The sequence below is a fragment of the uncultured Zoogloea sp. genome (assembly GCF_937894855.1).
In the GTDB taxonomy this organism is placed as follows: Bacteria; Pseudomonadota; Gammaproteobacteria; order Burkholderiales; family Rhodocyclaceae; genus Zoogloea; species Zoogloea oryzae.
Window position 1 is genome coordinate 1 of record NZ_CALAYQ010000010.1, and the last position, 41,814, is coordinate 41,814.

The following is a 41,814-nucleotide window of genomic DNA, read 5'->3' on the forward strand; positions in this document are numbered from 1 at the left end:
CCGGCTGGAACGACACCTGGGGCCAGTGCTGGGACGTGTTCATCGACAACGTGGTGGACGGCAACATGGCGATGACCTACCCGGAAACCCTGCCCTACGTGTGCAACATGTGCCAGCTGCCCATCCTCGGCACGCCGGGCAAAGGCTGGAACGTCAAGGACTACCCGCTCGAATACAACGGCCGGCTCTACCACTTCGGCTCCGAGGTGGATCGCTGGGTCTTCGAGCAGGACCCGGAGCGCTACGCCGGCCACCTCAGCATCGTCGACCGCTTCCTGGCCGGGATGATCCAGCCCATGAACCTCGAAGGCGCGCTGGCCTACATGAACCTCGCGCCGGGCGAGATGGGCGACGACGCCCACAACTACGCCTGGGCCGAGGTCTACCGCGCCCTGCGCGCCACCCGCAAGGCCGGCTGAGCCCGCCCCATCGCAAACCCGGCGCCGGCGTGCGCCGGGCAACCAGACACCCGGAGATTCCCCATGGCCCTGTTCCCCCTCACCTCCAACTTTGAAGGCGACTTCGTGCTGCAGCTGGTCGCCGTCGACACCGACAACACCATGGACGAAGTGGCCGCCGCCGCCGCCGTCCATTCGGTCGGCCGCCGCGTGCGCGCCCGCCCCGGCCACATCCTGCGCGTGCGCCAGCAGGGCGCGACGGAGTTCCTGCCGCGCGACCTGAAGGTGGCCGACGCCGGCCTCAAGCCCACCGAGACCGTCGAGATCATCTGGCAGGCCGCCTGAGCCCGCCCCGCACCCGGAGCAAGACATGAGCTTTACCAAGATATGCACCGTCGACGACGTGTGGGAAGGCGAGATGGCCCCCTTCACCGTCAACGACCACGAGATCGTGCTGGTGTGCGCCGAAGGCGGTGAGATCGCCGCCTTCCAGGGCGTCTGCCCGCACCAGGACATCTCCCTCGCCGAAGGCCAGTTCGACGGCAAGAAGCTGATCTGCCGCGCCCACCTGTGGCAGTTCGACGCCAGCTCGGGCAAGGGCATCAACCCCGACGACTGCGCGCTCGCCAAGTATCCCGTGCGCATCGACGGCGACGACATCTACGTGAGCACCGAAGGCGTCGAACCGCTCTTCGCCCACAGCTGAACCCAGGAGAACCCCATGAGCACAACCAGCTCCGCGCAGGCCTATCACAACAATCTGGTCGGCCCGGTGATGCGCGCCGGCGACCTGGCCCAGGCCGTCATCGAGGCCGCCAAGGTCGACAACCCCGGCAAGGAAGTCTTCGTGGACGACAAGCGGGCCTACATCCGCATCCACACCGAACACGAAATGATCCTGCGCCAGGCCACCATCGAAGAAGAACTCGGCCGCCCCTTCAAGATGAACGACCTGGAAGTGGACCTGAGCTCCTTCGCCGGCCAGATCGAGAGCCGCGACGACTCGGTGCGCTTCTACTTCGCCAAGAAGCTCTGAGCCCGCCCCAAGCACACACAAGACAAGACAGAACACCGGAGGAGACAACCATGACCGAAGCCCAAGTGCTCAAGCCCCAGAAGACCTGGAGCCACCTGGCCACCCGCCGCAGGAAGCCCAGCGAATACGAGATCGTCAGCGCCAACCTGCACTACAACGACCGCGACCCGAACGCGCCCTACGAGCTCTCGCCCGGCCTGTTCATGAACGAGTGGTACAAGAAGCACACCTTCGGCACTGCCCTCAAGCACGCCGACTGGAACGCCTTCCGCGACCCCGAGGAAGTCGTCTACCGCACCTACAACCTGATGCAGGACGGCCAGGAAACCTACGTCACCGGCCTGTTCGACCAGTTCAACCAGCGCGAGCACGACAAGGCCCTCGACCCGCGCTGGGCCGGCACCCTCGCCCGCCTGTACACGCCGGCCCGCTACCTGTTCCACACCGTGCAGATGGCCTCGGCCTACGTGGGCCAGGTGTCGCCCGCCAGCACCATCACCAACTGCCACTACTTCCAGATGGCCGACAGCCTGCGCTGGCTCTCCCACACCGCCTACCGCACCCGCGAGCTGTCCAGCACCTTCACCGAAACCGGCTTCGGGGCCGACGAGCGCCGCTACTGGGAAGAAGACGCCGCCTGGCAGGGCTTCCGCGAGTTGATGGAGCGCGCCCTGACGGTGTGGGACTGGGGCGAGGCCATCGTCGTGCTCAACCTCGTCGCCAAGCCGGCCATCGAGGAGACCGTGCTGCGCCGCCTGGGCGAATCCGCCCGCCACAACGGCGACATGCTGCTGGCGCTCCTCACCGACGCCCAGCTGATCGACTCCGCCCGCCACCGCCGCTGGGTCGCCGCCTTCGTGCGCACGGCCCTCGAAACGCCGGGCAACCTGGAGCTCATCCAGGGCTGGATCGCCAAGTGGGAGCCCCTCGCCGACAAGGCCATCGACGCCTACTGCGCGGCCCTGCCCGACGTGCCTGAGGCCGCCGCCTCGGCCCGCGCCGCCACCCGCGACTTCCGCCGGTCCCTCGGCCTGTAACCCACAGCGCGCGGGCGCGGCCAGCACCGCCGCCCGCGCCGGGAGCCCTCCATGCAAGAGATCCTCATCCACAACGAGAAGGACGGCGCCAGCTTTGCCCAGGCAGATGGCGACACCGTGCTCCGCGCGGCCCTGCGCGCCGGGGTTGGCCTTGCCCACGAATGCAACTCCGGCGGCTGCGGCGCCTGCAAGTTCGAGCTGGTCGAAGGCGAGCTCGACACCCTGTGGCCCGACGCCCCCGGCCTCTCGGAGCGCGACCGCCGCCGCGGCCGTCATCTGGCCTGCCAGTGCCGCGCCACCGGGCCGCTGCGCATCAAGGCCCCGGGCGGCCCCGAGTACGTGCCGCGCATCCGCCCCGCCCGCCAGACGGCGCGCCTTGCCGGCATCACCGACCTCACCCACGACATCCGCGAGTTCCGCTTCGTCACCAACAGCCCGGCGGCCTTCCTGCCCGGGCAGTACGCGATGCTCGACCTGCCGGGCGTCAGTTCATCCCGCGCCTATTCGCTCTCCAACACCGCCAACGACGGCGGCGAATGGCACTTCCAGATCCGCCGCGTGCCCCACGGCCAGGGCACCCACGTGCTGTTCGACAAGCTCAAGGTGGGCGACGCCATCGGCCTCGACGGCCCCTACGGTGTGGCCTGGCTGCGCACCGACGCCCCCCGCGACATCGTCTGCGTGGCAGGCGGATCGGGCCTCGCGCCGATGATCTCCATCGCCCGCGGCGCCGCCGAGGCCGGGCTGCTGAAGGATCGCACGCTGCACTTCTTCTACGGCGCGCGCACCCCGCGGGACGTCTGCGGCGAAGCCCTGCTGTCCAAGCTGGATGGCTTTGGCGACCGTATCCGCTACGTGCCGGTGGTGTCGCTGCCGGGCGACGACGGCGCGTGGCAGGGCGAGACCGGCTACGTCCACGACGCCGTCACCCGCCTGCTGCCCGATCCGCTGGCCGGCTACGAGTTCTACTTCGCCGGCCCGCCGCCCATGACCCAGGCCCTGCAGGAGATGTTGATGGTTGGCCACCGCGTGCCCTTCGGGCAGATCCACTTCGACCGCTTTTTCTGACGCGCCGGTGCAAAGGGCTTCGCATCGCCGCCCCGGGCGACGTATCGTGATGATGGCGGGCCGACCCGCCATCGACAGGAGGACACCCACAGCGTGACCAGACAGACATCGGTGCGCGGCGTCGTGCTGGGCGACGACGACACCCATGACGTGCGGCGCCAGAAGATGGCCCGCATCATCCTCGACTCCATGTACCAGTTCCTCGGCCTGCTGGACGTGGACGGCACGGTGCTGGAGATCAACCAGGCCGCGCTGGACGGCGCCGGCCTCAGCCTCGACGAGGTGGTCGGCCGGCCCTTCTGGGAGGCCCGCTGGTGGTCGGTCTCCGACGAAGTGCGCCACCGGGTGCGCGACATGATCGGCGAGGCCCGCGCCGGGCGCTTCGTGCGCTGCGACTTCGAGGTGTATGGCGACCTCCACGGCAGCAAGACCATTGCCATCGACTTCTCCCTCACACCCATCCTCGACGACAGCGGCCACGTGGCCTTCCTGCTGCCCGAAGGGCGCAACATCACCGAGAAGATCGCCAACAGCGCCGAGCTCACCCGCAAGAACGGCGAGCTGCAGGTGGCGCTGGAGAAGCTCAAGGAGATCGACGGCTTCAAGACCAAGTTCTTCGCCAACGTGAGCCACGAGCTGCGCACCCCGCTCACCCTCATCCTCGGCCCGGTGGACCAGCTCATCCACGAGACCACCGCCCGCACCGAGCGGGAGCGCGCCCGCCTCACCGCCATCAAGCGCAACGCCCAGTCGCTGCTGCAGCAGGTGAACAACCTGCTCGACCTCGCCCGCATCGACTCCGACCGGATGCCCATGGCCTACGCCCGGGTCAATGTGATGGCGCTGATCCGCGAGATCGCCGCCGGCTTCGAGGGCGAGGCGGAGGCCCGCGCCATCCGCCTGATAGTGCGCGGCGAGCCCGACGACGACGGTGGGCTCTACGCCGACATCGACCGGGCCAAGCTCGTCCGCGTGCTCACCAACCTGCTCTCCAACGCCTTCAAGTTCCCCCCCGCCGGCGGGCGCATCGCCTGCCGTGTCGAGCGCCTCGCCGGCGAACGCCTGTTGATCGAGGTGCAGGACACCGGCCCCGGCGTGCCCGACGCCATGAAGCAGCACATCTTCGACCGCTTCACCCAGGGCGACGAGCAGCTCGGCGCCATCGGCAGCGGGCTGGGGCTCAACATCGTCAAGGAGTTCGTCGAGCTGCACCGGGGCACGGTGGTGGTGCTCGACGCCCCCGGCGGCGGCGCGCTGTTCCAGCTCGAGCTGCCCCTGCAGGCCCCCGACGGCGCCTACGTGCGTACCAACAGCGCACCGAAAGCCCCTGCCCTGCCCACCGCCGACACCCCACCGCTCCCGCAGGCCGAGCCCGCCCCCAGCGCCTTCCGCCCGGGCCGCCCGCGGGTGCTGGTGGTGGAGGACAACCCGGATCTGCGCCACTTCCTCCACGACGTGCTGGTGGACGAATACAACGTCACCCTCGAAGAAGACGGCGACGACGGGATCAAAGCCGCCCTCGCCGACCCGCCGGACCTCATCGTCACCGACCTGATGATGCCCCGCTGCGACGGCGAGACCTTTCTGCGCACCCTGCGCAGCCGGCCGGATTTCCCCAACGTGCCGGCGCTGGTGCTCTCGGCCCGCGCCGACGACGCCCTGCGCGAGCGGCTGCTGGAGGAGCTCGCCCAGGACTACCTCACCAAACCCTTCTCGCCCCAGGAGCTGCGCGCCCGGGTGCACAACCTGGTTACGGTTAAGCGCACCGTGGACATCCTGCAGAAAGAGCTGCAGACCCAGGCCTCGGACATCTGGGAGCTCACCGCCGGCCTCGTGGAGAGCCGCAAATCCCTTCAACGCAGCTTCACCGCCCTGCAGGTGTCCGACCGCCGCTGGCTGGGGCTCTACGAGAACACCGCGGTGGGCATCGCGCTGGCCGACCGGGATGGGCGCATCCTCTCGGCCAACCCGGCGCTGCAGCGCATGCTCGGCTACGGGCCGGAGGACATCGCGGGGGTGTCGCTCATCGCCATCACCGAAGCCTCCGAGCGCGCCACCACCCGCCGCAACGTGCATGGACTCGTGGATGGCGAGCTGCCGGCCTATCACACGCAAAAGCGCTACGAGCGGCGCGGCGGCGGCTACCTGTGGGCCAACGTGTCGGCCTCGCGCATCCCGGCGATGGCCGAGGACGGCCCGATGCTGGCGGTGATCGTCGAGGACATCACCTCGCGGATGGAGGCCGAACGCTCCCTCGCCGCCACGCGGGGCGAACTCGCGCGGGTGTCGCGCTTCACCGCCATGGGCGAGCTCGTCGCCTCCATCGCCCACGAGGTGAACCAGCCCCTCGCCGCCGTCATCACCAACAGCCAGGCCGCCCTGCGCTGGCTGTCCCTCGCCACGCCTAACCTCGACGAAGTGGCCGCCGCGCTGCACCGGGTGAACCGCGACGCCACCCTCGCCGGCGAGGTGATCGCGCGCATCCGCAAGTTCCTGCGGGCCGGCGAGCTCCGCCGCGAACCCATCCCCATCGCCCGCCTGCTGGACGAGCTGCTGCAGATGCTCCAGGCCATGCTCACCGACAACGGCGTACGGGTGCGCGTCCACCTGCCCACCCCGCCGCCGGCCTTCACCGCCGACGCGGTGCAGCTGCAGCAGGTGATCCTCAACCTCATCGTCAATGCGGTGGACGCCCTGCGCGACACGCCCGCAGGCGAGCGCGCGCTGGCGATCCGGGTGGATGCCGAGCCCAGCGGCGGCGTGCGCATCGCGGTGCACGACAGCGGCCCCGGCGTGCGACCGGAGAGCGAGGCGAAGCTCTTCGACGCCTTCTTCTCCACCAAGCCCGACGGGCTGGGCATGGGCCTCGCCATCAGCCGCTCGATCATCGAGAACCACGGTGGCCGCCTGTGGCTCGACCGCACCCAGCCCGGCGGCGCGTGCTTCGTGTTCACCATCCCCGATGCCTGAACGCCATCCGCCAACACCCATGACACCAGAGAAAAGGCCCCCATTAAGCGATGGCCCCCCTGTAGGTCGGACTTCAGTCCGACAACGCCGGCGCAGAATCAACGCGGGGTGTCGGACTGAAGCCCGACCTGCAGACTTTATCGTCAAGCGATGCCAAACCGCATTTCCATGACCCAGCCCGACCTCGTCCACGTCGTCGACGACGACCTCTCGGTGCGCGAAGCCCTCAGCAGCCTGCTCCGGTCGGTGGGGCTGGCGGTGCGCACCTATCCGTCGGCGGCGGATTTCCTCGCCGCCCCGCGGGAGGCCGGCGTCGCCTGCCTGGTGCTCGACGTGCGCATGCCGGGCATGACCGGCACAGAGCTGCAGCAGGCCCTCGCCCGCGCCGGCGACGCCATCCCCATCATCTTCATCACCGCCCACGGCGACATCCCGATGGCGGTGATGAAGATGAAGGAAGGCGCGGCCGAGTTCCTGCCCAAACCCTTCCGCGACGAGGACCTGCTGGGCGCCATCGACACCGCCCTCGCCCGCGCCCGCGCCGCCCGCAAGGAGCACGGCGAGGTGGACGAGATCCGCCGCAAGTACGCGTCCCTCACCGCCCGCGAGAAGGAGGTGATCGCCTACGTCATCAAGGGCGCGCTCAACAAGCAGGCCGCGGCCGAGCTGGGCGTCACCGAGATGACCGTCAAGGTCCATCGCCACAACGTGATGCGCAAGATGGGGGCCGCCTCCATCCCCGATCTGGTGCGCATGATGGAGCGCCTCACGCCCTGAGCAGCGCGCGCCGATGTCATCCGGCTGCAACGGGGGCGGCCTAAGCTGGCCGTCCCTCCCACCCATCCGGAGACAGCCATGTACCTCTCGCCCAGCGACATCCAGCACACCCGCATCCACACCATCGACAACCTGCACGCCGCCTCCCGCGCCTGGGTCGAGGCCACCGAGCGGCTGTCCGAGCTCGCCCTGCGCGCCGGACGCCTGGCCCTGGACGAAGGCCGCGACCACCTCGAAGAGCTCGCCGAAGCGCGCAGCTTCCGCTTCGAGCCCCTGCCCCTCGAACGCCTCGCCGAATGGCGCGGCGAATCCGCCGGGCTGGTGAGCGAATGCTTCGAGATCTTCGGCGACGCCCAGCAGGCCCTGCTGCAGATGGCCAAGGATCAGGTGGCCGTGTTCGACACCGTGCTGCAGCGTCAGATGGACCGCGCGGCCCTCTCCGCCGACGCCACCGGCGAAGCCCTGATCGACCACGCCCGCGAAGCCCTGCGTCAGGCCGAATCCGGCTTCAACGGCCTCGCCGATGCCGCCGCCCAGGGCACCGATCTGGTCGAGGAGCAGGTGCGTCAGGTGTCCGAAGCCCTCGCCGGCGACGCAGAGCCCGCCGAGAAGACCGAAGTGGCGCCCCCCGCCCGCAGCCGCCGCACCCGCGCGGGCTGATTCCCCCGGCGTTCCTGGCGCTAAAATCACGGCCTTGACGGCAGGCGGCGCCCCGCCCCTGCCGGGTCACACGTCAGGAACGCCATGAACGCCCCCACCCCCACCCAACAGGCCCTCTACCAGGCCCGCTACGGCTCGCCCGAAGTGGCAGTACCCGCCGCCCGCTCGCCGATCATCGACCACCTGCTGGCCCACCGCTCGGTGCGCGCCTACCTGCCCGATCCGGTCTCGGATGACCAGCTCGCCGCCATCGTGGCCGCGGCGCAATCGGCCGCCAGCTCCTCCAACCTGCACGCCTGGAGCGTCGTCGCGGTGCGCGACCCCGAACGCAAGGCGCGCCTCTCCATGATGGCCGGCGACCAGCCCCACATCCGCCAGGCCCCCCTCTTCCTCGTCTGGCTGGCCGATCTCGCCCGGCTCGAACAGGTCGCCAACACCGCCGGCGAAGCCCACGCCGCGCTGGATTACCTCGAGATGCTTGAAGTGGGCTTCATCGACGCGTCGCTCGCCGCCCAGAACGCCGTGGCCGCCGCCGAATCCCTGGGCCTTGGCACCGTCTACATCGGCGGCATCCGCAACCAGCCCGAAAACGTCGCCGCCGAGCTGCAGCTCCCGCCCCGCGTGGTTGCGGTGTTTGGCCTTTGCGTCGGCACGCCCGACCCCGCCCAGCCGGCGGCCGTCAAACCGCGCCCGCCGCAGTCCGTCGTGCTGCACAACGAGACCTACTCCCTCCCAGCCCAGGCTGCCGGCCTCGCCGAATACGACGGCGCGATGGCCGCCTTCTACGCCAGCCAGGGCATGAAGGTCCGCGGCACCTGGTCCAACCACTCCGCCAAGCGCATCCGCGACGCCGCCGCCCTCACCGGCCGCGACCGCCTGACCGACGCCCTCAAAGCCCGCGGCTTCCCCCTCAAATAAGCCTGCGAATCCCTCTCGCAAGGCTGCGAATCCTTCACGCAGCCTTGCGAATGCTTCACACAGCGCTGCGATTGCTTCTCGCAGCCGTGCACTTGCTTCTCGCAGGCCTGCGAATCGTTCTCGCAGCGCTGCGAATCCTTCACACACGCCTGCGATTGCTTCACGCAAGCCTGCGAATGCTTCACGCAGCCCTGCGAGAAGCATTCGCAGCCCCCGCAGAAGGTAGGTCGGGTTAGCGCAGCGTAACCCGACAATCTCCCCGCCCAATCCACCCCGGCGCCACCGATACCCCGTCCGCTACGGTGTGAACCGCCCACGGCTCACACCGCCAATCCAGCCACGGAACGTCGGGTTACGCTCCGCTAACCCGACCTACGCCGCCCGAAATACCTCCCGCTGCGCTGCAACGCCTTCACCCGCGCGTGCAAACGCCTCCCCTCGCCCTGTCCGTCCCTCACCCATCCCCCGCGTTGGCTTCGCCCGCCTCCGCGCAACCTGCACCCGCCACCAACAAATGCATTCACCATTCCAAAATGGCGATTTCATGGATACCATGACGCCTTTCTAACGCCACCCGGCACGCCATCACCCCAGGAGGACCCATGACCACCGGCGCCATCACCCGCATCTCCCCGCTGCAACTCAAGAACGACATCGAACTGATCCGCGCCCTCTCGGGCATCGACGGCTACACCCCGCACAACCCCGCCTACAGCCTCGAATCCGCCACCGCCGCGCTCGATCGGCTCAACCACTCCGAAACCGCCGTCATCCTCGCCGAGAACGCCCTCGCCGCCGCCCGCAGCGCCCTCCTCACCGACCGCAACGCCGTCCACAAGATCGCGATGGGCGTAAAAGACGAAGCCGTCGTCCTCTTCGGCCCCGACTCCGACCAGATCGCCGCGCTGGGAATGAAGAAGAAATCGGAGCGCAGCCGCCCGAAACGCAGCGGCAAGGCTGCTGAGAAGGGTTGATGGGTTGAGGCACGGCCCGGGAGTGCAGTGGGGCTGCCGGGCTGTGTTCCTTTCACGCGGCCATTCATACCGGCCCCGCGCCGAATATCATCCGATCGCAATCATGCCAACAGCAGCCCGACGCCATGCTTGCGGGCTGAAGCGGTGCGCGGTAGATTGGTACGGCATACGGCATTGGGGGTGGCAGAAGGATAGCCTCACACCGGTTCGCGCTTGACAATTCATCACGTCACAATCGACGCAAAGGAATATTCGATGGCAACACTCCAAGAGAAAATAGTCAGTCGCCTCAAATCACTGAACGAACTCGACGACGTCACCGTTACGGTTACAAATGAACTTGGCCAACTATTAATTTCTCACCGCTTGCATCATGCAGCCGACTTCAAGTTCAAATGGGTCGATGGAAACCATTTCGTTGGCTACTTCGTAGATGCGCAAGGGGCAGAAAGCCAAGCAATTGTTTCTCTATGGTCAGCAATGGAGGCCGTGAAATTCATCGTCCTGTATTCCACGCTTGTCGAACTCAAGGCTAGGCGTTCATAGGTGCCCAATCCATCATTCGAGCGGACCCCGCGCATAAAGCCGCGCGAGGCCACTCAATTCAAACGTTAGGCCTCAGGAAAGCCAAGTTGCCACCGAACTACTCACTCGAACCAACTCCGACTCAACTTCAATCGAGCCACAATGTTTACTGATCCTATAAAACATCGAGTCATTGGAATTCGCCACGCACTGAAGGTACTACGAGAGGCCGGACTCATTTCGTCAGGCGTCACCTACCCAGAAGACGCGGTCATAGAGATTTCAAAGGTGTATCAGAAGGCCGCAAATGCCAAGCGATATAGAGTCGCCCGGAGCGATTCAAGCATTCCTTCGATGATCAAGACTATAGAAGAGACATTCAACTTGCCCAGCGGAAGTGTTTCTTTGTCTTACCCAAGCGGCCGAAAGGCAGGCACAAATGCAACGGTCGGATCACTTCGGAAGAACTGGAAGGCCAGCACGGACGAGTCTCGTAGGTCGGGTTAGCGCAGCGTAACCCGACACCTTCCATGCACTATCGACGCGCCATCGTCCCCGGCGGCACCTTCTTCTTCACCCTCGTGACGGATCGCCGCCGGCCTATTCTGGCTTCGGCTGAAGCCGTCGATGTGCTGCGCAATGCCTTCCGCTCCGTTCGCCAATCACGTCCGTTCGAGATCGACGCCATCGTGGTCATGCCGGATCATCTTCACTGCATCTGGACCTTGCCGCCGGACGATGGCGACTTCTCGACCCGCTGGCGTCTGATCAAGAGCGTGTTCACCAAGCATTGCCCGGATGAATGCCGGCGCACGCCTGATGCGGCGCGCTTGAAGAAGGGCGAACAGGCCGTGTGGCAACATCGATATTGGGAACATCAGATCCGCGATGAAGCCGACTTTGCCCGCCATGTGGATTACATCCATTACAACCCGGTCAAGCATGGATTGGCCCGATCACCCGCAGCGTGGCCGTACTCCAGCTTCGGCCGCTATGTGAAGGCCGGGGTTTATGCGCCGGATTGGGGGTGTGATTTGATGTGTTTGGAGGGCGTCGGGCGTGAGTAGGGCCGATCAGGGATTGTCGGGTTACGCTGCGCTAACCCGACCTACGTATGCTATGTGAAGGACGGGGTTTATGCGCCGAATTGGGGGCGTGATTCGATGTGTTTTGAGGGCGTCGGGCGTGAGTAGGGCCGATCGCGGGTTGTCGGGTTACGCTGCGCTAACCCGACCTACGGGTACTAACCCGACCTACGTATGCTAACCCCTACGCATACTCCGGTGCCGCGTTAGCAGCTATCCCCTACAGCCGCTTTGGGATCGTTTAGAGAGTGTTTTTCATGGAGATCAAAATGAGCGAAGAAAGTTTGAAAGTAGTTTCAAGTACAGCCGGAGGCGGAGCTTCAGGTGCAGCATGCTCCTTAGCTGCTGTTTCAACGCTGGGTGCTGTAGAAGGGCTGTCCGCGGCAGGCATGACATCTGGCTTAGCCACCCTTGGGAGCCTCGTCGGCGGGGGCATGGCTGCAGGAATCGGCGTTGCGGCGGCGCCAGTTCTTGCCGGTGGAGCTCTGGCAGCGGCACTTACAAGTGACAACATCGAAACAGATGAAAAAATCGCTGCAGGTCTTGGTGCCGGAGCTGGCGTTGCGGGCTCTGTGGCAACTGTTTCGGCGGCGGGAGCCGTTGGAGGGCTGTCAGCAGCAGGAATTACTTCTGGCCTCGCCGCAGTGGGCGGTGTCGTCGGTGGCGGCATGGCAACTGGCGTAGTCATCACATGCGCAGCTCCGCTCGCAGTGGCTGGGGGCGTGTATGCGTTGCATAAGTGGCTCAAGGACTAAACCGCTAACCCGGCAGTTCGAGTAGGAATACCAAAGGACTTCCCCCACCCTTCCGGTTCGATACGGCACAGTGAAGCACCGGCCGACGCGTCTGATAGGAGTAGTCGGGTTACGCTGCACTATCCCCATAAGCCGACTCGAGCAGAAAAGGCACGAACCAAGGCCGGCCGCGCACGGCCGCCCCGAAGCGGCCGGCCTGCCCCCCAGTGGGGGGAGGCGCCGCAGGCGCTTCGGGGGGCGTCCACTAAGCCGCCTTCTTCATCTGCTTCTGATACAAGAACTCCAGAATCGCCGCCCGGCATTCGACGAAGTGGGCGTCGTGGGCCAGGGCGAGGCGGTCGCGGGGTTTGGGGAGCTTCACTTCGAGGATCTCGCCGATGGTGGCGGCGGGGCCGTTGGTCATCATTACCACGCGGTCGGAGAGCAGCACGGCTTCATCCACGTCGTGGGTGACCATCACCACCGTTGCGCCGGTCTTTTCCATCACGCCGATGAGTTCGTCCTGCAGCGAGGCGCGGGTGAGTGCGTCGAGGGCGCCGAAGGGTTCGTCCATCAGCAGGATCTGGGGCTCCATGGCGAAGGCGCGGGCGATGCCGATGCGCTGCTTCATGCCGCCGGAGATTTCGTGGGGCAGCTTCTGGGCGGCGTGGCTCATGTGCACCATCTCGAGGGCTTCGTTGGTGCGGGCCTTGAGCTTTTCCTTGCCTTCCTTGGTGCCGAACACGCGCTCGACGGCGAGATAGACGTTCTCGAAGCAGTTGAGCCAGGGCAGGAGCGAGTGGTTCTGGAAGACCACCGCGCGCTCAGGCCCGGGGCCGGCGATCTCGCGGCCGTTGCACAGCATCACCCCCGAGGTGGGCAGGGTGAGGCCGGCGATGAGGTTGAGCAGCGTGGATTTGCCGCAGCCCGAGTGGCCGATGAGCGAGACGACTTCGCCCTTTTTGATCTGCAGATTGACGTTCTGCAGGGCGATGAAGCGGCCTTTCTTGGTGTCGAAGCTCATGCCGACGTTTTCGACTTTGACGATGGCGTTCATTTGCATTCTCCTCGGGGCAGTATCAGTTGGCGCCGTAGCTGAAGCGGCGGGCGATCAGCAGCAGGAGCTGTTCGAGCAGCAGGCCGACGATGCCGATCACGAAGATGGCGATGATGATGTGCTCGACCTTGAGGTTGTTCCATTCGTCCCACACCCAGAAGCCGATGCCGACGCCGCCGGTGAGCATTTCGGCCGCAACGATCACCAGCCAGGCGGTGCCGATGGACAGGCGGATGCCGGTGAGCATGTAGGGCAGCACCGAGGGGAACAGGATCTTGGTGATGATCTTGAACTCGGAGAGGTTGAGCACCCGCGCCACGTTGAGGTAATCCTGCGGCACGCGCTGCACGCCCTGGGCGGTGTTGAGGATCATCGGCCAGATGGAGCAGATGAAGATCGTCCAGGTGGAGGCCGGATCGGCGGCCTTGAAGACCATCAGGCCGATGGGCAGCCAGGCCAGCGGCGAGACCGGGCGCAGGATGCTGATGATCGGCTCGAGCATGCTGTTCATGAAGGCAAAGCGGCCGATGATGAAGCCCAGCGGGATGCCCACCAGCGCGGCCACGCCGAAGCCGATGGCGACGCGTTTGAGGGACGACAGGATGTTCCAGCCGATGCCCTGGTCGTTGGGGCCGTTGCTGTAGAAGGGGTCGGAGAACAGCACGACAGCGGCGTCCCAGGTTTTGCCGGGGCCGGGGAAGTCGGCGGATTTCATCGCCACCAGCGCCCACACGCCGATCACCAGCGCGAAGCCGAGCAGCGGCGGGATGACCTTGCGGACGAAGTTGCCCAGGTGGGTGCCGAAGGAGACGGAATCGTCTGCCTTGGCGGGCGCGGCGGCGGCTTTGTCGGTGTGGGTCGTGGCGCCCATCTTGGAATCCTCTGTCTTGGTGACTTCACCCCGGACGACCGGGGCAGACTCGGCTTCGGGCCGGACGGCAACGAGGCCGGACGTTAGCGATGCAGTGGTCATGGTGATCTCCGTGATCTTCGTGACGGCGGGTGAGCCTGTCGGGTTGCGTGCGGGATTGAATCGGGGTTTGGGGTGGCGGGCCGGTGGTGCCGGCCCGCCCGCCGGTCAGGCCTTGATCTTGAAGCTGGCGGCGTACTTCTTCGGGTCCTTGCCGTCCCACACCACGCCGTCGATGAGCTTGGAGGTGCGGAAGTCCGACTTGGGCACCGGCGCGCCGACGATGCTGGCTGCCTGCTTGTAGAGATCGGTCTTGTTGATGGCCTTGGCTACGGCGAGGTAATCCACGTCCTGCTTGAGCAGGCCCCAGCGCTTGTGCTGGGTGAGGAACCACATGCCGTCGGACAGGTAGGGGTAGTTCACCTGGCCGTCGTTGTAGAACTTCATGTAGTTCTTCTCGGACCAGCTCTTGCCCAGGCCGTTTTCGTACTGGCCGATCATCCGGCTGCGGATCACATCCACGTCGGTGTTCACATAGCTCTTGGCGGCGACGGTCTCGGCGGTCTTCGAGCGGTTGGCGGCGCTGGCGTCGATCCACTTGGAGGCTTCGAGGATCGCGCAGATCATCGCCCGGGCTGTGTTGGGGTACTTGGCCGCGAACTCGGCGGTGGAGCCCAGCACCTTCTCGGGGTGGTCGGTCCAGATGTCCTGGGTGGTCACGGCCGTAAAGCCGATCTTGTCGACGATGGCGCGCTGGTTCCAGGGTTCGCCGACGCAGTAGCCGTCCATGTTGCCGACGCGCATGTTGGCGACCATCTGCGGGGGCGGCACGACGATGTTCTTGACGTCCTTGAACGGGTCGATGTCGTGGGCGGCCAGCCAGTAGTACAGCCACATGGCGTGGGTGCCGGTGGGGAAGGTCTGGGCGAAGGTGTATTCCTTTTCCTTCTTCGCGATCACCTTGGCGAGGCTGGCGCCATCCACCGCGCCCTTGTCCTTGAGGCCGTTGGAGAGGGTGATGGCCTGACCGTTGTTGTTGAGGGTCATGAGCACGGCCATGTCTTTCTTGGGGCCGCCGATGCCCAGGTGCAGGCCATACACCAGGCCGTACAGCACGTGGGCGGCGTGGAGTTCGCCGTTGGCGAGCTTGTCGCGCACGCCGGCCCAGGAGGCTTCCTTGCTGGGGGTGATCTTGATGCCGTACTTCTTGTCGAAGCCCATCACCGAGGCCATCACCACCGACGAACAGTCAGTCAGCGGGATGAAACCGATCTTCACCTCTTCCAGCTCCGGCTTGTCCGAACCGGCAGCCCACACACCACCCGCAGGAATCATCGTGCCCATTGCCGCCATACCTCCGAGGCCAGCCCCAGCCTTGAGAAAGCCGCGGCGGGAAAGAAACTTGTCGTCGAATTGCTTGCTCATCGCTCGCCCCTGATCGTGAAATCGAAAATTCAAAAAAAACGGGCGCCACATCTCCCCGCAATAACCCGCGAGGGGATGGACGCCCTTGTCCAAGTGAGATCGCCTGATCAAGTCGGGCCGCCGTTGGTCCGACAACCAACATTTAGCGAGGACCGTGCCAGTATTTTTAATTCATTGATTTGTATAACAAAGATTGTTTTGGGTGAATCCATACCCCCTTTTGGGTAGTTGAATCACCCCTTTCTGATGCACTGTTGCAGTGCAACACCCGCCGATTTCGCACCACGCCGGATCATCCGGCCGCGCAGCACGGCAGGCCATTGGGTGCGGCGGGCGTTTCAAAAGGATTCGGGGCGGAGCCGCCACCGCGCCTCCGCCCCGAATCAAGGCCCCACCCGCGGAGCAACTACCACTTTCGGATTACGTCACAGCAACAGGTTAGACATGTCGATCACGTCCTGGGCCACGTCGGCCAGCTTGCGGCCCCGCTCCATCGCCAGTTTGCGCAGCGCGTGGTAGGCCGCGTTCTCGTCGAGGCCGCGGGCCTTCATGAGCACACCCTTGGCCCGGTCGATGGTGATCCGCTCGGAGAGCTTGCGGGTGGCGTCGTCGCGCTCGGCGCGCATGTGCTGAAAGGCTTCGAACTGGGCGATGGCCACCTCGACCACCGCGTCCAGGCGCGCAGGTGACACGGAATCAACGACATACGACGACACGCCGGCCTTCACGGCACGGCGGATCATCTCGGAGTCGGCGTCCTGGGAGAACAGCAGCACCGGGCGCGGGCAGTCCCGGTTCATGATCGCGAGGTGTTCCAGGGTGTCCCGGCTGGGGGAATCGGCCTGGATGAAGATCACGTCGGGCTTGGTGTTCAGCACCTGGTCGGACAGCTCCAGGGCACTGGAAAGCACGGCCGCCACCTGATGACCGGCCAGCGCGATGGCCGAACAGACGTCGGCGGCGCGCTCGCGGGAGGAATCGACAACCAGCACTCGTAGCATGGGAATTCGGACCTTAAAGAGTACCGACTTACCTCAGCAAAAAGCACGCCAGCTTCGGCCCTGCGCCGCGCCGCCCGACGGCGGGGGCTTACACGGCGCAGTCGAGGATCAGCACCGAGACGTCGTCGCCGGCGGCCTGGCGCCCCAGGTGACGGCTGAGCGCCTGACGCAACCGGCTGACCCGACCACTGCGCGGCGAGCCCTGCAGCGTCGCCTCCAGGCCACGCATCCCGAAGGCTTCGCCGCTGGTGTTCTCCGCCTCGGTGAGGCCGTCGGAACACAGCACGATCTGCGACACCTCGCTCCAGACGAACTCCTCGTGGCTGATCCCCGCTTCTTCCGAAGGGAGGATGCCCAGCGGCAGCTGGCGGGAGATGAAGCGCTGCACCACCTTGCCGCCATCGTCGATGCGCAGCACGTCGGGCACGCCGCCCACCCAGATCTGGCCCTTGTGGGTGCCCGCCTCGAGGCGCACCAGCGATGCGGCCACGAAACGCCCCTTGGGCAGCAGGCCGCACAGCAGGCCGTTGAGTTCGGTCACCAGCTCGGTGAGTGACTGGTTGGCCGCGGCGCCCCGGTAGAAGGCGCCGAGGGCCGGCAGCACGCTCACCGCCGCCGCCAGGCCGTGACCGGTGGCGTCGGCCAGCATGGCGTAGAGCGCCCCCTGGGGCGAGCGGGCCACGGCCACCACGTCGCCGGAGAAGTTGCGCGCGGGCATCACCGCGTACTGCACGGCGCCGTCGCGCAGCCAGTCGCTACGCACCTGGCGCTCCATGATCGCCATGGCGAGCTCCTGCTCGCGCTCGGATTCGTCGTGGTAGCGCTGCAGCCGCGCCGCGTCCTCGGCCAGCTGGCGCTGGATGCGGCGCATCTCGGAGACATCGCGCACCACGCCGATGAACATCCGGCGGTTGGGCAGGGTGATGTCGGAGACACCCAGCTCCAGCGGAAACTCGGTGCCGTCCTTGCGCACGCCGGAGAGCTCGCGGATCTGGCCGACCACGTGCTTCTCGCCGGTGCTCAGGTAGCGGCCAAGGTATTCGTCGTGCTTGTCCCGGTGGGGGTTGGGCATCAGCATCCGCAGGTTCTGGCCGACCAGCTCGTTGGCGGTGTAGCCGAAGATCTGGGTGGCAGAACGATTGACGGAGAGGATCGTGCCCTTCTCGTCCGCCGAGATGATCCCGTCGATCACGCCGTTGGCCACCGCGCGCACCTGCTCCAGCGATCCGGCGAGCCGGCGCTGCATGTCGAGCAGCCGGCGCAGGGCCTTGAAGCGGGCGGCAAACACCGGGAACGACAAGGGCTTGGCCAGATAGTCGTCGGCACCGATCTCCAGGCCATGCACGATGTCGCCCTCGCCCGACAGGGCCGACAGGATGATGATTGGCACCCAGTGGTCGTCGGCCATTGCGCGGATCTGCTTGATGGCCTCGAAGCCATCCATGCGCGGCATCATCAGGTCCATCAGGACCACATCGGGGGATTCCATGCGGAACAGCTCGACCGCTTCGACACCGTCGGTGGCGTAGATCGGCGTGCAGTTCAGGTGGGCGAGGAAAGCCCCCACGATGGTTCGGTTGGATGCAATATCGTCTGCGACGAGCACCCGGAGTGGATTTTCAGCCATCAGCAGCACTCTACCGTTGGCAGGCAGCGGACGCTCGCCGCCGCCTGGAAGTTCGATCGGGGGCACGCCTCGCGGCATGCCGGATTCCGGTTCGTCGGGGCCATTACTGGCTGGCCGCCTTGTCGCGGTGCACCCGGGGCACGGTCACGATGACCACGTTGCCGGGCGGAATGTAGGTCAGGCTCGAGAACGACAGCTGGCGCGACAGGGCGATGCCCCGGCCATTGGGCGCGAAGGCCCGCTCCGGGTCGAAATCGAGGAAGCGCCGCCAGTCGAAGCCCGGGCCATCGTCGGAGATCTCGAAAACCCAGCGGTCCTCATCGCGCAGGACGCGCAGCCGCACCACCCGCTTCTGGTTCTCGGGCAGCGCGAGCCGTCGATCCACTTCGTCTTCCCAGCGGTCGGCCTCGCGCAGCCGGCTCTTCTCGGCAAAGTCGATGCCCAGGTTGCCGTGCTCGATGCCATTGACCAGCAGCTCGGACAGGCCCATCGCCAGGGTTTCCGGCTGCGGGCCAAGAAGGGCCACGAAGGAGGCGAGCTTGTGGGCTTCGTCGAGGGTGCGGATGACGAACTCGCCCTCGCCCAGGAAACCCAGCGCCACCGCGTGATCGGCCAGGTTGGCGCTCAACTCCCGGCGGGTCCGCATGTCGTCGAGGGCCGAGCGGATGATGGTCTGCAGGGCCTCGCCCTCGAAGGGCTTGGTGAGGTAGTAGAAGGCGCCGGCGGCCAGGCCTTCGCGGATCTGCTCGGGCGAGGTGGCCGCAGTCTGCATGATCACCGGGATCGAGTGCAGGCGCTGGTCGGCCTTCATGCGGGTGAGCACCTGGATGCCGTCCATGCCCGGCATCATGCGGTCGAGCAGGACCAGATCGAAGGTGGAATCGGGCTGTTCCAGCTCGGCCCACGCGGCCTCGCCGGACTCGACCATCACCAGCTCGAAATCCATCCCGTCCAGGTATTCAGCCACGATGTCGAGATTGAACGGCTCGTCATCCACGACCAGTATCTTTGCCATGCTCATCAAGCTTCTCCCTGTGCCGCAAGGGCGGGCGCCATCTCTTCGGTCCGGCCCAGGGCCGGCAACTCGACGATGAACTCCGCTCCGCAGACGGCATTGTTCCGGGCCGTGATACGCCCGTGGTGGGCCTCGACGATCTCGTGACAGATCGCCAGGCCGAGTCCCGTTCCGCCCGCGCCCGTCCGGGTGCGCGAGCTTTGTACAAACTTGTCGAAGACCAGCTCCAGTTCGCTGGCCGGAATCCCCACGCCTTCGTCGGACACGCCCAGGACAAGCGCCGGCCGGGCATCGGGCAGCATGCCCGTCCCAAGCCGGACGCGGATTGTCCGCCCCTCCGGCGTGAACTTCACCGCATTTGAAAGCAGGTTACGGACCACCTGCCCGATCCGGGCCCGATCGCAGCGGCACAGGGGCAACGCCTCATCCACCGACAGCTCGATGGACTGCCGCCGGGCCTGGACCAGCAGGTCAAATTCGGCGATCACCTCCGACACCACCTCGGACAAGGCGCCGGTTTCCAGGTTGAGCACCATCTGCCCGGCTTCCAGCTTGGAGAGATCGAGCAGATCATTCACCAGCAACAGCATCCGCTCGCCGGACAGGCGGATGCGGCCGAAGTAGTTGCGCAGCTTCTCGTGCCCGGCGCTGGCCACCCGGGTCTCGCCCAGCTTGGCGTAGCCGAGGATGCCGTGCATCGGGGTGCGCAGCTCGTGGGACATGTTGGCAAGGAAGGCCGACTTGGCCTCGTTGGCGGCTTCGGCGGCATCCTTGGCGGCCTGCAGATCCTTGGTGCGCTCATCCACCAGCGTCGCCAGATTGAGGTTGTGGTCTAGGATCTGGGCCTCGCGCGACTTGGCGTCGTCGATGTCGGAATGGGTGCCGATCATGCGCAGCGCGCGGCCGTCGGCATCCCGCTCAACCACCAGGCCCCGCACCAGCACCCACTTGTAGCGCCCCGATCTGGCGCGCGTCCGGACCTCCATGGCGAGCATCGGCGATTCGCCCTTGAGATGAATGCGCCGGGCCTCCAGCAAGGCGGGCAGATCTTCCGGATGGACCAGCGCAGCCCAGCTGGCGTGGTCATCGGGCAGCTCGTCCACCGCGTAGCCGAGCATGGTCTTGCAGCGGTCGGAGCGGAACACCCGGTTCTCGGCGATGTTCCAGTCCCACACCCCGTCGCCGGCGCCGTCGAGGGCGAACTGCCAGCGCGCCTCGCTCTCCCGCAGGGCCAGCTCGGTTTCCTTCTGGTCGGTCATGTCGCGGATGACCACCAGCGCGCCCCCTGTTGGCACCATGCGCAGCCGGGCCTCGAAATGGCGCAGGCGATCGGCGCCGCGCCGGGACGAATACTCCAGCCGCTGCAGCTGGCCGCTGCGCCCCGCGGCATGCACCGCATTGAAGAAGGCCCGGGCCGTGCGGGCCGACAGCACTTCATCGAGCCGCTTGCCCATGAAGGCTTCCGGCGGCACCGTCAGGTCCGGCTTGTCGGCGTGGTAGCGCACGATGCGCATGTCGCCATCGAGCTGAAAAAGCATGTCAGGCATGGCGGCGATCAGCGATTCGTTGGTGGCATTGGCCTCCTGCACGGCCCGCTGCTCCCGCTTCCGTTCGGTCACATCCTCGACGACGATCCAGCGGTGGGAGCCATCGCTGCCGCCCACGACGGTCGTCATCACCATCACCGGCACCCGCTTCCCGCTGCTGTGGAGGAGCTCCTTCTCATAGGCCTTGCCCCGGGCACCGAGGCAGGCATCCACCACCGCCCGGGCATCCCGCGCCGCGTATTCGGCGGGGGTGAGCAGCGGCGGCTGGTCGCAGCACAGCTCATCTTCACTGTAGCCGACGATCCGGCAGAATTCCGAGTTGGCCTGCAGATAGCGCCCCTTGCCGTCCACCATGGCCATGCCGAGGGAGGCGTGGCGGTACAGCGCGTCGAGCCGGGCGTGGGAATCGATCACTTCCTGCTGGGCGCTGCGCAGCCCGGTCACGTCGGCGATGGCGCCGGCGGTGCGCTCCGGCCGGCCACCGGCGTGGAACTCGGTCTTGCCGGCCACGTGGAACCAGCCCACGCTGCCATCGATCCGGGTCACCGGCAACACGCTGTCGAGGGCGCCCTTGCCGGCCAGGTGGGTCCGCAACGAGATCAGGAACTCCCGCCGGATCGGCCCGGCCTGCCATTCCCAGATGCCTTCCTCGGTGGCGGAAACCGCCAGCTCGAAACGCATCTGGCTGGCCCGGTATTCGGAAGTCATCAGATCGGCCAGCTCGCGGGCACGCTTCTGCTGCCCCGACAGGCTGGCCAGCAGAAACGCCAGCAGGCCGCTGCCGGCCACCCCGCCCAGCGCCACCAGAGACGAGACCTCGATCAGCTCGGCCGGCGGCAGCGCCGCCAGGGACAGGCGCCACACCCGCCCGCCAAAGCTGGCGGTGCGGACTTCGGCCAAGGACGCGGTGGCGTCGCCAATTGTGTTGTAGAGCAGCGCCGGATCACTGCTGGACACATCGTCGACGCGCACCCGATAGCCGGCGATGGCCGACTCGGCGAGCCCGTCGAACATCCGGTTCACATCGATCCCGAGGCCAACCAGACCATCCTGGGCCTCGCTCGGACTCAGGTCGTCAGCCGAGCGGGCAACCCGATAGAGCATCACGGCGGCACCGCGCTGGGCATCCCCCAGCGCGCGCATGGCGATCGGCTCGGTCATCGCCATGCCGTCAAGACGCAGCGCGTCGTCGATGGCCTGGCGGCGCAGCGGCTCGGAATAGCCGTCGTAACCAATGGCCCGCGTGGTCTGGGCATCGAGCGGCCACACATAAACCACCGGATAGGTCACCCCGGCGCGGGCAGCGTCGGGCGGCGGCGTAATGCGGATCTCCCGCTCGTAGGCCGCCGACAGCAGCGCCTCGACCGCCGGCACCCGGGCGGCATCCACGCGCCGTACCAGCCCGATCGCCACGACCTCGGGCAGGGTCTCGGTGGGCTTGAGGCCGGCTACGTAGGTTTCGAATTCGCGCTTCTCGACGAGATTCTGGGCCGAGAACAGGCCGGCGACCCCGCGCAGGATGAAATCCACCTTGCCCAGGCGTTCGTTGAGCTGATGCACCAGCCGGTCGGCCGCCGCCGCATGATGGGCCTTTTCGAGATCGCGCTCGTGGTCGCGCAGATGGGCCCACACCAGCGCAGTGATGAGCATCCCCAGCGCGAAGGCCGCAACGAACCAGCGGCCCTCCAGCAAAGGCGATGAACCCTGTGAGCGGAGGGCCCGGTCAAATCTCGAGAAAGGAGGGTGTCGCGGGCTCATTGCCCGAGGTGAACGGCCCCGCGCCATAAAGCTTGAGGGCTCGCCTCAAGCTTTGTCATAGGGGCTGGATCAGGCGCAGCCAGTGCTGTCCTTCACGCCAAACTTACGCAGGATGTTCTCGAGCGGACAGAAGCGCGTGAAGCCGCTCTGGAACAGATTGACCCCCACGAAGGCGGTGAACCACAGGAACTTGCTGTTCACGAAAAGCGGGCTTCCCTCCACGCCGAGGGCCAGCGAGATCATCACGAAAGCGCCGGCAAAGATGCGCACGAACTGGTTGACGGTGAGCTTCATGAGACTTCTCCTTCGGTTGCGGCGCGCCGCTTGTGGGTGGCCGCGTAATACAGGACGGGAATGACCACCAGGGTCAGCAGGGTGGACACCAGCACGCCAAACACCAGGCTGATCGCCAGCCCGTTGAAGATCGGGTCGTCGAGGATGAACAGCGCGCCGATCATCGCCGCGAGGCCGGTGAGGCCGATGGGCTTGGCGCGCACCGCGGCGGCGTGGATGGTGGCCTCTGCGAAGCTTGTGCCGGCTGCCACCTGCTGGTCGATGAAATCCACCAGCAGGATCGAGTTGCGCACGATGATCCCCGCCAGCGCGATCATCCCGATCATGCTGGTGGCGGTGAACTGGCTGCCGAGCAGCGCGTGGCCCGGCATCACGCCGATGATGGTGAGCGGGATCGGCGCCATGATGATGAGCGGCACCAGATAGCTGCGGAACTGCGCCACCACCAGCACGTAGATCAGCACCAGGCCCACGGCGTAGGCGGCGCCCATGTCGCGGAAGGTCTCGTAGGTGATCTGCCATTCGCCGTCCCACTTGATGGCGTAGGCGGCGTAGGGGTCGTCGGGCTGGTGGATGAACCACTCGCCCAGCACGCCCGCCAGCCCCTCGCCCACCAGCGGCAGGTCCTTCACCTTGCTGCGGATGTCGAACATGCCGTAGAGGGGCGAATCCAGCTTGCCGCCCATGTCGCCGGTCACGTAGACCACCGGCAGCAGATCCTTGTGGTAGATCACCTGCTCGCGGCGGGTGGGCTGCACCTGCACCAGCTCCGACACCGGCACCAGCGCGCCGCCGGCCTCCGGCGCACGCGCGCGGACCTTCATCTGGAGGATCTGCTCCACCGACGACAACCGCTCCGGCGGCAGAGTGAGGCGCACCGGCAGCTCGTACTTGTTGTCGCCGCCATGCACCGGGGTGACGTTCTCGCCACCAAGACCAAGGCGCACTACCTCGACGATGTCGGCCTGGGCCACGCCGAGGCGCGCCGCCTTGGCCTGATTGACCCGCAGCACCAGCTTGGGCGCAGCCTCGTCCACGGTGTCGTCCACGCCCACGATGTCCGGCGTCGATTCAAAAGCCTTGCGCAGGGTGCCCGCCACCGCCACCTGGCCGGCGTAGTCCGGGCCGTACACCTCGGCCACGATGGGCGAGAGCACCGGCGGGCCGGGGGGCACCTCGACGACCTTGGCGTTGCCGCCGTGCCTGAGGGCGATGGAGGCCACCACGTCGCGCACCGACACCGCGATCTCGTGGCTCTTGCGGCTGCGCTTGTGCTTGTCCACCAGATTGACCTGGATGTCCCCCATCTCGGGCAGGGCGCGCAGGTAATACTGGCGCACCAGCCCGTTGAAGTTGATCGGCGCAGCGGTCCCGGCGTAGGTCTGGAAGTCGGTCACTTCATCGACCTTCGCCAGCTCGTCGCCGATCTCCCGGAGCACCTCGGTGGTCGTTTCGACAGGCGTGCCCACCGGCATGTCGAGCACCACCTGGAACTCGCTCTTGTTGTCGAAGGGCAGCATCTTGAGCACAACCAGCTGCACCACCGCCAGCGACACCGACAGGGCAATCGCCAGCACCACGCCCAGCCACAGCTTCATCCGCGCCCGGCCGCCGGTTTTGGGGTCGAGCAGCGGCGTCATGATGCGGCGGAACAGGGCTTCGAGGCGCCGGGTGAACTTGTCCGGCCCGTGGTCGACCGCCATCGCGCCATGCCCGCCGCCGGCCATCAGCTTGCCCGCCAGCCACGGCGTGACGATGAAGGCCACCGCCAGCGAGATGAACATGCCCATCGACGAGTTGATCGGGATCGGGCTCATGTACGGCCCCATCAGGCCTGACACAAAAGCCATCGGGAGCAGCGCCGCGATCACCGTGAAGGTGGCGAGGATGGTCGGCCCACCGACTTCATCCACCGCCTTGGGGATCAGCTGCCACAGGGGCGTGGCCGGCTCGAGCGTGTGCCAGCGGTGGATGTTTTCCACCACCACGATGGCGTCGTCCACCAGGATGCCGATGGAGAAGATCAGCGCGAACAGCGACACCCGGTTGAGGGTGAAGCCCCACGCCCACGAGGCAAACAGCGTGGCCGCCAGGGTGAGCGTGACCGCCGCACCGACGATCACCGCTTCGCGCTTGCCCAGTGCAAAAAACACCAGCAGCACCACCGCCGAGGTGGCAAAAACCAGCTTGCCGATCAGCTTGTCGGCCTTCTCGGTTGCAGTGGCGCCGTAGTTGCGGGTCACCGTCACCTCGACGCCGTCGGGCACGATGCTGCCCTTGAGCTGCTCGATCCGACGGATCAGGCCGTCGGCCACGTCGGCGGCGTTCTCGCCGGGCTTCTTGGAGATCGACAGCGTCACGGCCGGGAAGCGCTCGCCGCTGGCGGCGGCATCCCCGCCGCCCTTGCCGAGGGCATGCCACACGTAGCGCGACGGCTGGTCCGCTCCATCCACCACCGTGGCCACGTCGGCCATCGTCACCGGCTTGCCGCCAGAGACGCCCACCACCAGCCGGCGCACGTCGTCGGCGCTCTCGATATAGGTGCCGGTCTGCACCAGCACTTCCTGGTTCTGGTCGATCAGTTTGCCGCTGGGCTGGGACGCGTTGGCCAGCAGCAGCGCACCTTTCAGGTCTTGCGGCGTGAGGCCATAGGCGTTCATCCGGCCCGGGTCCATCAACACCCGCAGCACGTGGTCCGGGCCACCGATGGTGCTCACGTCCCGCGTGCCCTTGACGCGCTTGAGTTCCACTTCCACCGCGCGGCCCACCTGCTGCAGGTCGAAGGCCGAGCGGGCCGGATCACGCGTCCACAGGGTGAGCGCAACGATGGGCACGTCGTCAATGCCCTTGGGCTTGACGACCGGCTCCGCCACGCCCAGCTCGGGCGAGATCCAGTCCCGGTGGCTGTGGATGGTGTCGTACAGGCGCACGATGGCGTCCTGGTTCTTCACCCCCACCTTGAACTGCACGGTGATGATCGCCATGCCCGGGCGCGACACCGAATACACGTGATCCATCCCGGCGATGCGCGACAGCACCTGCTCGGCCGGGCGGGCGACCAGCGCCTCCACGTCCTTGGCCGAGGCGCCGGGAAAGGCCACCATCACGTCGGCCATGGTCACGTCGATCTGGGGCTCTTCTTCCTTGGGGGTGACGAGGGTGGCGAAGATGCCCAACAGCATCAGCACCAGGGCGAGGAGCGGGGTGAGCGCGTTGCGCTGGAACAGCGCCGCAATACGGCCAGAGATCCCCATGGCTCAGCGCGCCTGACGAAGCAGACCGGCGCGCACCGGATCGAGGGCGACCAGTTCGCCGCCGTTGAGCCCCGCCAGCACCTCGACGCTGCCATCGGCGAGCGGGCTGCCCACCCGCAGCTGGCGCAGGCTGAAACCGCCCTTGCCGTCCGCCACGTAAACACCAGTGATCTCGCCCCGGCGCAGGATCGCCCCCGCCGGCACCGCCAGCCGCGGCGCATCGCCGACCACGAAATGCACCCGCGCCGCCATGCCCGGCACCACGCCGGCAGCGTCGGCGGGCAGGCTCACCCGCACCCGCGCGGTGTGGGTGCGCGGATCGGCCGAAGGCAGCACGACGATCGCCGCCGCATCCAGCCAGAGGCCGCTCTCGGGGAATTCCACCTTCGCCTTGAGGCCGGCCTTGCCCAGTTCGGCAAGGCGCGACTGGGGCACATCCACCACCGCGCGCAGACCGCCGGGTTCGTAGATCGTCATCAGCGGACGGCCCGGCTGGGCCATCTCGCCGGCTTCGGTGAGGCGCTGGGCGACCACCCCGTCGATGGGCGAAGTCACCGTCGCAAACCCGCGGGAGGCATCCACCTGAGCCCGCGCCGCCTCGGCCGACTTGTGCTGGGCCGCGGCAGAATCGAAGGCCGCCTGGGCCTGATCCACCGCCGCGGCGCTGATGAAATTGCGTGCCTTCAGGCTACGGGTGCGTTCAAGGCTGGCCCTGGCCTCGACCACCCGGGCCTGGGCCGCCGCCACGTTGGCGGTGGCCGCCGCCACGGCCTGATCGGCCTCGCGGGTGTCGATGCGCATCAGCACGTCGCCACGGCGCACCCGGGCGCCGGCATCGACCCGCGCCTCCAGCACCCGCCCCTGCACCTGGGCGGCCACGGTGGCCTGACGGATCGCCTCGATGGTCGCCTCGCTGGCGTAGGTCTGAGCGTGGGCCTGCAGGCCGATGCGCACGGTGGGCACGTCGGCCGTCGTCGGGACGGCAGGAGCTGCGACAGGAGACAGCGCCAGCACTGCCGCGAGCAGGCCGGACGCACCGGAAAGACGGAGAGAAGTGTATAGGAACATAATATAAGAATACGCTTATATTATGTTCCGTCAAGCCGGCGGGGCCTCCCGCCGGTCAAACTGCGGCCTCAGGCCGCCAGATCGAGTGCAGCCAGCCGGCGCACCACCCCTTCCACGCAACGACCGCCTTCGAGGAAGACCAGATCGGGGAAGGCCAGCATCCGGGCAATCGCGATGCCGCGCCCATGGGGCTCGACGGAGCGCGCCGGATTGAGGTTGAGATAAGGCTCCGGATCGAAGCCGTTGCCCTGATCGCGGATCAGGAAGCGTACTTCCCGCGGGCGCAGCTCCACCCGCAGGTAGGCAAAACGTTCGAGATAGGCCGGCGTGTCGAGCAGGCGCTCGACCTCGTTACGCCACGCGCCACAGCTCATCAGCTCGCCCTTGCGCACGAAGCCCAGCCCCAGGTTGCCGTGCTCCACGGCATTGAGCATCAGCTCGGAAAGGGCGATCTGCACCATCTCGGATTCGGGGCACAGCCCCGCCACCAGCTGCGACAGGCCGGTGACGTCCTCCAGGGTGCGGAACGGGAAATAGCCGCCCGCCGGCGCGCTCACGCCGCCCCACGGCAGGGCCAGCGCCGCCACCAGCGCCTGACGCTCGAACGGCTTGACCAGGAAACCCGACACCGTGGCGTACAGCCCGGTCTCCACCGCCAGCAGATCCTCGGCCTCCAGCAGCAGGGTGACCTGCACGCCGGCATCCTTGAGCACGGCCAGCAGCGCGAGCGAGCACTCGTCCGACGACACATCGACGATCACCCGATCGCCGAGCGTCAGTTCGTCCGTGAGGCGCACGCACGCCTCGAGACAGGCCAGCGACCTGCACGCGTACCCGGCCGGCGCCAGCCAGGCCTCGATCTGCCCTGCCAACTGGGGATTGTCCCCCACCAGCCAGATGCGACTCGCCATCGAACCCCAGACCTCCCCTGTCTCAGTCGGCCGACGCAACACCGCCAGCCCCCGCCGCATAAACCGCCATCGCCTGCACCACCCCGGCATCCTCGCCGACGGCCGTGACCAGCTCGATCCGGCACGCCGGATGCTTGGCCTGCACCGCCTCGATCAGCGCCGGCACGTCGCGCTTCAGGTGCCCGCCCTGGGCCAGGAACAGCGGCACCACGCGCACCACTTCCGCACCCGAGGCCGCCGCCGCTTCCACGGCCTCGGCCAGGGTCGGCGTCATCAGCTCGAGAAACGCCACGCTGACCAGCGTGCCCGGACGCAGCCGACGCACCTCCTCAGCCACCCGCTGGGCCGGCAGGGCCCAGATCGGATCACGCGCCCCGTGGGCAAACAGTACGATTGCTTCCTGCGACATCCATCACTCCCGCGTCTGGCCGGCTTGCCGGCACAGACCATCGATCAACCTGACCGGCCCTTTCGGACCAGCATCAAAGGGCGACAACGCCCTCTCTGGAAGCAGACCAGTCTTTACAAGATGTTAAACCGTGCAAAGGCTTGTCCATGCTCAAATCCGCGTTCCCGCCCAACTTCCTGCAGCCGCGTGTGAAATAGTCCCGGTTGCCACTGAATTCATGACTAAAGTTATAGCCCTCATTGCCGCCGCCACATCGCTGATCGCCAATGCCCACGCCGGGTTCCGGCCCGAAGCGGTGCCCGGCGGTGTCGCCGAGATCCATGTCGCCCCGGCCGGCTCGCCGCGCCCCGAAGTGCGCTTCGGCGGGCGCCCGGTTCTCCTCCAGCAACAGCGCGACGGCTGGCACGCGCTGGTCGGCCTGTCCCTCGACACCCCCGTCGGTGACCAGACCCTCGAAGTCGGCCCCGAAGGCCAGGCCCGCAGCCTGAGTTTTCCGGTGATGCCCAAGGCCTATCCGGTCCAGAAGCTCACCATCAAGAACCCCAAGATGGTCACCCCCGACCCCGCCGACGTGGCGCGCATCGACGCCGAGCGCAAGCGCCAGATGGACATCCGCAGCCAGTTTCGCGACGTGCCGGTGCCCCGCGCCGACCTCACCCTGCCCGCCGAAGGCCGCCTGTCGAGCCGCTTCGGCCTGCGTCGGGTGTTCAACGGCGAACCCCGCGCGCCCCACACCGGGCTCGACGTGGCGGTGCCCACCGGCACCCCCATCCGCGCCCCCGCCGACGGCGTCGTCACGCTGGTGGACGACCTCTACTTCAACGGCAAGACGGTCTTCGTGGACCACGGCCAGGGCTTCGTCACGATGGTCTGCCACCTCAGCGACACCACGGTGACACCCGGCCAGCCGGTGCGTCGGGGCGAGGTACTGGGCCAGTCGGGCATGAGCGGCCGCGCCACTGGCCCGCACCTGCACTGGAGCGTCTATCTCAATGGCGCAGCGGTGGACCCGGCGCTCTTCATTGCTCCGCCGCCAGCGCGTTGATCGCCCGAGCCGCGGCAAACATCCCGACGCAGGCCGTCACCGTGACGATCGATCCGAAGCCGGCGCAGTTGAGGCCGGCCGGCCCGGAGGCGGGCAGCTCGCAGGCGGCATCGGGCGCGGGATAGCGCAGCGGCTCCGTGGAGAACACCGCCTCCACGCCAAATTTCTTCTTCGGGTCACGGGTAAAACCGTGGCCCTTGCGCAGCTGCCCGCGCACCTTGGCGAGCAGCGGGTCCTGGATCGTCCGCGACAGATCATCAACGCGGATCTGGGTCGGATCGATCTGCCCGCCCGCCGCGCCGCAGGTCACCACCGGCACACCCGCGCTGCGGCAGAAGGCGATCATCGCCACCTTCACGCGCACCGAATCGATGGCGTCGATCACGTAGTCGAAGCCGGCGCCCAGCACTTCGGCGCAGTTATCCACGGTCACGAAATCATCCACCACCGCCACCTGGCAGGCCGGGTTGTAGCCGGCGATCCGCTCGCGCATCGCCTCCACCTTGGCCTGGCCGAGGGTCGCGTCGCTGGCATGGATCTGGCGGTTGATGTTCGACTCCGCCACGTGGTCCAGGTCGATCAGCGTGAGCCGGCCCACGCCGCTCCGGGCCAGCGCCTCCACCGCCCACGAACCCACCCCGCCGATGCCCACCACGCACACATGCGCCGCCGCCAGCCGGGCCCGACCGGCATCGCCGTAGAGTCGGGCAAGACCGCCAAAGCGGCGGGCGTCGTCGGGCGTGGAGAGATCGGAGTTTTCCATGGCGGCAGAACGGAAGGGCGGAACGAGCGCGCAAATATACCCGAGCGCGCGATAATCACGACCGCCTTCCCAACGCCTCCATCGCCATGCCCCGCTACAGCCACATCCTGTTCGACCTCGACGGCACCCTCATCGACTCCGCCCCGGCCATCCTCGCCAGCTTCCGCGACGCCTTCGCCCGCGCCGGCCTGACGCCGGTCATCCCCATCGACGACAGCATCATCGGCCCGCCGCTCACCGAAACCCTGCAGCTGCTCGCTGGATCCACCGACGCTGCGCTCATCGACCGCCTCGCCGACGGCTTCAAGGCCAGCTACGACACCGAAGGCTACAAGGCCACCGCCCCCTACGCCGGCGTCGGCGAGATGCTCGCCAGCCTCAAGGCGGCCGGGCTCAGCCTCGCCATCGCCACCAACAAGCGCATCCACCCCACCCGGCTGATCCTCGACCACCTGGGCTGGCTGGGGCATTTCGACCACATCTACGCCCTCGACCTGTTCTCCCCGCGCCTGCCCCACAAGGCGGCGATGATCGGACGGCTGCTGGCCGACCACGAGATCCCGGTGGCCACGTCGATCTACATCGGCGACCGCAGCGAAGACGGCGAATCCGCCGACGCCAACCAGCTGCCCTTCCTCGCCGCCACCTGGGGCTACGGCAGCATCGCGCCCGAAGAAATGCCGCCCCACTGGCGCGCGGTGGGCACGCCGGACGCCATGCTGGCAGCGCTGCTCGCCGACTGAATCCGAATAGCATTACCGGCGGAGATTCGCTAGACTTGCATGCTTTGCAAATATTTGCAGATTCCCGTGCAGCTCACGATGACCCGCTTCAGACTCAACCGCCCCGCCTCCGCGCTCCTCGCCACCCTGCTCCTCGGCCTCGTGGCCAGTGATCCTGCCGACGCCCGGCGCGTCGGCGGCGGCCGCAGCAGCGGCATGAGCCGCGCGACCAGCGTCACCGAAGCCCCGCTGCGCCCCGTCGCCGTGCGCAGCACCACCATCCAGGGCGCCAGCGCCCAGGCCGTGCCGGCCACCGCCAGCCACTTTCCCCTCCAGGACATCGGCCGGGAAAGCGCCTTTCTGATCCGCCGCGCCAACCTCGAAGCCCAGCAGCAACAACGCCTTCAGGCCGCCAACCGCCGCATCAGCGGCAGCGAGGCCGCGGTCCCCGTCGATGGCGGCGCCGAGCCGCTCGCGCCGGTCGTCAGCGCCCCCTTGCAGGTGCCCACCGCCGCCCTGCCCACGGTCCGCGCCGTGCGCAACAACGCCGAGCCCGACTTCAACCGCTTCACCGCCCTGCCGGTCATGGCCGCCGCCTGCGAGATCAAGCCCGTGATGCGCGACGACGACTACATCGCCTGCGGCGCCAATCCGCCCGAATCCCCCATGGGCAACCGGCGCTGATCCCGCGCCGGAAGAATAACCCCCTCTTTTCCCCCCTGTTCCGCCCTAAGCCCCTCCACCGCCACGCATAACATCGTCCCCATCCTTCATGGAGCGACGATGAAAGCCGTGATTCTCGCGGGTGGCCTCGGCACCCGCATCAGCGAAGAGACCGTCAACCGCCCGAAGCCGATGATCGGCATCGGCGGTCGGCCCATTCTCTGGCACATCATGAAGATCTACTCAGCCCACGGCATTCACGACTTCGTGATCTGCTGCGGCTACATGGGCTACGTGATCAAGGAGTACTTCGCCAACTACTTCCTGCACATGTCGGACGTCACCTTCGACATGACCAACAACCGCATGGAAATCCACGAGCGCCACGCCGAACCCTGGCGCGTCACCCTGGTGGATACCGGCGACAGCACCCAGACCGGCGGCCGCCTCGCCCGGGTGCGCCAGTACGTGCAGGACGAAGACGCCTTCTGCTTCACCTACGGCGACGGCGTGGCCGACATCGACATCAGCGCCGAGATCGACTTCCACAAGGCCCACGGCAAGCTCGCCACGGTGGCCGCGGTGCAGCCCCCGGGCCGCTTCGGCGCCCTCAAGATCAAGAGCGGCGGCTGCGTCAGCGCCTTTGTCGAGAAGCCCCTGGGCGACGGCGGCTTCATCAATGGCGGCTTCTTCGTGCTGTCGCCCAAGGTGCTCGACTACATCGACGAAGGCGACCAGACCATCTTCGAAGGCCCGGTGCTCGCCCAGCTCATCGCCAGAAAGCAGCTCGCCGCCTTCCAGCACACCGGCTTCTGGCGCCCGATGGACACCCTGCGCGACAAGACCCTCCTCGAAGAACTCTGGCAGAGCGGCGAGGCGCCATGGAAAACCTGGTGACCCCCGCCTTCTGGCGCGGCCGGCGGGTCTTCCTCACCGGTCACACCGGCTTCAAGGGCGGCTGGCTCGCCCTGTGGCTGCAGGAGCTGGGCGCCGAGGTCCACGGCTTCGCCCTCGCCCCGGCCACCGACCCGGCCCTCTTCGACGTGGCCGCCGTCGGCCGCGGCATGCACTCCACCATCGGCGACGTGCGCGACTACCCGGCGCTCCTCGCCGCAATGCAGGCCGCCCAGCCCGAGATCGTCTTCCACCTGGCCGCCCAGCCGCTGGTGCCGCTGTCCTACGAAACCCCGGTGGACACCTTCGCCACCAACGCCATGGGCACCGTCCATCTGCTCGAAGCCTGCCGCCACGTGGCCGGCATCCGGGCGATCGTGGTGGTCAGCAGCGACAAGTGCTACGAAAACCGCGAGCAGCTCTGGGGCTACCGCGAGACCGACCCGATGGGCGGCCACGACCCTTACTCGGCCAGCAAGGGCTGCACCGAGTTGATCGTCGCCAGCTACCGGCGCGCGTTCCTCGCCGCTGCCGGCATCCAGCTCGCCAGCGCACGCGCCGGCAACGTGATCGGCGGCGGCGACTGGACGCCCAGCCGGCTGGTGCCCGACGTGCTCGCCGCCTTCACCGCCGGCGAGCCCGTCACCCTGCGCAGCCCCGGCGCGATCCGCCCCTGGCAGCACGTGCTCGAACCCCTCTCCGGCTATCTGCAGCTCGCCGAGCGCCTGGTGGACGAAGGCGCCGCCTTTGCCGACGGCTGGAACTTCGGCCCCGACGAAACCGACGCCCGCAGCGTCGCGTGGGTCGTGCAGCAACTCGCCGAAGGCTGGGGCCCCGCCGCCCACTGGGCCAGCGCCGCCACGCCCCAGGTGCACGAGGCCCACACCCTCAAGCTCGACTGCACCAAGGCCCGCGTCCGCCTGGGCTGGCGCCCCCACTGGCGGGCCGACGAAGCCGTGGCGCGCAGCCTCGCCTGGTATCAAGCCAGGCAGAACGGTGCCGACATGCACCGCTACACCCTCGACGAAATCGCCGCCTTCGGAAGCAACTCATGAGCATCATCCGCCAGACCCTCACCCCCGGCGCCGACGGCAGCCTGCAGCTGGATCTCTCCGCCCACCCCGAGCTCGCCGGGCAGGATCTCGAAGTCATCGTCCGCCCCGCCCGCGCCGCCGCCGCGCCCCGCGACTGGCGCCCGGGCATCGACCCGGTGCCGCCCTCCGGCAAGGTGGTCGGCGACCCCGAGAAGGACGCGATGATCGACGCGGCCCTCGACGCCTGGCTCACCACTGGCCGCTTCAACGACGCCTTCGAGGCGCGCCTCGCCGAGTTCGTCGGCACCGCCTACGCGCTCACCGTCAATTCCGGCTCGTCGGCCAACCTGGTGGCCTTCTCCACCCTCACCTCACCCAAGCTGGGCGAGCGTGCCATCCGCCCGGGCGACGAGGTCATCACCGTTGCTGCCGGCTTTCCCACCACCGTTAACCCGATCATCCAGAACGGCGCGGTGCCGGTGTTCGTGGACGCCACCCTGCCCGGCTACAACATCGATGTGGCCATGCTCGAAGCCGCGCTCTCACCGCGCACCAAGGCGGTGATGATCGCCCACACCCTCGGCAACCCCTTCGACCTCACCGCCGTCTGCGCCTTCTGCGAAGCCCACGGCCTGTGGCTGGTGGAAGACTGCTGCGACGCCCTCGGTTCCACCTGGAAGGGCCGCAAGGTCGGCACCTTCGGGCATCTGGCCACGCTGTCGTTCTACCCGGCCCACCACATCACCATGGGCGAAGGCGGCGCGGTGCTCACCAGCGACCCGAGCCTGCGCCAGATCGCCGAATCCTTCCGCGACTGGGGCCGCGACTGCTGGTGCAAGCCCGGCTGCGACAACACCTGCGGCAAGCGCTTCGGCTGGCAGCTGGGCAGTCTGCCGCCGGGCTACGACCACAAGTACACCTACAGCCACATCGGCTACAACCTCAAGATCACCGACATGCAGGCCGCCTGCGGGCTGGCCCAGCTGGATCGGCTCGACGGCTTCATCGCCGCCCGCAAACGCAACTTCGCGCGGCTCACCGAGGCGCTCGCCGACGCGCGGGATTTCCTCGTGCTGCCCGAAGCCACGCCCGGCAGCGATCCGTCGTGGTTCGGCTATCCCATCACCCTGCGCCCCGAGGCCGGCGTCAATCGCGTCGACCTCCTGCAATACCTCGATCAGCACAAGATCGGCACCCGCCTGCTGTTTGCCGGCAACCTCGTCCGCCAGCCCTCGATGGCCGGACGCAACTTCCGCGTCGTCGGCGATCTGCCGGTGGCCGACCGCATCATGCGGGACACCTTCTGGATCGGCGTGTGGCCGGGGCTCACCAGCGCCCAGCTCGACTACACCGCCAGCCACATCCGCACCTTCCTCGGAGTCGACCTATGACCAAGCCCCTGATGGTCTATGAAATGGCCAACAACCACATGGGCGACCTGCCCCACGGCATCGCCACCATCCGCGCGATCCGCGAGGCCTGCCGCGGCTTTGAAGACGACTTCGACTTCGCCTTCAAGCTCCAGTACCGCGACCTGGACACCTTCATCCACACCTCCGCCCGCGGCCGTGACGACATCAAGTACGTCAAGCGCTTCGAGGAAACCCGGCTCTCCGACGACGCCTTCCGCGCCCTGGTGGCCGAGATGGACGCCCAGGGCTTCATCACCGTGTGCACGCCCTTCGACGAGAACTCGGTCGGCCGCATCGAAGCCCACGGCATCCACACCATCAAGATCGCCAGCTGCTCCTTCACCGACTGGCCGCTGCTGGAGCGCATCGCCGCCGCCGACAAGCCGGTGATCGCCTCCACCGCCGGCGCCACGCTCGATGAAATCGACAACGTGACGAGCTTCTTCCTCCACCGGGGCAAGGATCTCACCCTGATGCACTGCGTGGCCGAATACCCCACGCCCGACGAAGCCCTGCAGGTCAATCAGATCGAGCTGCTGCGCGCCCGCTACCCGGGCGTGCGCGTGGGCTACTCCACCCACGAATCGCCGGACAACACCTTCGCCGTGGGCCTCGCACTGGCCAAGGGCGCCAGCGTGTTCGAGAAGCACGTGGTGCTGCCCACCGACAAATACGCCGCCAACGCCTACTCCGCCAACCCGGATCAGATCCGCGCCTGGCTTGAAGCCTGCCGCCGCGCCCGCGCCATCTGCGGTAGCCACGAGCGCTACCAGCCCTCCGCCGGCGAGCGGGCCAGCCTGCATTCCCTGCGCCGGGGAGTCTTCGCCACCCGCGACATCCCCGCCGGCAGCGTGATCGCCGCCGACATGATCGAGTTCGCCTTCCCGCCGGTGGAAGGCCAGGTCACCGCCAACGAGTGGTCCAAGTACGCCCGCTTCGTCACCTGCGAAGCCATCCCCGCCGGCCAGCCGGTGCGCCACGCCCAGGTGGACGAGACCCAGCTGCGCGGCCAGGTGCTGGAGATCGTCACCGCCGTGAAGGCGCTGCTCAAGGCCGGCAACGTGGTCGTGCCTGGCAAGTCCGATCTGGAGATCTCCCACCACTACGGGCTCCCGCGCTTCAACGAGTTCGGCCTGACGATGGTCACCGTGGTGAATCGCGAATACTGCAAGAAGCTGCTGGTGATGCTCCCCGGCCAGACCCACCCGGAGCAATATCACCAGAAGAAGGAAGAGACCTTCGTCGTCCTCCACGGCCACCTCACCCTATGGCTCGACGGCGAGGAGCGCGAGGCGCAGGCCGGCGACGTCATCACCGTCGCCCGCGGCGTGAAGCACACCTTCAAGACCACCGATGGCGTGGTGTTCGAGGAGATCTCCTCCACCCACGACAAGCACGACTCCTACTACACCGACCCGGCGATCGCGGCCAACCCCAGCCGTAAGACCTGGCTCACCTACTGGATGTAAGCCCGATGACGATCCGCGTTGCCGACTGGATTCTGCGTCGCCTGGCCGACGAGGGCATCCGCCACGTCTTCATGCTGCCCGGCGGCGGCGCCATGTACCTCAACGACGCCGTCGCCTGCGAACCCAGGCTGGCCGCGGTGCCCTGCCACCACGAGCAGGCCGCCGCCATCGCCGCCGAGGCCGCCGGCCGAACCGGCAACGCCGGCAACCCGGACTTCGGCGTCACGATGGTCACCACCGGCCCCGGCGCCACCAATGCCATCACCCCGGTGGCCGGCGCGTGGATCGATTCGGTGCCCATGCTGGTGCTCTCCGGCCAGGCCAAGCGCCCCGACCGCCTAGCCGGCCGCCCGATCCGCCAGGGCGGCGTGCAGGAGGTGGACATCGTCCCCATCGTCCGCCCGATCACCAAATACGCCGTCACGCTGGACGACCCGCAGATGGTGCGCGTCCATCTCGAGCAAGCCCTGCACCTGATGAAATCCGGCCGCCCTGGCCCGGTGTGGATCGACGTGCCCCTCGACGTGCAGGCCGCCCCCATCGACCCGGCCACCCTGCCCGGCTGGACGCCGCCGGCGACTGAAAGCGCCCCGGCGCCCGACCTCGCTCCCGTGCTGGCGATGCTCGCCGAAGCGAAGCGCCCGCTCATCCTCGCCGGCCACGGCGTGCGCCTCGCCGGTGCCGCGGATGCCTTCCGCCAGCTCGTCGACCGCCTGCAGGTGCCCGCCGTGCTCACCTGGAACGCGCTGGACCTGCTGCCCTACGACCACCCGCTCAACATCGGCCGCCCCGGCGTGGTCGCCGCCCGCGCCGCCAACTTCGCGGTGCAGAACTGCGACCTGCTGATTGCCATCGGCGCCCGCCTCGACATGATCGTCACCGCCTACAACCCCAAGGGCTTCGCCCGCGCCGCGCGCAAGGTGGTGGTGGACGTGGACGCCCATGAGCTCGCCGACAAGGCCGCGATGGCCATCGACCAGCCCCTGGCGATGGACGCCGGCGACTTCATCCGCGCCCTGCAGGCCGCCGCCACGCCCGGCGACACCGCCGACTGGCGCGCCCGCTGCACGAGCTGGAAGGCCCGCTACACCCAGAACGAAGGCCGCGTCTTCCCGCCGTCCGGCCCCATCGGCCACGCCCATTTCGTCGAGGCGCTGTCGGATGCCGCACCCGAGCACACCCTCATCGCCACCGGCAGCTCCGGCCTCGCGGTGGAGTTCTTCTACGCGGGATTCCGCAACAAGCCGGGCCAGCGCAGCTTCCTCACCTCCGGCCTCGGCGCGATGGGCTACGGGCTGCCGGCGGCCATCGGCGCCTGCCTCGGCAACGACCGCCAGCCCATGCTGGCCGTGGAATCCGACGGCAGCCTGCAGCTCAACCTGCAGGAACTCGCCACCCTCGCCGGGCTCCAGCTCCCGATCTGCCTGTTCATCATGAACAACGGGGGCTACGCCTCCATCCGCAACACCCAGCGCAACTACTTCAACGGGCGCTACGTGGGCAGCGGCCCGGCCTCGGGCCTCACGATGCCGGATCTCGAAAAGCTCGCCGCCGTGTATGGCCTGCCCTTCATGCGCATCGACGACTGCGCCAGCCTCGCCGACGCCCTGGCCCGCGCCCAGCAGCTGCCGCGCCCCTGCCTGATCGACGTGCAGCTAGTGCCCGACGAGACCCTGCAGCCCAAGTGCGCCGCCATCCCGCGGGCCGACGGCTCCATCGTCTCGATGCCGCTGGAAGACATGAGCCCCCTGCTGCCCCTCGAAACCCTCAAGGCCGAGATGATCGTGCCGCTACTGCCTGCTTCACTCGAGGCTCCGCGACCGCCCGCGGCCGCGGAGGCCTGACCCCGTAACGACAACAACGACAACGATCGACCCAACCCCAGCGAGGTGACGCCATGACCCGGATCCTGTTCATCGTTCCGCCCAATCTGCCCTTCGACAAGTACGTGAATCCTGCCGACAACACGCGCCACGTCCCAAAGGCGGACGGACGGATGTACGGCAACCTCGCCACCGACATGCCCCTCGGCATCATGTCGATGAGCGCCTACCTCAAGGAAAACACCGAGGCGCTGACGATCCAGCTCATCGACTTCAACATCGAGCTCAACGCCCTCGACCGCTTCGACGCGGCAAGCTTCGACGAGTACTTCAGCGCCACCCTCGCCGAACGCTACGCCGACTTCCAGCCCGACATCGTCGGCATCTCGTCGTTGTTCACCCCCTCGTACCACAACCTGCTCGCCCTCGGACGCAGTGCGCGGGCCTGCTTCCCGGACGCGCTGGTGATCGCCGGCGGCAGCGTGCCGTCGAGCATGTACCGGCAGATCTTCCGGCAGTGCCCAGACTTCGACGCCCTGTGCTACGGCGAAGGCGAGAAGCCGCTGCTCGATCTCGTCCGCGCCACCGACCGCCGTGCCTACATCGCCGCCAGCCCGTCGTGGATCACCATCGACAAGATCCTGCGCGGCGAACAGTTTGCCCACGACTTCATCGACAACCTCGACGAACTGCCTTTCTACGATTACGAGCTATGCGAGTTCGAGCGCTACGGGCTCAACCCGGCGCTCACCGCCTACGCCGCCATCGAAGACAAGACCAACAACTTCCACGTGATGACCTCCCGTGGCTGCCCGTTCAAGTGCACCTTCTGCGCATCCCACCAGGTGCATGGCCGCAAGATGCGCTACTACAGCCTCGAGCGCGTCCGCGCCGACTTCGAGCGCCTGCGCGACCAGTACGGCGCCCGCACCCTTGTCGTCCAGGACGACCACTTCATGGGCGACAAGGAACGCGCGCGGGCCATCGTCGACATGATCGGCGAGATGGGCATGACCGCCGTGTTCCAGAACGGCCTCGCCCTTTACGCACTCGAACGGCCGATGCTCGAGGCCATGCACCGGGCCGGCGTGTACCACCTGATGCTGTCCATCGAATCCGGCAGTGCGCGGGTGCTCAAGGACATCATGAAGAAGCCGCTCAAGGTGTCGATCGCCAAGCGCGTCGCCGCGGACTGCCGGGAGCTCGGCATCTACACCAACGCCAACATCCTCATCGGCCTGCCCGGCGAGACCAAGCAGGACATCGAGGACACCCGCCAGTTCCTGCGCACCGTCGACGCCAACTGGTTCATCATCTTCGCCGCCGCGCCGCTCGTGGGCAGCGAGATGCACGAAATCTGCGAATCCAAGGGCTACCTGACGGAAGGCTACATCGGCCAGGACTATAAGAGCGCCGTCGTCGAGACCGAGGACTTCAGCGCCGAGTACATCCAGGAACAGATCTATCTCCTCAACCTGGAACTGAACTTCGTCCATAACGCGGACATGCGCCTGGGCGACTACAGCAGCGCACTCAAGGGACTCCTCAACGCGATCCGCGCCAAGAGCGACCACGCCTTCGCGTACTACTACGCGGCCCGCTGCTTCACGCAGCTCGGCGATCACGACCGCGCCGCCCAGTACCACGCCAGGGCCGTCGAGTTCTTTGCCGCCAGCACCTTCTGGCAACGCTACCGAGACCACTTCGGGCTGGTCGTCGAGCCGGCCGTCGCCCTGGCCGCCTGAGCGGAAGCCCCACGATGCCCGCCACGGCCTGCCGGCTCTGCGCACAGCCGCTGTTTCCTGAAGCGCTGCTCGTCCAGCGCGACATGCCGGCGGCCGCCCAGGGCCTGCCCACCGCAGATCAGCTCGACACCGACCTGGGCGTCACGCTGGCGCTCCACCAGTGCAGCGGCTGCGGCACCGTCCAGCTCGTCGCCGAGCCAGTGGCCTACTGGCGTGACGTGATCCGCGCCGCCGGCATCTCCGCCGAGATGCGCGCCTACCGGCTCGAGCAGTTCGGCCGCTGGCTGGCTGAACACGGCCTCCAGGGCCGCAAGGTGCTCGAAGTCGGCTGCGGCCGCGGCGAATACCTGAGTCTGCTGCGGGAAGCCGGCGCCGACGCCTCCGGCATCGAACACCTGCCCGCCTCGGTGGCGGCCTGCCACGCCGCCGGGCTGCCGGTGGTCGAAGGCTTCATCGACGGTCCCGACACCCGCCTTGCAAGCGCCCCCTTCGACGGCTTCGCGATCCTCAACTTCCTCGAACACATCCCCACGGCCCACCTCACCCTGCGCGGCATCGCCGCCAACCTGGCCGATGGCGCCACCGGGCTCGTCGAGGTGCCCAACTTCGACATGATCCTCACGGCCGGTCTGTTCGCCGAGTTCATCCCGGATCACCTGTTCTACTTCACCCGCCAGACCCTCACCACGCTGCTGGAATCCAACGGCTTCGAGGTGCTCGACTGCAGCCCCGAATGGCACGACTACGTGCTCTCGGCCACCGTGAAGAAGCGCCGCCCGCTCGATCTGACGCCGCTTGCCGCCTGCCAGGCCGGGCTCAAGGCGAGCTTCGACGCCTTCCTCGCCCCGTTTGCCGCCGGCCGGGTGGCGATCTGGGGCGCCGGCCACCAGGCCCTGGCCCTCGTCAGCCTGATGGAGCTCGCTCCGCGCATCCGCTACGTGGTCGATTCCGCCCCCTTCAAGCAGGGCCGCTTCACCCCCGCCACCCACCTGCCCATCGTCGCGCCTGAGCGTCTGGCCGATGGCGAGGTGGACGCGGTGATCGTGCTCGCCGCCAGCTACTCCGACGAAGTCGCGCGCATCCTTCGCGAGCGCCACGGCAACCGCTTCACCGTGGCCGTGCTGAAGGGCAACCGCCTCGAAACCGTGATCGCCCCATGACCACACCAACTCCAGACGCCATCCACGAGGCCATTGCCACCCTGCGTTCCGCCGTCGGCCCTTCCGCCCGCGGCGGACTTCCGGAAGAGATCTTCCTCTTCGCCAGCAGCCTCATGCCGATGATCAACGTCGACCTGCTGATCCGCGACGACACCGACCGCACGCTGCTCACCTGGCGACACGACGCCTTCTATGGCCCAGGCTGGCACGTACCGGGCGGCATCATCCGTTTCAAGGAATCTGCTGCCAACCGCATTGCCGCCGTGGCCCAGGGCGAACTCGGCACCAAGGTGAACTTCGACAGCACACCACTGGGCATCTTCGAGATCACCAACCCGAAACGCGACGTGCGCGGCCACTTCATTTCGCTGCTGTACCACTGCACCCTTGCAGCACCACCAGATGATGCCCGCCGCTTCGATCCGTCGAATCCCAGGGTTGGCGACTGGGCCTGGCACAGCGGAGCCCCGAACGACCTGATCGTGCAGCAGCACATTTACCGCCCCTATTTCGACTGACACTGAAGGCGGCCCCATGCCCCCCCTCGATATCATCGTCACCACCTACAACGGTGCCCATCACCTCAACGACTCCCTGCGCTCGATCCGCAACCAGAGCTACCGCGA

Annotated in this window: 38 protein-coding genes; 25 read left to right on the plus strand and 13 right to left on the minus strand. The window is 67.3% G+C overall.

Going from position 1 to position 41,814, the window contains the following annotated elements; all coding sequences use genetic code 11:
• The 14 genes from Q0672_RS00690 to Q0672_RS00755 all read left to right on the plus strand — a co-directional run.
• The coding region (locus Q0672_RS00690) for a YHS domain-containing protein (protein WP_298618751.1) at positions 1–419 on the plus strand (419 nt) is incomplete at its 5' end.
• 63 nt (positions 420–482) lie between these two features.
• Complete coding sequence (locus tag Q0672_RS00695; protein WP_298618753.1) at positions 483–743, plus strand: toluene-4-monooxygenase system B family protein; 261 nt, start codon at positions 483–485, stop codon at positions 741–743.
• A 25-nt stretch (positions 744–768) separates the two neighbouring features.
• The gene (locus Q0672_RS00700) at positions 769–1,104 is read left to right on the plus strand and encodes a Rieske 2Fe-2S domain-containing protein (protein ID WP_298618755.1); all 336 of its coding nucleotides are present in this window, start codon (positions 769–771) and stop codon (positions 1,102–1,104) included.
• A 15-nt stretch (positions 1,105–1,119) separates the two neighbouring features.
• Positions 1,120–1,434: an MmoB/DmpM family protein gene (locus Q0672_RS00705; RefSeq protein ID WP_298618756.1), complete on the plus strand. Its 315-nt coding sequence runs from the start codon at positions 1,120–1,122 to the stop codon at positions 1,432–1,434.
• Positions 1,435–1,484: 50 nt separating this feature from the next.
• Positions 1,485–2,471, plus strand: coding sequence for an aromatic/alkene monooxygenase hydroxylase subunit beta (locus Q0672_RS00710; RefSeq protein ID WP_298618757.1), 987 nt, complete (start codon positions 1,485–1,487; stop codon positions 2,469–2,471).
• A 51-nt stretch (positions 2,472–2,522) separates the two neighbouring features.
• The gene (locus Q0672_RS00715; RefSeq protein ID WP_298618759.1) at positions 2,523–3,539 is read left to right on the plus strand and encodes a 2Fe-2S iron-sulfur cluster-binding protein; all 1,017 of its coding nucleotides are present in this window, start codon (positions 2,523–2,525) and stop codon (positions 3,537–3,539) included.
• A 93-nt stretch (positions 3,540–3,632) separates the two neighbouring features.
• The gene (locus Q0672_RS00720; RefSeq protein WP_298618761.1) at positions 3,633–6,509 is read left to right on the plus strand and encodes an ATP-binding protein; all 2,877 of its coding nucleotides are present in this window, start codon (positions 3,633–3,635) and stop codon (positions 6,507–6,509) included.
• Positions 6,510–6,677: 168 nt separating this feature from the next.
• Positions 6,678–7,286 (plus strand): response regulator, encoded by a 609-nt coding sequence (locus tag Q0672_RS00725; RefSeq protein WP_298618763.1) that lies wholly within the window; start codon positions 6,678–6,680, stop codon positions 7,284–7,286.
• 78 nt (positions 7,287–7,364) lie between these two features.
• Complete coding sequence (locus Q0672_RS00730; RefSeq protein WP_298618765.1) at positions 7,365–7,946, plus strand: hypothetical protein; 582 nt, start codon at positions 7,365–7,367, stop codon at positions 7,944–7,946.
• Between the two features lie 84 nt (positions 7,947–8,030).
• Positions 8,031–8,864 carry an NADPH-dependent oxidoreductase gene (locus Q0672_RS00735; protein WP_298618767.1) on the plus strand — a complete coding sequence of 278 codons (834 nt, stop codon included), beginning with the start codon at positions 8,031–8,033 and terminating at the stop codon, positions 8,862–8,864.
• Between the two features lie 602 nt (positions 8,865–9,466).
• On the plus strand, positions 9,467–9,838 hold the full coding sequence (locus Q0672_RS00740) for a hypothetical protein (protein WP_298618768.1): 372 nt from the start codon (positions 9,467–9,469) through the stop codon (positions 9,836–9,838).
• Positions 9,839–10,093: 255 nt separating this feature from the next.
• On the plus strand, positions 10,094–10,384 hold the full coding sequence (locus tag Q0672_RS00745; RefSeq protein ID WP_298618769.1) for a hypothetical protein: 291 nt from the start codon (positions 10,094–10,096) through the stop codon (positions 10,382–10,384).
• A gap of 509 nt (positions 10,385–10,893) precedes the next feature.
• Positions 10,894–11,430 (plus strand): transposase, encoded by a 537-nt coding sequence (locus tag Q0672_RS00750; RefSeq protein ID WP_298618770.1) that lies wholly within the window; start codon positions 10,894–10,896, stop codon positions 11,428–11,430.
• 540 nt (positions 11,431–11,970) lie between these two features.
• Entirely contained in the window at positions 11,971–12,132 is a 162-nt protein-coding gene (locus Q0672_RS00755) for a hypothetical protein (protein WP_298618771.1), read from the plus strand.
• A gap of 315 nt (positions 12,133–12,447) precedes the next feature.
• Here Q0672_RS00755 and Q0672_RS00760 read toward each other — a convergent pair whose 3' ends face one another.
• From Q0672_RS00760 to Q0672_RS00815, 12 genes are all read right to left on the minus strand, one after another.
• Positions 12,448–13,239, minus strand: coding sequence for an ABC transporter ATP-binding protein (locus tag Q0672_RS00760; RefSeq protein ID WP_153160030.1), 792 nt, complete (start codon positions 13,237–13,239; stop codon positions 12,448–12,450).
• Between the two features lie 22 nt (positions 13,240–13,261).
• On the minus strand, positions 13,262–14,212 hold the full coding sequence (ntrB, locus tag Q0672_RS00765; RefSeq protein ID WP_298618772.1) for a nitrate ABC transporter permease: 951 nt from the start codon (positions 14,210–14,212) through the stop codon (positions 13,262–13,264).
• 105 nt (positions 14,213–14,317) lie between these two features.
• The gene (locus Q0672_RS00770) at positions 14,318–15,574 is read right to left on the minus strand and encodes a CmpA/NrtA family ABC transporter substrate-binding protein (protein WP_298618773.1); all 1,257 of its coding nucleotides are present in this window, start codon (positions 15,572–15,574) and stop codon (positions 14,318–14,320) included.
• Between the two features lie 425 nt (positions 15,575–15,999).
• The gene (locus tag Q0672_RS00775) at positions 16,000–16,575 is read right to left on the minus strand and encodes an ANTAR domain-containing response regulator (protein WP_153160028.1); all 576 of its coding nucleotides are present in this window, start codon (positions 16,573–16,575) and stop codon (positions 16,000–16,002) included.
• 88 nt (positions 16,576–16,663) lie between these two features.
• Positions 16,664–18,202: a SpoIIE family protein phosphatase gene (locus Q0672_RS00780; RefSeq protein WP_298618774.1), complete on the minus strand. Its 1,539-nt coding sequence runs from the start codon at positions 18,200–18,202 to the stop codon at positions 16,664–16,666.
• Positions 18,203–18,305: 103 nt separating this feature from the next.
• Positions 18,306–19,217, minus strand: a complete 912-nt coding sequence (locus Q0672_RS00785) for a response regulator (protein WP_153160026.1) — start codon at positions 19,215–19,217, stop codon at positions 18,306–18,308.
• 5 nt (positions 19,218–19,222) lie between these two features.
• The gene (locus Q0672_RS00790; protein ID WP_298618775.1) at positions 19,223–22,456 is read right to left on the minus strand and encodes a PAS domain S-box protein; all 3,234 of its coding nucleotides are present in this window, start codon (positions 22,454–22,456) and stop codon (positions 19,223–19,225) included.
• 135 nt (positions 22,457–22,591) lie between these two features.
• On the minus strand, positions 22,592–22,816 hold the full coding sequence (locus Q0672_RS00795; protein ID WP_298618776.1) for a DUF2892 domain-containing protein: 225 nt from the start codon (positions 22,814–22,816) through the stop codon (positions 22,592–22,594).
• Entirely contained in the window at positions 22,813–26,070 is a 3,258-nt protein-coding gene (locus Q0672_RS00800; RefSeq protein ID WP_298618777.1) for an efflux RND transporter permease subunit, read from the minus strand. Before Q0672_RS00800 ends, Q0672_RS00795 begins: the two co-directional genes overlap by 4 nt.
• A 3-nt stretch (positions 26,071–26,073) precedes the next feature.
• Positions 26,074–27,033, minus strand: coding sequence for an efflux RND transporter periplasmic adaptor subunit (locus Q0672_RS00805; RefSeq protein WP_298618778.1), 960 nt, complete (start codon positions 27,031–27,033; stop codon positions 26,074–26,076).
• Positions 27,034–27,206: 173 nt separating this feature from the next.
• Entirely contained in the window at positions 27,207–28,049 is an 843-nt protein-coding gene (locus tag Q0672_RS00810; RefSeq protein ID WP_298618779.1) for an ATP-binding protein, read from the minus strand.
• A 22-nt stretch (positions 28,050–28,071) separates the two neighbouring features.
• On the minus strand, positions 28,072–28,458 hold the full coding sequence (locus Q0672_RS00815; protein ID WP_284187185.1) for a CbiX/SirB N-terminal domain-containing protein: 387 nt from the start codon (positions 28,456–28,458) through the stop codon (positions 28,072–28,074).
• Between the two features lie 217 nt (positions 28,459–28,675).
• On the opposite strand from Q0672_RS00815, the gene Q0672_RS00820 reads away from it, so the two are divergent.
• On the plus strand, positions 28,676–29,503 hold the full coding sequence (locus tag Q0672_RS00820; protein ID WP_298618780.1) for a peptidoglycan DD-metalloendopeptidase family protein: 828 nt from the start codon (positions 28,676–28,678) through the stop codon (positions 29,501–29,503).
• Here the strand turns inward: Q0672_RS00820 and tcdA are convergent.
• Positions 29,478–30,266, minus strand: a complete 789-nt coding sequence (tcdA, locus tag Q0672_RS00825) for a tRNA cyclic N6-threonylcarbamoyladenosine(37) synthase TcdA (RefSeq protein ID WP_298618781.1) — start codon at positions 30,264–30,266, stop codon at positions 29,478–29,480. The genes Q0672_RS00820 and tcdA overlap by 26 nt on opposite strands.
• Before the next feature lie 86 nt (positions 30,267–30,352).
• On the opposite strand from tcdA, the gene Q0672_RS00830 reads away from it, so the two are divergent.
• The 10 genes from Q0672_RS00830 (at position 30,353) to Q0672_RS00875 (ending at position 41,706) form a co-directional block, all read left to right on the plus strand.
• A complete protein-coding gene (locus Q0672_RS00830) occupies positions 30,353–31,009 on the plus strand; it encodes an HAD family hydrolase (RefSeq protein ID WP_298618782.1) in 657 nt (218 codons plus the stop codon).
• 78 nt (positions 31,010–31,087) lie between these two features.
• Positions 31,088–31,672 carry a hypothetical protein gene (locus Q0672_RS00835; RefSeq protein ID WP_298618783.1) on the plus strand — a complete coding sequence of 195 codons (585 nt, stop codon included), beginning with the start codon at positions 31,088–31,090 and terminating at the stop codon, positions 31,670–31,672.
• A gap of 99 nt (positions 31,673–31,771) precedes the next feature.
• A complete protein-coding gene (gene rfbF, locus Q0672_RS00840; protein WP_298618784.1) occupies positions 31,772–32,548 on the plus strand; it encodes a glucose-1-phosphate cytidylyltransferase in 777 nt (258 codons plus the stop codon).
• A complete protein-coding gene (gene rfbG / locus Q0672_RS00845) occupies positions 32,533–33,600 on the plus strand; it encodes a CDP-glucose 4,6-dehydratase (protein ID WP_298618785.1) in 1,068 nt (355 codons plus the stop codon). The genes rfbF and rfbG overlap by 16 nt, the downstream gene beginning before the upstream one ends.
• Positions 33,597–34,970, plus strand: coding sequence for a lipopolysaccharide biosynthesis protein RfbH (gene rfbH, locus Q0672_RS00850; protein WP_298618786.1), 1,374 nt, complete (start codon positions 33,597–33,599; stop codon positions 34,968–34,970). The genes rfbG and rfbH overlap by 4 nt, the downstream gene beginning before the upstream one ends.
• Positions 34,967–36,460, plus strand: a complete 1,494-nt coding sequence (locus tag Q0672_RS00855; RefSeq protein ID WP_298618788.1) for an N-acetylneuraminate synthase family protein — start codon at positions 34,967–34,969, stop codon at positions 36,458–36,460. Before rfbH ends, Q0672_RS00855 begins: the two co-directional genes overlap by 4 nt.
• A gap of 5 nt (positions 36,461–36,465) precedes the next feature.
• Complete coding sequence (locus Q0672_RS00860; RefSeq protein ID WP_298618790.1) at positions 36,466–38,304, plus strand: thiamine pyrophosphate-binding protein; 1,839 nt, start codon at positions 36,466–36,468, stop codon at positions 38,302–38,304.
• A 53-nt stretch (positions 38,305–38,357) separates the two neighbouring features.
• A complete protein-coding gene (locus Q0672_RS00865) occupies positions 38,358–40,028 on the plus strand; it encodes a radical SAM protein (protein ID WP_153160010.1) in 1,671 nt (556 codons plus the stop codon).
• A gap of 14 nt (positions 40,029–40,042) precedes the next feature.
• Positions 40,043–41,188, plus strand: a complete 1,146-nt coding sequence (locus Q0672_RS00870) for a class I SAM-dependent methyltransferase (protein ID WP_153160009.1) — start codon at positions 40,043–40,045, stop codon at positions 41,186–41,188.
• A complete protein-coding gene (locus Q0672_RS00875) occupies positions 41,185–41,706 on the plus strand; it encodes an NUDIX domain-containing protein (protein ID WP_153160008.1) in 522 nt (173 codons plus the stop codon). Before Q0672_RS00870 ends, Q0672_RS00875 begins: the two co-directional genes overlap by 4 nt.
• Positions 41,707–41,814: the final 108 nt, after the last annotated feature.

Bases quoted from the DNA above. Each gene is read 5' to 3' on its own strand.
- Q0672_RS00695 (WP_298618753.1), top strand. From the start codon at position 483: ATGGCCCTGTTCCCCCTCACCTCCAACTTTGAAGGCGACTTCGTGCTG.
- Q0672_RS00700 (WP_298618755.1), top strand. From the start codon at position 769: ATGAGCTTTACCAAGATATGCACCGTCGACGACGTGTGGGAAGGCGAG.
- Q0672_RS00705 (WP_298618756.1), top strand. From the start codon at position 1,120: ATGAGCACAACCAGCTCCGCGCAGGCCTATCACAACAATCTGGTCGGC.
- Q0672_RS00710 (WP_298618757.1), top strand. From the start codon at position 1,485: ATGACCGAAGCCCAAGTGCTCAAGCCCCAGAAGACCTGGAGCCACCTG.
- Q0672_RS00715 (WP_298618759.1), top strand. From the start codon at position 2,523: ATGCAAGAGATCCTCATCCACAACGAGAAGGACGGCGCCAGCTTTGCC.
- Q0672_RS00725 (WP_298618763.1), top strand. From the start codon at position 6,678: ATGACCCAGCCCGACCTCGTCCACGTCGTCGACGACGACCTCTCGGTG.
- Q0672_RS00730 (WP_298618765.1), top strand. From the start codon at position 7,365: ATGTACCTCTCGCCCAGCGACATCCAGCACACCCGCATCCACACCATC.
- Q0672_RS00735 (WP_298618767.1), top strand. From the start codon at position 8,031: ATGAACGCCCCCACCCCCACCCAACAGGCCCTCTACCAGGCCCGCTAC.
- Q0672_RS00740 (WP_298618768.1), top strand. From the start codon at position 9,467: ATGACCACCGGCGCCATCACCCGCATCTCCCCGCTGCAACTCAAGAAC.
- Q0672_RS00745 (WP_298618769.1), top strand. From the start codon at position 10,094: ATGGCAACACTCCAAGAGAAAATAGTCAGTCGCCTCAAATCACTGAAC.
- Q0672_RS00750 (WP_298618770.1), top strand. From the start codon at position 10,894: ATGCACTATCGACGCGCCATCGTCCCCGGCGGCACCTTCTTCTTCACC.
- Q0672_RS00755 (WP_298618771.1), top strand. From the start codon at position 11,971: ATGAAAAAATCGCTGCAGGTCTTGGTGCCGGAGCTGGCGTTGCGGGCT.
- Q0672_RS00760 (WP_153160030.1), bottom strand. From the start codon at position 13,239: ATGAACGCCATCGTCAAAGTCGAAAACGTCGGCATGAGCTTCGACACC.
- ntrB (WP_298618772.1), bottom strand. From the start codon at position 14,212: ATGACCACTGCATCGCTAACGTCCGGCCTCGTTGCCGTCCGGCCCGAA.
- Q0672_RS00770 (WP_298618773.1), bottom strand. From the start codon at position 15,574: ATGAGCAAGCAATTCGACGACAAGTTTCTTTCCCGCCGCGGCTTTCTC.
- Q0672_RS00775 (WP_153160028.1), bottom strand. From the start codon at position 16,575: ATGCTACGAGTGCTGGTTGTCGATTCCTCCCGCGAGCGCGCCGCCGAC.
- Q0672_RS00780 (WP_298618774.1), bottom strand. From the start codon at position 18,202: ATGGCTGAAAATCCACTCCGGGTGCTCGTCGCAGACGATATTGCATCC.
- Q0672_RS00785 (WP_153160026.1), bottom strand. From the start codon at position 19,217: ATGGCAAAGATACTGGTCGTGGATGACGAGCCGTTCAATCTCGACATC.
- Q0672_RS00795 (WP_298618776.1), bottom strand. From the start codon at position 22,816: ATGAAGCTCACCGTCAACCAGTTCGTGCGCATCTTTGCCGGCGCTTTC.
- Q0672_RS00800 (WP_298618777.1), bottom strand. From the start codon at position 26,070: ATGGGGATCTCTGGCCGTATTGCGGCGCTGTTCCAGCGCAACGCGCTC.
- Q0672_RS00810 (WP_298618779.1), bottom strand. From the start codon at position 28,049: ATGGCGAGTCGCATCTGGCTGGTGGGGGACAATCCCCAGTTGGCAGGG.
- Q0672_RS00815 (WP_284187185.1), bottom strand. From the start codon at position 28,458: ATGTCGCAGGAAGCAATCGTACTGTTTGCCCACGGGGCGCGTGATCCG.
- Q0672_RS00820 (WP_298618780.1), top strand. From the start codon at position 28,676: ATGACTAAAGTTATAGCCCTCATTGCCGCCGCCACATCGCTGATCGCC.
- tcdA (WP_298618781.1), bottom strand. From the start codon at position 30,266: ATGGAAAACTCCGATCTCTCCACGCCCGACGACGCCCGCCGCTTTGGC.
- Q0672_RS00830 (WP_298618782.1), top strand. From the start codon at position 30,353: ATGCCCCGCTACAGCCACATCCTGTTCGACCTCGACGGCACCCTCATC.
- Q0672_RS00835 (WP_298618783.1), top strand. From the start codon at position 31,088: ATGACCCGCTTCAGACTCAACCGCCCCGCCTCCGCGCTCCTCGCCACC.
- rfbF (WP_298618784.1), top strand. From the start codon at position 31,772: ATGAAAGCCGTGATTCTCGCGGGTGGCCTCGGCACCCGCATCAGCGAA.
- rfbG (WP_298618785.1), top strand. From the start codon at position 32,533: ATGGAAAACCTGGTGACCCCCGCCTTCTGGCGCGGCCGGCGGGTCTTC.
- rfbH (WP_298618786.1), top strand. From the start codon at position 33,597: ATGAGCATCATCCGCCAGACCCTCACCCCCGGCGCCGACGGCAGCCTG.
- Q0672_RS00855 (WP_298618788.1), top strand. From the start codon at position 34,967: ATGACCAAGCCCCTGATGGTCTATGAAATGGCCAACAACCACATGGGC.
- Q0672_RS00860 (WP_298618790.1), top strand. From the start codon at position 36,466: ATGACGATCCGCGTTGCCGACTGGATTCTGCGTCGCCTGGCCGACGAG.
- Q0672_RS00865 (WP_153160010.1), top strand. From the start codon at position 38,358: ATGACCCGGATCCTGTTCATCGTTCCGCCCAATCTGCCCTTCGACAAG.
- Q0672_RS00870 (WP_153160009.1), top strand. From the start codon at position 40,043: ATGCCCGCCACGGCCTGCCGGCTCTGCGCACAGCCGCTGTTTCCTGAA.
- Q0672_RS00875 (WP_153160008.1), top strand. From the start codon at position 41,185: ATGACCACACCAACTCCAGACGCCATCCACGAGGCCATTGCCACCCTG.